Source organism: Bifidobacterium sp. WK012_4_13, assembly GCF_041080835.1.
Classification (GTDB): domain Bacteria; phylum Actinomycetota; class Actinomycetes; order Actinomycetales; family Bifidobacteriaceae; genus Bombiscardovia; species Bombiscardovia fermentum.
Map to the genome: position 1 here is coordinate 173,014 of NZ_CP129683.1, position 57,671 is coordinate 230,684.

Below are 57,671 nucleotides of genomic sequence, written 5' to 3' on the forward strand. Positions count from 1 at the left end.
TGCTTGGCGACTTGATTCCGACAAGTGGAGAGGTCAGGATAAACGGAATCCCCGTCCGCGCATTGCAGGAGGAGCGTAAGCGTCTCTTCGGATATCTGAATCAGAGCCCCTTCATATTCCGGGCAAGCATCGGCGGCAACGTTCGACTGGGCAGACCGGAGGCGAGCGACGAGGAAGTCTGGAACGCCTTGGAAACCGTGGAGTTGGACGGGTTGGTCAGGGACATGCCCCAGGGACTGGACACGGTTGTCGGTGAGAGGGGAAGCACGCTTTCCGGCGGCCAGCGAGAGCGTCTTGCTCTGGCCAGGATTCTGGTGAAGGACACGCCGATGGTTCTTCTTGACGAACCGACCATCGGATTGGATCCGATAACGGAACGTCACCTGATGTCGACGATATTCAAGGCCAATGCACAGCGAACCATGCTTTGGGTGACTCATCATCTCAAGGGTCTGGAACACGCGGATCGGATGATATTCCTTGAGGGCGGCCATATCGTCATGCAGGGCGATCCCGAGGAGCTCTACCGAAGCGATGAGCGCTTCCGTGCCCTCTACCGCATGGACGTCGCCGAACTGTGAGGCATCGATGCCTCATCGTGCGCCATGCACGGGGGAAGGCCGAAATCTCGTAGGCGTGTCATGTCGCACGTCATGGCGGAGCGCTGCTATATGCCTCTGCTGAAGCGTTCAAGCATCGATTCAAGCAGTTCCTCGATGCCATCGGGGATGTCCATGCTGTGCAGCAGCCGTTCAGCCTCGGCGATGTGCTCCCTTGCGATCTGTTTGCTCCTGCGAATCGCTTCGGGATTGGAATCGAGAAAGTCCAGCACTGCGGAGACGTCGTTGCTCTGCAGCAGTCCCGAGAATTCAGGGCTCATGTCTCGCGCGAGCAGCACCGGCAGCGTATAGATGCCATCGCCTATGTCTTCGAGCTTGGGCTTGCCGGTGTCATCCGCAAGATTGAAATCCTCGATGTCGTCGGCGATCTGGAAGGCAATGCCCAGGTGCATGCCAAAGCCTGCTGCGGCTCGAAGCAGTGCCTCATCCGGTTTGTTTCCGGTGCTCAGACGCAGCCCAGTGACGCATGAGTGCTCGAACAACGCTGCGGTCTTGCCACGTATCGCCTCGATGTAGTGCTCGACCGTCGTGGTGACCCGATGCCTCGCCGATTCCTGGCTGAGCTCACCGTTCAGGATTCTGCCCAGAATGGAGGCCTGCTCGTGCATGAAATCCAGGTCGGGAGCTATTTCGGACATGATCTCTATATACCTCGATAGAATCAGGTCGCCGAGATAGATTGCGGCCTTGTTGCCGACGATCGTCTGCACGGTGGGACTGTTGCGACGAATCGCCGCACCATCGACGACGTCATCATGGACCAAGGTCGCCAGATGAAGCATCTCTATGCATGAGGCAGCCGTGACGGTCGACTCGTCCAGTCGGACTGCCTCGCCATCGTTCACACGTGCGAAGAGAATGACGAGAGAGGCCCTCAGCATCTTGCCGTGGTTATCAAGAAGCATCCGGTATTGATCGGCATATGGTTCAAGCGCGGCCTGCTCAGCATGGAGCCGACCCTTGACCCGCTGCAAGTCTCCCGCGAGTATAACTTCCTGCTTCAATGCCATTGCCCCATCCCAACCTATAGTTACGATCCCACTAAAGTGTACCCAACCTCATAGTCCGCTGCGAGGAGTGAAATCGAGGAAATGTCTGTGGTCACACTCACCGACCCGGTGAATGTGGCGTGGGAGGCGCAGCCGCCGGAATCCGGAATGCACGACCACGAATCCACTTCATGCAGGCGTTCAATGCTGGATGCTCTTCGGAAGTGCGAAGACAAGCAGGCATGCGATGACGGCGAGCATGGCGCTTGCGAGCATCGCGACAGAAGCCGCATGCGTGAAGGTGTCTGCCAGAATCTGTGAAGTGATGCGTCGGTGTGGGAAGTCAAGAGAGCCGAACAGTATCGAACCGATTATCGCGATTCCAGACGCGGCGCCCACGCGCTGGGCGGTTCCGACTATTCCAGACGCCGCACCTGCATCCGCGCGGTCGACGGTGGCTACGATGAAATCGACATTGGGTGCGATGAAGAATCCTGAACCTATCCCCGCAATCAGCAGAGGCAGCAGAAGGACCCAGTTATTCAGTTCGTCGGTGGGGAGCAGGGAAAGCATCAGCCATACAGAGAGCAGGCCGAAGGCGACCATTCCCGTTCCTATGCTCAGGACCTTCCTGCCCAGTCCATATGCAAGACGGTGGCTTTGCGAGGCCCCGATGATCGAACCAATGGCGAAGGGCGCCGACATGTAGCCCGTCTCGAGCGCCGAATGTCCAAGGCCGGACTGCCAGAGAAGCGAAAGCGTAAAGAAAATGCTGGTGAATGCGGCGAAGTATACCAAGGCGAGAATGATTCCTCCGGTGAACTGCGCCCGGACGAAAAGCTTGGGTGGAATCAGCGGAACGGCTCCAAGACGTGCAAGCCGCATCTGCCACAATCCGAATGCGACGAGCAGCAGCACGCCTGCGCACATCATGAGCCATGTCCACAGCGGCCAGCCCGAGCCTTCTCCCTGAATCAGAGGGACCAGAATGGCGCTGAGCGAACATGTCATCAGGATGAGACCGACGACGTCCGCCTTGCCATGCGTTCTGCCTGAGACAGCGGAGGGCAGCGTAATGATGCTTCCTATGACCGCGATGATGCCGAAGGGCAGATTTACATAGAATACAGAACGCCATCCCTCGCTCTGGCCGAACCATTCGATGAGGAATCCTCCGAGAACCGGTCCGATTGCCGTTGAGAAGCCGATGACCGCCCCCATGACGGAGAACGCCCTGCTGCGGGTCTTCCTGACGAAAAGAAGCTGAATCAGCGCCGTCACCGCTGGATAGAAGACGCCTCCGAAAAGACCCTGAACTATTCTGGCGCATACCAGGCTGAGCGAACTGTCCGATATGGCACACCACAGGCTGGCGAGCGTGAATCCTGCCAGACCTATCGTGAACACCCACTTATGCCCGAACCTGTCTCCCAGCCTTCCCGCTGGAATCAGGGCGAGTCCGAAAGCCAGTGCGTATCCGGAAACCACCCACGACAGCACCGATTCGGATGCATGAAGATTGACGCGAATCGTCGGCAGTGCGACGTTGACGATCGTCGTGTCCAGCATTGACATCGCGACGCCCAGCAAGAGAACCGTCAATGACGGCCAGTTCCTGGAAAGACGCTCGGATGCCATGCTCTTGTTGGGAATTGGCCTGCTGCCATGCTGGGACATTGATTCTTCGTTTCTCTCGTCGTGTCGGTGATGATGCCTGAATGAACCTTGCAGGCGTTGGTATTCTATGCGCTTTCGATCGATTGCGCCTACGGCATCCGAATGGCCCACGCCATGCTCCGCCTGCGATTCATGGCGAATGCGTGACGTGGGCCATTCGGATGCCTGCGTCGAAGATGCCTTCATGCAGGCGAGAGGCCTTGGCCTGCTCAGTCCTGCACAGGCTGGCCGCTATAGATTTCGAAGCCTGCTGAGACGGGAATGTTCTGTCCTGTGATCGGATCTGACTCATCGGAAGCCAGGAAATACATCGTGCGGGCTATGTCCTCTGGCTGGACCAGTCTTCCGAGCGGGCTTGCCTGCGCGAACTCGTCGATTACCGATTGCGGATTGCTTCTGAACATCGGTGTCATGGTTGGGCCAGGGTTCACGTTGTTGACCCTGATGCCATACTTGCCGTAGTCAAGAGCCATGGCCCTGACGAGATTGACGACTGCGCCCTTGGCCGCGTTGTATACGGCCATGTTGTAATCGCCCTGCAGACCTGATATCGAAGCGGTGTTGACGATGGTTCCCGATTTGCGTTCGATCATTTCGGGCACGAAGGCCTTCGTCGTCAGATAGATGGACTTCACATCGGTGGCCATGACCCGATCCCACACATCCTCATCGATTTCGTGAACGGCGCCCTTGGCGAAGATGCCCGCGTTGTTGATCACGCTGTCGACATGACCGAATGAATCGTGTGTCGCCTGCGCCATCGCGTCGACCGATCGCGCGCTCGATACGTCGCATTGCTGGAACGCCAGCCGTTCGGGGGAGTACTCGGCCAGAAGTTCCTCGAGGACCTTCTTGCCAAGGTCCTCGTTGAAGTCAGCCATCATCACATTCCAGCCCTTCGCCAGGAACAGCTTCGAGGTGCTTAATCCGATACCTGACACAGCCCCAGTGATTACAACAGTTCCATTCATGCGTTGTCCCGTCCTTGCATATGAGAGTCGGCATCGTGCCGAACATCGTGGATTACTTTTCACATCACTACTTATGGTGGACAAATCCGGTATGGTCGACAAATTCTGTGCGGCGCATCGAATATGTCTGCACACGTGGGAAGGTGCCTCGAGCGGTGCCTCGAAATGTGCAATGGGAGGTGCAATGGAAGACGCGCTGAAGGATATCTTCTCCAGCGTAATCGACTTCAGGACTCTCATTTGGATTTATGTTTGTTGTATTCGAGCTTTGTCTCAGTAGTCAATGCAGAAGTCAGTGCAGGAAAGGTCTTGTCATGCGTGGTGTCGTTATGGAGTCTGCCGGTGACGTTCGAGTAGAGGATGTTGCCGATGCCAGGATTCACAAGCCTACCGATGCGGTTATCAAGCTTACGGCGGCATGCATATGCGGCTCGGATCTATGGCCGTACCGAGGCGCTCAGCCGGTTGACCATCAGATGATGGGGCATGAATATGTCGGTGTCGTGACCGAGGTCGGCTCTGATGTGAAATCCGTGGAACCAGGGGATTTCGTGGTCGGTTCGTTCTGTCTTTCCGACGGAACCTGTGAGATCTGCACGGACGGGTATCCGTCGCGATGCGTCAATGGCGGCTTCATGTCAGGCGCTCAGGCTGAGTATGCGCGGGTTCCGCTTGCTGACGGTACCTTGGTGAAGACTCCTGGACAGCCTGACGCTTCGTTGATTCCATCGTTGCTTGCGGCTTCCGACGTTCTCGGAACCGGTTGGTTCGGAGCCGTGGCCGCTCAGGCAGGCCCAGGAAAGACGGTCGCTGTCGTGGGCGATGGAGCGGTGGGCCTTATGGCGATACTCGCCGCAAGGCAACTGGGAGCATCGAGGATCATCGCCATGTCTCGCCATGCCTCAAGGCAAAGGTTGGCAAGGGAATTCGGGGCCACCGACATCGTGGAGGAACGTGGCGATGCCGGTGCCGAAGCGATTCGAAAGCTTACCAACGGTCTCGGGGCTCACAGTGTTGTCGAGGCGGTAGGCACCCAGGAGTCGATGATGCAGGCAATTCACGCAGCTCGCTCAGGAGGTTCCGTGGGCTTTGTGGGCGTTTCGCATGGCGTTGAGATTCCGGGCAGTGAACTGTTCGGCAAGGAGATCCATCTGTTCGGAGGTCCGGCTCCGGTCCGTCTGTTCCTTCCGGATCTGATCGATAGGATCTGGAACCATCAGATCGACCCGGGCAAGGTGTTCGATCTCACCCTTCCTCTCGAACGAGCCGCAGAGGGATACAAGGCGATGGATGAGCGCAGGGCCATCAAGGTCCTTCTGCAGCCGTGAGGAGGCGCTCGCGAACCGTGTGCGGCATGTTGGCTGCACCGAGCGCATGTTGGTTGCACCGAGCATTTCGTCTGCACCGAGCGATTCGTCTGCACCGAGCAATTCAGATGCACGGCTGACCCGGATCGCAGCTGATTGAAAGGCCGCAATCGTCATTCATCCAGTGACGGTTTCGGCCGTATTTCGTTTATCGGCCATGACAACCACTTGCCGTCATAGTTCGATGTCGATATGTCGGCTCTGCTCGAACTTCGTCGCATGCCATGATTCGCGAGAGGGGCCCCATGACGCAAAGTTCAGCAATCCTTCCACTCGCATTCATCTGAAGTCACCCCATGTTTAGTTCCCTGCATTAGTGTTCCGATTGTCTGGGCCAAGCAGCTGCAACAGCTCGAATGAATCGCAGGATTCATTGGACGAATGGCCCAAATGCTGACTCGGAAAGCACATCACGGTATGGGAGCATGGGTTGTGTCAAACATTCATGGAAGTGAAAGAACAAGCGGATCCACAGCGAATGAGAAGGGTCCAAGCACGACGGATGAGGTGAACGGCGCAGTTCCGATAAGCCGTATCTGGCTTATGGCGGCAATCGAATTCTGTGCGCTCGGCGCTCTTTCGGGGCCCCTCGCAGTCACACTCTCGCTGAAGGTGCTGCAGATCGTGCCACAGTCGAACAAGGAGGTGGGGCTCAGCATCATAACCGCTGTCGGCGCTCTTTGCGCGCTGATTGCCAACCCGATCTTCGGCTATGCTTCGGACCGGACCCGAAGCGCCTGGGGGCGTCGCAGACCTTGGATAGTCTTTGGAGTCGTTGGCGGCTTCCTCTCCGCCATACTCATCGGCCTGTCGAACAGCATCATGATGCTGACTGTTGCATGGGCGCTGAGCCAGATTTGCTACAATGCGACCCTTGCATCCCTCTCCGGTCTTCTTGCGGAGCAGATTCCTGACGTCCAGCGTTCGAAGGCATCGGGAATCTTCGGTGCCGCCGGCTTCCTGGGGATGATTCCTGCAATGCTCGCTGCCACACTCTTCGCACAGCATGTCTGGGCGATCATCATCGTCATGCCTCTTATCGGCCTGATTCTCGTTCCCCTCATATGTCTGATGATCCCCGAAGCCCATATCGGCCGAACCGAGGCCATGAGCTCGAAGGAGTCAATGGGAAGCCTGCTGACATCCTTCTTCTTCAACCCCTTGAAATACCGGAACTACAGCCTGCTGTGGCTGCAACGGTTCATCATGCAATTCGGCTATACCATCGTTGGCACCTATGCACTGTATTATCTTCTGGTTCGCATGCACATGCAGACAGCAGAAGCCACGAAGCTTACGGGAATGGCGACAATCATCGGAGCCGTCTTTAACTTCGGTGCGGCGGTGCTCGTCGGATATCTCGTTGCCCGCAGCGGCAACTACCTGCATGCGATGAACCTTTCGATCCTGTTCATGGCAGTGTCATTGCTGACAAAGGCATTCACCGACAATCTTGGCGCATTCTGGTTTGCGACCATTCTCGCCGGATTCGCGTTGGGAATGTACTATGCAATCGATTTGGCCTCGGCAATGCGAGTGCTGCCTGTCGGGAACGAGGGCAGGTTCCTTGGCATTTTCAATGTCGCGAAATCATTGCCACAGTCACTCGCGCCAGCGGTGGCTCCGCTCTTTCTGACCATCGGTGGAAAGGATCCCATCGTAGGCAGCCAGCAGAACTATATGTCTCTATACATCGGTGCGGCGATATTCGTCGTCGCCTCATTCTTCCTGGCCCTTCCGATCCGAGACATCCTCTCTCGTCCGCAATCCCACAGGGATGCGCGCTCTCAGAGCGATTTTCAGGCTGGGTCTGGGTCCATGGACCTGGGTGTGTCAGAAGTCTCCGCGCCTGCGATGCAGCCGCTCGTTCAGGTCACTCAATCAGTTGCCCATGACGGGACGGGATCGTCTGCACGTTGACAAGACGTTGACAAGATGCCCCTTTCAGCTTTCGAGGATAGTTTATTGAATATGAATAGCATTGATGGATTGAGCAATTTCAGAGACATCGGCGGACTGCCATTGGTCGAAGGCGGAACCACTGTCAGCGGCCGCCTCCTGCGTTCGGATGCCCTCCAGCATCTGGACGAAGCTGGAATGCGCCAGCTGAGGGCAATACCCGTATGCACCATCGTCGATCTACGCTCTCCCGCCGAGGTGAACCATGCCCCGGAGCCCGACATTCCCGGGATTCGGCGTGACGGCATACCGTTGCTTGGTGGTGAGACGGAAAGGATCATGCGGACTGCCATGCTTTCCGGCACGGGGATTCAGGCAGGGAACGTGCTTCGGGAGATGTACATGAGCATGATTCGGAGCGAAGGCAGGTCCCTGGCTCGTGTGGTCACGGTGACGGGAGAGACCCTGTCTTCGGGCAACGGGGCGGAATTGGTGCATTGCACTGCCGGCAAGGATAGGACTGGAATCGTCATTGCGCTTATTCTCAGCGTGATTGGGGTTCGGCGTGAGGCCATTGTCGATGACTACGCAAAGACGCAGGAGAACCTGGCGGGAGACTGGTTCCGCACCATGCTTGATTCGTTGCACAGAAATGGCATCGATCTCGACGAGGAGCTTCAGCGGCTTCTGATACTGAGCTCCCCGGACATCATGGACGATGTGCTGACGACGATTGATGGCAGATACGGCTCTGTAAGGGAATATCTGGCACTGCAGGGCATTCGGGATACGACGATAGACGAACTCAGATCCGCGCTGGCCCCAGATTCAGAGCAGGCGAATCGAGAGATGCGAGGAGTCAGATGAAACGGTTTCTGTGGGGTGCATCGTCTTCCGCATTCCAGACGGAAGGCAATAATCTTGCATCGGACTGGTGGCATATCCCCGTCGGAAGCGGCGACGGCATGATTCAGGAAGCCTCGGGAGATGCCGATGATTCGTATCATCGCTTCGACGAGGACATCGCCCTGCTCGCAGATGCAGGGCTTAACGCGTATCGATTCTCGATAGAGTGGGGAAGGATCGAGCCTGTCAGAGCCCAGTTTTCTCAGGCGGAGATCGACCATTACCTGCGGGTTCTCGACTCCTGCAGACATCACGGCATCGAGGCGGTCATAACGCTGCACCATTTCACCAATCCGACATGGTTCACTGACCAGGGCGGATGGCTCAATGATGAGGCGCCGAAGTTGTTCGAGAGCTATGTGCGTGCAGTTGAACCAATTCTCGCGGATTCCGCCGTGCACTATGTAGTCACCTTCAACGAGCCCAACCAGCTTGCGAGTCTGATCGGGCTCATGGACCCGGAGAACCATGAACCATTCGACCCTGACCGCATGCCGATTCCCGATCGTCGTGCAGTGTCCAATCTGCTTGCCGCTCATCTCCGGGCAAGGTCAATCATTCATGAATGCGGCGATGAGGCAGGCTGGTCCCTTGCGTCGCCTGCATTCGAGACCCCTGATGGAAGGCCTGTCGCCGATCTCAGCGGTGAGGGGAAGACATATGCGGATCGGAGGGAAGGTGATTTTCTCAGACTTTCCCGCGATGACGACTTCATAGGCGTTCAGGCATACACTCGGCATCTTGTGAATGGCGATGGGCCATTGGGCATCCCATCGGACGCGCGACTGACCGCTAACGGCTGGGAGTATTATCCGCATGCCCTTGCCACAGCGCTTCAGGCCACGGCGGAGATTGCGCGGATCCCCATCCTCGTCACTGAGAATGGCATTGCCACCGACGATGACGATCGGCGGATCGATTACATGCGTGATGCCCTCGATGATGCCGCACGGGCCGCAGAATCCCTGGAGGTCCCGATCCTGGGATATCTGCATTGGTCGTTGCTGGACAATTACGAATGGGGAAGCTATGCGCCGCATTTTGGTCTTGTGGCGGTCGATCGTGGCAACCATTTCGTTCGGCATCCAAAGAAAAGCCTGAAATGGCTCGGGCGGCATTGTCTTGACTGCCCGTCCGGTCTTGCCTGAGCATGATGGTCTGCCACGATGCCCCGATCGATTTCATATGCAATTGACTGTGATATGCAATCGATGGTCATATGCAATCGAGCGGCGTGTGGGTCATGCAGAGTCCCTCGCCACAAGATTGGGCATGAGCGCGATCTGCGAGTATGTTCGTGGGCTTGCATTGCGTGACAGTGTGATGAGTCTGACGGCTTCCTGTGCGATGCGTGCGACTGGCTGTGCAATGGTGGTGAGTGCGGGTTCGCTGAGCTGACCGAACAAGGTGTCGTCAAAGCCTGTGACCATCACTTCGCCTGGCACTGAACGATGATCTGCACGCAGAGCATCCAGCACTCCCAGAGCTATCAGGTCGTTCGCGCATACGATCGCGTCAGGCATGGATATGCTGGAGCGTCGGGACGAGGATATGATGCTGCGGGTCGCCTCGCGTCCCCATTCGACGCTATAGTCCTTCAGCAGGGTCCACTCGGACCTGGTCGGAAGCCGATGCCTGGCACATTGCTCATTGAAGCCTTCAAGCCTGTCGCGTGCGGAGGAATTGTTTGTCGATGAGCCGATGAATGCGAGCGATTGCGCTCCACGGTCCACCAGATGCTCAACGATGAGCCGCATCGCCTGCCTGTCGTCGATGCCGACCCAATCGCAGTCCTCCATATCGACTCGCTGATCGACCTGGACGAGAGGCACCTGTCCGACCATCCGGCATGCCTCGACGCTTTGTCGCTCGTCGCAAGGGATGATGATGATGCCGTTCACATTTCTTTCCAGCAGACTCGTGATGCGCTCGCGTTCGATGTCGGGCTCCATATGGGAGGCGCAGATCAGCATCTCCTGACCTGCGGCATTCACGACGTTCTCCAGTTCCTCCGCCAGTGCGGCAAAGAATGGATTGCTTATCTGAGGCACTATCAGTCCGATGGTGTCTGACTGGTCCCGCCGCAGTGCACGCGCAGCATGATTGCCCAGATAGTTCAGTTCCTTGGCCGCCTTGCGGACGGCGAGCTGGGTTGCGTCGTTCTTCTTGCGCTTTCCAGACAGTATTCTCGATACCGTGGCCGTGGAAACGTGCGAGCGACGGGCGACATCGATAAGTGACGGAGCGCCTTCGTGTGAACAAGTAGTCATCATTCCTCATCGTAATGGTTGAGCCGATACTCGACCCGGGGCATATCTACGACATGCAGTTATGGTAATCGATTACATATAATCATACGACAATATGCGTAATCTGACGTTTCAACCAATAATGTTCAAGAAATTTGGCTGAAACTCGCAAGAAATAAATAACTGTTTTTATGTAATCGATTACAGGAAATGAAACGATCTTCATGTCGTTACTCAGACATCACCTGTTATCGAGGGGACTTCAACCATTCACGAGCTTTCCATCCGAAGGGGAAGAGAATCATGATAAAAGGCAAATCGGCATTCGCCATTGCGATATCCGCTGCAATGATCCTAAGTTTCAGCGCCTGCGGTGACGGCGGTTCTTCGTCGGCCGCATCCACAGGCGCGAGCGGCACATCCTCATCCGTGAAGCGTCCGCAGCCCACCGACGTTCCCACGGCCTGCAAGGTCGATGGCAAGACCCTTACGATAGGCGTGGTGAGCATCGATGAGCAGACCGCATTCTTCAACCAGCTCAATACCGGCATCAAGGACGTGGCAACGATAGCCGGGGCGAAGATCAACTTCGTATCCGGCAAGGACGATGCCGCTACCCAGGTGACAGGAATCGAGAATCTCATGTCGTCCAAGGTCAGCGCATTGATCGTCGACCCCTATGACATGAATGCGCTCGTCCCCGCCTTCAAAAGCGCCAAGGCAGCGGGAATACCGGTTGTCTCCGTTGATGGACAGGTCGCGGACGCGAGTTCATATGACGCCCAGGTCGGCACCGCCAACAAGGAGGGCGGTGCGGAACTTGCAAGCACCATGCTGAAGCTTTCGGGTGGCAAGGGCGCCGTCGGCATCGTAGGCGCACTCAACAGCACGATTCAGATACAGCGTCAGGAAGGCTTCGAAGATGCCGTCAAGGCTGGCGGCATGACGATATCCACGGTCGTGGATGGCCAGAATCAGGCGGATAAGGCACAGACTGCCGCCGAGAATCTCCTGACGGCGAATCCGAACCTTAAATACATCTATGCGACCGGTGAACCTGCCTTGAATGGTGCAATCGCGGCAGTGAAGAGCCAGGGCAGACAGAACGACGTCCAGATCGTCGGATGGGATCTCTCGCAGACCTCGGCATCCGCTCTGACGGCAGGCTTCGTCAAGGCCGTGGTGCAGCAGAACTCCTTTGGATTCGGTCAGGAGTCGGCCAAGGCCGCTATCAACCTCGCCTGCGGGAAAACGGTGAAGAAGGATATCTCGGTACCCATCAACATCGTCACGTCGGCAAATCTGAAGAAGTATTCGTACTTCCTCAAGGAATCGTGAGGCCGGCGATGAGCGCAGAGGATATGTCACGGAATCAATCACTGGTTGAGCTTCATGGAATCACCAAGAACTACGGTGTGCTCAAGGTCCTTCGCGGTGTCGAGCTCAGTCTGCTCAGGGGAGAGGTCCTTGGGCTGATCGGAGACAATGGTGCCGGGAAGTCAACCTTGATGAAGGTCCTCTCAGGAACGGTGACTCCCGATTCGGGGACGATATTGGTGAAGGGCGATCCACAGCATTTCACCAATCCGAAGGAGGCGAGGAAGCAGGGCATCAGCATCGTATATCAGGATTTGGCATTGTGCGAGACCCTTGATGTCGCCTCCAATCTCTTTCTTGGCAGGGAACCCACCAAGGGACCGTTGATCGACAAGACGACGATGCATAGGGACGCCGCGAACATTCTGAACGACTTTGGCGTTCGGGTCAAATCCACCCATCAGAAGATACAGGAACTGTCTGGCGGGCAGCGCCAATCGGTTGCCATTGCAAGGGCGGCATCGATGAGTCCACAGATTCTCATCCTTGACGAACCCACGGCCGCCCTGGCCGTCGCCGAGGTCGAATCGGTGCTCAGGCTCATTCATGACGTAGCGGCCCAGGGAGTGGGAGTGATTCTGATCACTCACCGTCTGCAAGACATCTTCCGGGTATGCGACCGGGTCGCTGTCATGTACGAGGGGAAAGTCGTCGAGGAGTCATCGATCGAGGGACTGACGATGGATCGCCTGGTCTCGATGATTACTCAGGAAACCTCGAAAGAAGGAGTGGCATGAATTCCACACAGGTCAGTGGTAGAAAACGATCCATATCGACATTGCTGGAGAAGACCGACAAGTCGCTGCTGCTGTTGATTGTCCTTACCCTCGTCGTGCTCGTGGCATTCTCAGTGGCGTCGCCAGACTTCATGACGCTTGCGAACATGAGAAACATCGCCGTTCAGGTGGCCCCAGAGGCAATCGTGGCGGTGGCGATGACCTTCGTGATCACGGCAGGGATGATCGACCTTTCTGTCGGCTCGATCCTGGCCCTGTCCACCGTCGTCAGCGCACTCGTTCTCAAGACGTCCGTCGATTCCAGCGTCGGCATTCTTGCAGGCATCGCGGTCGGCGCCCTGTGCGGTGTGATCAATGGATGGTTCTCGAGCTATCAGAGAATGCCATCCTTCATCGTCACACTTGCAACGATGTCTGCGATGCGTGGCGTTGCGCTGCTCATCACCTTGGGCTATTCCATTCCCATCGCTGCCGGACGGTGGTTTACCCAGCTTGGACAGGGTCGGTTCCTTGGGCTCGGCATACCAGCCTGGATTGCACTGATCGTGGCGATCGTCGGCATGGTCGGACTGCATAACATGCGCTTCGGCGAATACATCACCGGCATAGGCTCCAACGAGGAATCCGTCAGACGCGCTGGCGTCAACACGAACGGCATGAAGATGATCGCCCTGACGCTGTCTGGTGCTGCGGCTGGATTGGCCGGGGTGATCACGGCAGCCAGACTCGGAACCGGCGATGCGAATTCGGCGACCGACTTCGGCATGACGGTCATCACGGCAGTCGTCATCGGTGGAACTGACCTGCTCGGTGGCAAGGGCTCGGTTCTGGGATCGCTCATTGGCGCGATCCTGCTGGGCATGATCACCGATGGCCTCACATTGCTCAACCTCAGCCCATATATCATTCCGGTGGTCACGGGCGTGCTGCTTCTCGCCGTCATCTGGGCGAATCTCCATGGGGTCAGCGTTGCGGCGTTCGTCAAGAAAAGGATGAGATCATGAGCCATGGCGCGGTCGCAGTCCAAACGGTGTGCGGAACCGTTTCCTCTGATGCTCTTGGCTTCACCCTGCCGCACGAGCATCTGCTCAACGATATGGCCAGCGGGAATCTACAGCCCGATCCGTTGCATCCAGATCTGCTCGACAGGAAGGTCACGCCCGAGCTGGCGTGGATTCTCAGGGAACATCCGTATGGGTGCAGGGACAACTGCGGGCTTGACAGCGTCGACGATGCGATTGACGAGTGCAGCCATTTTCGAGGCTTGGGCGGCGGAACCGTCATTGAGGTCACTCCGCAAGGTCAGGGCCGTGACAGACTCAGCCTCAGAAAGATCTCGCAGGAATCGGGGGTCACCATCATATCTGGCGGCGGTTGGTATCTGGAGCAGTTCCATCCCGATGAGACACGCGTCGATGACATCGACGAGCTTGTCGACATGCTCTACGAGGACTATGTCAATCCCAGCGATGGCATCGCGTCCGGCGTGATAGGCGAGATTGGAATCTCTCCGAGAATGACCGAACGCGAGATCAAATCACTGAGGGCGGCCTGCAGATTGCAGCGGAGGATTCATCTTCCGATGTACGTTCATCTTCCCGGATGGACCAAGCTGGCCCGCGACGTGATTCGAATCGCGCTGGACGAGGAGGAAGTCCCACCACAGGCACTGTGTCTGTGCCATATGGACCCATCCGGTGACGATCCTGAATATCAGTTGGAGCTGGCGTCGTCGGGCGTCCATCTGGAATTCGACATGCTGGGCATGCCCTATAACTATCGCTACCCGGGCGAAGGGCAATCGCCGTCCCCCGCTGAGACGACGGTGGCCGTGAAAAGGCTCATCGACAACGGATATGCGCATAGCCTGCTGTTCAGCCATGACATGTTTCTCAAGTCAATGCTGAGAAAAAATGGCGGCAATGGCCTGTCATATGTGTTTGAGTTCCTTGAACGGCTTGCTATCGCCGGCATTGACCCGGCAATCATTCACAGCGTGAACACGGAGAACGTTCGAGAGTTCTTTGAACTGTCGATGGATGCGGAAGAGGATTGAAATGAAGAAAGTACTGCTGGCCGGCGAAAGCTGGATGATACGGACTACGGAAACCAAGGGTGTCGACGAGTTCACCGTGTGCTCCTATGAGGAGGCGGGTATCGAGCTCAAGGCGGCGCTGAAGGGGGCCGGATATGAGGTCGAGCACATGCCAGCACATATGGTTCCCACAGCCTTCCCCGAGACCTTCGAGCAGCTGGATGCCTATGACCTGGTCATCCTTTCGGACATCGGCGCGAATTCTCTGCAACTGGCGCCGGACGTTTTCCAGCATTCGATAGTCGGGAAGAATAGAATCCAGACGCTGAGCTCATGGGTGCGTGAAGGCGGTTCGCTCCTGATGATAGGGGGGTATCTTTCGTTCACAGGCTTCGAGGCCAAGGCCAACTATGCGAATACTGCGATCACCGACGTTCTGCCGGTGACCCTGCTTCCCGAGGATGACAGAATGGAGCGTCCCGAGGGCGTCGATCCCGTCGTGCTCCATCCCGAGCATCCTGCCCTTGGCGATGCCGGAGAATCATGGCCACGCCTGCTGGGCTATAACAAGGTCGGACTTCGCGATGGCGCCGAACTGCTGGCGGTGGTCGGTGAAGATCGCGATCCTCTGGTCGCCGTTTCGCAGCAGGGCAAGGGACGTTCGGCAGTCTTCACGAGTGATTGCGCACCGCACTGGGCGCCGTCAGAATTCTCGCAGCAGTGGGATGGATATAACCGTCTGTTCGCGGGTCTTGCGGATTGGCTGACCGAGTAATGGGCGAGGGATCGTCAGTGACCCGCGCTCGACAGCTGCTCATGAATTGCAGTGAGGCCTTCGATAGAAGCAGAAGCTGCAGGTTCATCAAGGATGCCAGTTCGGGTCAGTTGGATTCACAGGTATGGCAGTCATACATCGCACATGAATTGCGCTTCGTATGCACTGTTCAGGGTTTGATGGGCGAACTCATCGTGGCAGCCCCAAGGCACCGGATTGAGGATTGGAGGGGCATCATCGCCGACCTCAGGGATGTGCAGCTTCCCTATCTCGCCGGTCTGCTGAATCTGAGCGCCAAGGAAGTCTCTGGTCTCAAGTCTGACGACATTCTGAGCGGACATGTGACCAAGATCGTGGGCGCGGGAGGGTACCCTGCGTTTGCCTCATCGATGTTTGCCGCGGAGAACCTCTACCAGCAGTGGTGCTATACGGCCTGGAAGCAGCATAGGACCACGAGGTTCCCGGCCCTGCATGACTGGATTGGCATGCATGTGAATTCGGACTTCCATCGATCCGTGTCGTTCTGGAATGAATCGGTCAATGAGATCGATGACCGCATCCAGGACAGACGACTGGAAACGTGGTGCAACGGCATGCTCGAAGCGGAATCCGATTTTCACGACAGTGCCTATGGGCCTGGTTCGTCCAGGTCATGGATGCGATGATGCTGCTGTGACATACGACCCCAGTGGATTCCATGGATGTATTCCATGGATGTGAAGGGTCATGAACTATGAGAGGGAATGTGATGTCTGATTCGAATGTGAGCCTTACGGATGAGATCGCCTATGACGAATTGACCAGATTGGTCTCCTTCGGCTGCCGCTTTCACGGCACGAAAGGCAATCATGATGCCGCCGATTGGATCTGCGCAGAGCTGCTTGAACGCACCGGGTTGCAACCTGAACTGCAGACGGTGGACCTGCCGGCATGGGATCCAGGTACGCGTCATGGGATTGACCTGGTCGCCCCTGTGCAGCAGCATATCGAGGCATGGCCCATGCTCTGGAGCGGCGCCACCGCTGGCACGGTGCATGCGAGCGTCGAGTATCTCGGACCTTGCGGCCTTTGGGGAGACTCGATGGTCTGGAAACGCTTCGTGGCTCTCGACGCAGACGGGGAGCCTGTGGGGTATGTGCTGAGCAGGGATGCGGGTCCTGCTGCACCGCAGCCTCTGCCGGCTGGCTACGATGCGACATTGCCTCATCTTTCCATATCCCATGAGGATGGCGAACGCCTTCTCGAATGGATCCGTCAAGGAATCGTTCCTGAGATATCGTTCGCATGCGATTGCAGCGACGGCGGCAACGCAATCTCGGACAACATCATCGTCGACATTCCAGGAACGGATGGCATTGCTGTGAATGGCACTGCTGTGGATAACACCGCTGCGCCATGCGTCGTGCTGTGCGCCCACTACGATACGTATTACAACACCCGCGGCGCCTATGACAATGGCAGCGGAACCATTGCGCTTCTCGAACTTGCTCAGGCCCTGGCATCCCATCCCCGCCCCTATCGAGTCCGCATCATCTTCTTCACCGCGGAGGAATGGCATCTTGGAGGGTCCCGGCACTATGTGGAGCATGCGTCGGATCTTAAGAACATCCACTTTGTGTATAACATCGACGGGCTTGGACGTGCGGACTTCGTCGAACTGTTCTCGGCACCGGAGGATCTCGCCTATCGCTTCGATTCCGAGGTGAAGGCATACAACCGGGACTCGGGACGCGACATGGATGTGATTACCAGGTTCCCACCGATGAAGGGGACCGACGATGCCAGTTTCCATATGGCGGGAGTCCCGACCGTGTATATGACGATCAACGACAGGGAGAGACTGCACCAGCCGAACGATCTGCCTGAGATGCGGTCGGCTGGCAACATCGTCTGGGCGGTGAACATGGTTTCGACTATTCTTGATCGCATTCCCAGAGAGACGCATATGGAAAAGCCGGTGTTGTAGAGTGAGGCAATCGGAAGGGGTCGGCATGGTCGATGAATGCGCAGAGATGACCGAGCGAGCGATTGAGCTCGCCAAGAGACTGATAGCGATGCCATCCGTCTCCGGTTCGAGGGAACAGGACTCGACCTTCGGTGCGATTCTCGAACGAGTCGCAATGATTCCGGGTGCCTCGGTACGAATCGCGGACAATCGCATGAGCGCCATCTGCAGGACGGGCGTCGACGATGGTTCGCAGTCCGTCGTTTTCGTCGGCCATATCGACACTGTGCCTCCCATGGACCTGCAGTCATGGCAGAGCCCTCCATGTGAGCCGGAGGTGCGCGAGGGGCGTCTGTTCGGCAGGGGATCGTCGGATATGAAGAGCGGCTTGGCCGCGGCCTTGGCAGTGTTCGAACGGGCCTGTCATGAATCCATTCCCTGCGTTGTGGCAATCACCAAGGATGAGGAAATCGGCTGCCTTGGAGCGCCCTCTGCCGTGGAGCTGCTTGACGGTGTGAACATCGCGGGCATGGTCATCATGGAATCGACGGACAACATCATCAGATTCGGGCATAGGGGAGCGCTATGGCTTCGAGCCACCTCCATGGGGAAGGCGGCGCATGGGAGCAATCCAGGTCTTGGAGTCAATGCGATTCTGCGCATGGCCCGGGCGGCGTTGCAATTCAAAGGCATTCCACTGGAAGACGATCCTCGCCTTGGCGCAGAGACCTGCAACCTGGGAACCATAGCCGGAGGAGAGGTTCCCAACATCGTTCCCGACCGTTGTTCGGCGACATTGGATTTGCGAATCGTCGGCGACCACAGTGCCGCGATAGTCGGCTATCTGAAGGGACTCGACACCATTGACGAGGTGGAGGTCGAGCTTTCCCTCGCACCGGTCTGGACCGATCCCGATGATTCATGGGTGGCATCGCTTCGTGGGAGACGCGATCTTCAGCCCGTCACATATTTCACTGAGGCTTCCATCTTTGCCGAGCGTCTGCGGCGGCGCGTTCCCATCATCATCTGCGGGCCGGGCGATCCGACATGCGTGCATGGGGTTAACGAAAGCGTGCCAGTGGATGCAATCGCCCATGCGGCTGAGCTCTATTGGAGCTATGTCTCATAGTGGAGCTGACGCTCACGGCATGTCGGTGTCCTTGGCGTGAGCGTTGTCCGTCAGCAGGGTCGATTCGCGAACGCGAATGGCAGCGAATGCCGCGACGACCATCAGCGCGATCATCACGCTCAGCGGGATGGCCATGGACTTGTTCGGCAGCTGAAGGCCATACATCAGCAGAATGAAGAGGATCCCGGTCACTTGGCCCGATCCCATGAGCAAGCCATATGAGGTGCTCTCCGGTATCGGATAGGCGATCTCCGTGCCGTATTCGAAGATGAGTGGCCCTGCGCCCATGATGAAGAATCCAGCGAACGCGCCACACGTCACCAGCAACGGATATGCGCTCATATAGGAGAGTCCTGCGATGGCTGCGATCGCGATCGTCATCGAAAATACGATGAACGTCTTGCGGCGACCCGTTCGGTCGCTGGCAAGCGGCAGCACCACGCCGCCGATGATGATGGCCGTTCCGATGACACCGCTTTGATCGCTGTCTATGCCGTGCGAGACGAACATGTCTGATAGTGCGGTGAGCAGTGCGTTGAAGACTCCGAGTGCGATCATCACGGCGACAAGCAGCAGCATATAGTCATGATTGTGACGCAGCGCCATTGCGTCACGAAGGGAAAATCTGCCGTCACGTTGCGCCTTCGGGCCTGCGGGGACCTTGGGCTCCTCCTTCATCAATGCCACGAGCAGCAGGGAGCACGCCACAGCGGCATATCCCATGCCTTTGAGCATGCCTCCCATCCCCAGCGAGCGATACAGCCCCGGGGTCGTTGCGGTCGCCACGGCGATGCCGACGTAGCCTGCAACGGAACCGATGCCGGTTACCGTCGCACGCTGATTGACCGGGAACCAGTTTGCGGCCAGCTTGGTCAAAGGATTCATGACGAATGGCTGGGCGATGGCGAGGCCCAATTGGCTGAGAACCACCAGGGGGAAGCTCCAATACAGCAGTCCGCGCGTCAAGGCGAAGACCGATGTCAGCAGCGCCGCCAGCGCGAAGCATGCGCGGATTCCCTTCCGATCACAAAGCATCGACGCTGGCATGGAGAATATGATGTAGGCGATCATGTAGCTCATCGACAGTGAGGCGATCGCCAGGGGAGTGGTGTGATAGAAGGCCGCTGCCTGCGGGGAGATGGTCGAGAAGGTCAGCCAGTACATCTGCGTGATGGCGAACATCGGTATTGCCGCGATCAGCACGACCCATCGATAGGGTGAGGTCGCATAGGCGGTTCCGCCCCTTGTGCCCGTTGTATCCGCTGCGGCATCATTCGTGGCGGCAGCCGACGGATTGGACGCGATGCCGGCTTCATATGCTCTCGATGTCATGCGATATCATCTCCTCCATTGCTGTCGCGGTGCCTCATGCATGTCTTGGATGCGTGAGACGAACCGGCAGTGTCAACCGTTGCAGCGCATTCATCGAGAGGAACGACGAGACAGTGCGATGAATCCCGCTGATCGCGATTCAAATGAATCCAATTTGATTGTGTGCGATTGAAACTGGAGTATACACATGAAAGACATCGGCAAAGCGCACTGTGTTTCCGCTACGTAACACCGTCATGGGCACACAAGGATTGCGGTCCGCGGCGCCGGATGGCCGGACATGCGTGGTCGCCGCACCGTCGGGAATCTCGAAGCGATGCAGCTGGGCGTGGAGCGCTGACTGAGTGAGGGATCCGCTACTCGGAAAGATTGCTCAACGACTTGCGCAGCAATCGGAAGAGCGTCACGGCCTCGCTCTGCGTCAGTCCCACCCTGGAAAGAATCTGACCGGAGATGCCGATGGTCTTCGCACGGAGCGCCAGACCCTTGGCGGTCAGCTCGACGTTAACGCTGCGTTCGTCGACCTTCGAGCGCCGACGTGTGATGAATCCCTCGGCTTCGAGTTTCTTGAGCAGGGGAGTGAGCGTCCCTGAGTCAAGGTACAGAGTCGTTCCAAGCTCCTTCACGTTGGGAGCCCCGCCTTTGCGGCCCTTGTCGCGATTGTGTCCTTCGCGATCGTGTCCTTCGCGATCGTCTCCTTTGCCACCGTCTTCTTCTCCGTCGTAGGCATCCCAGAGCGCAATCATCGTCAGATATTGCGTATAGGTGAGATTGAGCGGCTCAAGGTATGGGGTGTAGGCCTTGATGATTTCCTTTGAGCATATGTACATGTAGCGGGGCAGCTGTCGTGGATCGTCGAGAATGTCGAATTCGTTGAAGGTGTCGGTCTGCGTCATGAGTCTGCTCCATCTGCTTTTTCCGTACCAATAGTACGTAAGGGGTGCCAATTGCTCGAATCCAGGTGCCAGCGTGGCATTTCGAATGGCGTGTGGTCGTCGTAACCCCTCGTTTACGGGGAGGATATCGGGAGGACTCACGCCATCGCTATTATAGATTGTATACAATTTAATAGTATGATATGTGGTACGTTCTCCAGAATGATCGCGGTTCAACGTGCGACTCATCACGATGTTTCCTAGGAGGGTCTATGATATCGGCAGCGCAGCAGCACTTCAACGAACTGCCTCTTGAGCGCCAGAAGGCTCACTTCTTTGACGTCGCCTCCAGAGCGTTGTCTCGCTGGGGATACGATGCGCAATCATGTGAGATCACGCTCCTCAACCTCACGGAAAACGCCACATTCCGGATTGACTGCCATCGTAGCGAGAGCGGGCGTGACCAACGCTTCGTCATGCGCGTGCACCGGCTTGACTATGCGCAGAGCGACTCCATCGAGGTCGAACTCCAATGGATCGAGGAATTGCGAAAGGTCACGGAGCTTCGCCTTGCCACCCCGATTCCGGGGCTCGACGGTAATTGCATACAGAACATCGACTGCCCTGATATCGGCACTCAGCGCAATGTGGTCTGCTTCACCTTCGTGTCAGGAAGCGCACCACGCGATTCAACGGATGACACCGAATCGCTCAGCAAACTGATGCTTCGACTTGCATCGATGCCTGATTCGCTGACCATTCCGCTCACCCGTGGCGCTGCGATGCTCTACGATGCGATCGGGACGCGAGGCAAGCTCAACATCGCCACGACGGGCGGAGGCAAGGCAACGACCCTCTCGCCGAATGACGAGAGGCTGTATCGTTCCATCGGTGCAATCGCAGCGATTCTCCGCCGCGACTCCCTCTCATGGACCCCAACTCATCGTGCCGACATCGCGCATCGCATCGAATGGAATTGGGATGCGACCTTCGGGGAGCAATGGAACAACTATTATGGAAGCCATTATTGGGACATTGACAGCATGCTCAGCAGACATGACATCGAGGCGATTGACCGCTGCCGCGATCTCATGAAGCGACGTCTGAAGGCCTTCGGCACATCGCCCGAGCGCTATGGGATCATACATAGCGATCTGCGTCCGGCGAACCTGCTCGATGACGACGGCAGCCTCGCCGTATTGGATTTCGACGATTGCGGCTTGGGCTGGTACATGACAGACATCGCCGGCATCGTCGGATTCATGGAGCATCGACCTGATCTGCCTGCGGTTTTGGATGCGATCGTGAGCGGGTATCGCACGGTGTATCCGCTTGACGAGCAGGAGGAACGCGAGATACCGACCTTCATCATGATCCGCAGGATCGGTCTGTTCGAATCCCTGCTCTATCACATGACCAACGCGGATCCGGGAAGCAACGAGGCGACCACCATCACACCGGAGCTTGTCGCATTCGTTGGCAAGGGGACCGCGATTCTGGCAAGGAAATACGTGCGACACCACCGTCTGGATGATCGGCCAGGGGCTCGGTAGCCTTCCTCGCGGGGCCTTCATCCCATAACCATGCAAATTCGCTGACAAGGAGCATCATCATGAATCCAAATACCACTGATACAGCCCTTTCCACACAGACATCCGGGGAAGGCCTTGACACTTCGGGGCAGAAGGCAACCGAAGCCATCTATGACAAGGCGCGTGAGGAATGGAATCCCTCGCGGGTGGACCTGTTCCGCAAATATGGCCTTGAGATTGTGCTCGGGCCCCGGCATGGATACGAATTCGAGGATCTTGCGTCCGGTCGCACGATCATCAACATGCATATCAACGGGGGCGTCTTCAATCTTGGCCACTGCAATCCTGAGGTTCGGCAGGCCCTCGTCGAGGGATCGGAACGTTATGATGCGGGAAATCATTATTTCCCCTCGCAGGTCAAGATGGACTTCGTCGATGCGCTCCTGAAGGTATCTCCCGATTACATGCGCTATGTGAATGTCAATACCGGTGGTGGCGAATCCATCGATTCGGCCATCAAATTCGCCCGCCATGCCACAGGACGCAGGCGGGTCATCACCGTGCACGGCTGCTTCCATGGAGCAACGGGCTTCGCCATGCAGGCAGGGCCCCAGGATCAGGCGGCATTTTTCAATTCGACGCCGAACCCGGACGAATTCAGCCAGGTCGACTATGACGACCTTGACCAGCTTGAAGGGGTGCTGCGTCAGAACGACACCGCATGCGTGCTGCTGGAGAGTCTGCCCGCCACCGCGGGATTCCCCATTCCTCATGAAGGATACTTCAAGGCTGTCACCGAGCTGGCACATCGCTATGGTGCCCTGTATGTCGCGGATGAAGTGCAGACCGGTCTCATGCGAAGCGGCACCATGTGGTGTTCCGTCGGCTATGGTGCCGAACCGGACATGATCGTTACTGGAAAAGGTCTGTCGGGAGGCTACTATCCGGTAAGCGCAGTTATCATGAACGACCGTGCCGGGCAATGGCTCAAGGATGACGGCTTCGCGCAAACCACATCGTTCAGCACCTCCGAGCTTGGCTGCTACGTGGGAACCAAGGTCCTTGACATCACTTCGCGAGAGTCCACCCGACGCAACGTGAGCAGGCTGAGCGAACTGTTCTCGAACCGTCTGGCTGAAATCCAGTCTCGCCATCGCTTCCTTGCAGGCGTGCGCCAACGTGGTGTGATCATGGGACTGGTGACCGCTCATCCTGAAGGCTCGACCGCACTGATGGCAGCGCTCTATCGCAACGGGGTGTGGGCGATGCGGGCCAACTTTGACCAGCGGGTGCTGCAGTTCAAGGCAGGTCTGCTGATGAACGACGACATGGCAAACACAGTGCTTGATGCCTTGGACGTGTCACTGGGGCAGGCCGCTGCCATGCTCGGCGTGGAGGACTGACACGCTGCATGGATTGGATGTGGTGGGCTGGCCGGGAACTGCGTGAGGTGGAGGCAGATAAGATGCCTTACGATGCTCGTCGGGACGTGACAATGTGGATTTCTTTAATAGTCGGCAGTGACTTGTTCTGTTTCCACCGGAGGTTTGGCTCAGGGATATTTCCGAGCGTTCGCAATGTCTGAGAGACTTACATGCCGGTGGGGTCTGGTAAGCGTATTTGCCACTTATTCAATCGGCTTTCTCGCCAAGGAGTTGGGGCAGATGTCTCAGTCGGTTCGTGCCTGTGTGATAGGACGCGATCACTCTCGCGAGTAGGCTCGACCGAGCCGAAGCAGCAGGAGCGCGTCCTCGACGAGCTTGTTGATGTCAACAGCGAGAGAAGCGTTGCTTGAAGAAGCTGCACCTGCGTTCCGAATGCGTCTCCACGATATGCTCGGGTCTTTCGTGTGGCATTTTTCAAACAGACTATTTTCTGATCCGTTCACATAGCATTGTATTGTATGTGTTGATTTTTCGGTCGAGAAAATCGATTTCCGATGTGATTTTCGTTTGTTGTTGTGCGAGCAGGGTTTTCTGTTGATGTAGCAGTTTCAGTCTGTCGGGTATCGTCGTGTCGCCTTGTTGACGAAGTCGCGAGTATTCCTTGACTTGGTTTAACGGCATTCCGATCTCGAGAAGTCGCTGGATGAACTCGATCCATGCAATGTCAGTGTCGCAATAGTTGCGGTATCCGGACGCGTTCTTCTGTGGTTGGAGTATGCCTCGCCGTTCGTAGTAGCGCAGCGTTGAGATTGGCAAGCCGGTCTTTTCTGACACCTCGCTGATGAGCATGGCCTTCTCTTTCCGGGCAGTTTGCTATGAACCTTGGTTCATACTTTACGCTGTGTGGTGCCGGCCACGGTGGAAAGGAATGATCATTATGACGAAATCGAGATTTGAAGCAGGCTCAGAGGCGCTGGCCTCCATTGACGGCGTTGGTGGCCAAGCCGTAGTGGATTCACTCAAAGACATAGCGCCCGATCTGGGTAAGTGGGTGGTGGAGTTCGCATTCGGGGACATCTATACGCGGCCTCAGCTTGACCATATGCAGCGTGAGTTGGTGACCTTGGGGAGCCTCGTCACTCAGGGAGATACCGTTCCCGAACTCACAGTCCATATCAATGGCGCTTTGAACGTGGGAATCAGCGAAAAGCAGGTGATAGAGGCTATTCTTCAATGCGTTCCCTATGTCGGATTTCCAAGAACCATCAACGCAGTAAACGTTGCGCGGAAGGTGTTTGCAGACCGGAATGACGAAAAGACCGGTAGTGCAAAGACAGAATAAAGCCCGTATCCTAAGCGACCGTTTTCTATACGGTGCTAAGATCTGCCATTTCTGACAGTTTTCCATGCCGAACGGTGTACGTAAACTCGTGTGTTTATCAATGTGGAGAATCGTGATGCCTTCATGAGTTTAAATGCAATAAAGGCCATGATTGTGTGCTGTTCCAGGGTATCTGCACTGGAACAGCAAGAGCGGTTGCAGACCGACGCTCTCGCGAAGGTGCACCGGCCCGAACTTGACTGCATGCTCGATACCATTCGCGAGTGACAGGTGCTGGTCGCATCGAGGCTTGAAAGACCAGACGGGAGCACGTAGAATCTCGTCGACCTGTTGTATCTCTTGTTGTCAAGGGGAGTCGGGTTCAAACGCTTGGACGGGGATATTAACGACCACAATATCCCACTGGCACAGAATGCACGGATGTCGGCGGACAAGTCGCTGAGGGAATGGGCGAGGCGAAATCATAGATTCAGCAGCGCAACCCCACAGTCATACAGCTTGTTGACTGTTCGTGTCTATGAGTCCCCATTGCACAGAACGGTCTGGTTGTCAGACTTTCGCCGTGATGTTTTCTCTGTTCCAGGAGAAAACATCTTCCAATCCGGCACCTACCGAATAGTCAAGATGGGAACGCCTGGTATGGCGCGACATCGTTGCCATCGTAGACGATATGCAGGCGGAATCCCATTGGTGCAAAGAAGATGAAGATGTCTCATGGCTAGGTTGTCTTGCAGTCATGGAGACTTGGTTCGTACGGCGCATTGTGTGTGTTTTCCTGCGATAATGCATGAAGGGCGGCTCCCACTACTCCCGCATGTGTTCCAGTAGGCGTTACGCTCAATGGGATGGCAAGTCCAGAGATCATTGCCTCACGTTTCATGAGTTCCCTTACCGGATTCAGCAGTAAATCGCCAAGCGCCATCATCCCCCCGTCCAGAACGACGCATTTTGGATCGATCAATGCCGCCACGCTTGCCAAGGCCTGTCCCAGGACCAGCCCAGCTGTGTCCAGCAGTTGGTTGGCGATTGTATCTCCTGACCGTGCCATGGCTGCAATCTCTGGCATCTTGACTTTTCTGCCGCATCGTTTGGCGAACTCTTTCTCGATTGCACGTCCTCCTGCATAGGATTCAACGTGATCGATTGCACCGCATGCACAGGCCCTGCCTTCGCGCACCATAGATGGTATGTGTCCGAGTGATCCGGCGAGACCATGCTCACCTTCCCAGAGCTTCCCATTCAGGACGAGTGCGCTGCCAACACCAGTGCCGACTGCAGTGACGAACGTGGATGGCTGATTGCGCCCCACGCCAATGAGACACTCTCTGATTGCAACTGCATAGACGTCGTTGATCACATGTGTGGGGATTCCGAGTCGGGATTCAAGCTCCGCTTGCAGCGGTTGACCGGCCCATCCTGGAATGAGACTGTTGGCGCTCACGATTGCGTTCTTGTCCACGACCCCGGCAGTGCCCACTCCGCAGGCAGCTGCGACCATGCCTCGGCTGTTGACTATGCTTTTCAAATTCGTTGCAACTGCGATGGCTTGCGCCAGAACTGCTGGACCATTGCTGGCGGTCGGAACTTTCACGGATTCGATGACATCTCCTGAAAGTGTGACAATCGCAGCCTCCAGCTTGGTGCCGCCAATGTCCATGCCAATGGCGATCCGAGATGAGTCCGCATCTACCTTCAATAGATTCTGCATAGCGAAGGTATCGATCATCATTTCAGGGCCCCCGCTGCCATACCGCTGATGAAGTATCGCTGCGCTAGCAGGAAAATCACGAAGGCTGGGATGGTGAACAATACGCATGCAGCCATCAAGGGTCCCCATTCGACGCCATGTTGTGAGAAGAATGCATAGAGCCCGATGGACAACGTGTATTTGCTTGAATCTCCAAGATAGATGAGTGGATTCATGAAATCCGTCCACGACCAAACGAATTGGAAGACTGCGGATGTTATGAGTGCCGGTCGAGCAATTGGCAGCACGATGGACCAATATATCCGCAGTTCGTTCGCTCCGTCGACACGAGCCGCCTCGATGATCTCATCTGGGACTGCCATGAAGAATTGACGAATGAGATAGATCAGAAATGGGACGCCGAGAAAAGTCGGCACGACCAATGGAACCATGCCGTCCGATAGCCCGATCTTGTTCCACATGAGATACAGCGGAATCATCGTTACCTGCGGTGGCAGCATCATTGTGGCGAGTATCACGACCATCAAGCTGCGAGATCCGCGCCAATGCACCTTTGAAAGCCCGTAAGCTATCAATGGGCATGACAGCACCACGCCCAATACGCTCAAACCTGAGATGACGAGTGTGTTGATCAGATATGACCAGAATGGGATCGTGTGAAGAGCGGATGCAAAATTCTGCAAAGTCCAAACGGTGGGCAGCAATTGCGGTGGAGAGTGGAAGATGTCACTATCCGTTTTGAAAGCTGTCGTGAGCATGGCGACGAATGGGAAAAAGAACACCAACAGCAGCAGGAAGAGAGCCAAGCGTTGCCCGACCCATACCGCTGCCATATGAGGTGTCATTGTCGGCCGTCGCGTACTAGTCTGCGGAGTTGTCATAGTGCACCCATCTACGTGAAGATAAAATCAAAAGTAATGTGATTACGAGTGTGATGATGAATAACACCCATGCCATCGCAGACGCGTACCCCATTTTCAGATAGGTAAAGGCATTCTGGAAAAGGTACATCGATAGGCTCAGCATCGAATTCCCCGGCCCTCCGCTGGCTGCTGACCCATTTCCCACTGCTGTGGATTGGGTCAGCAAATACGGTTGGGTGAATACCTGCAGATATGAGATCATCACGACAATGATTTGGAAAAGGGTGATTGGTGTCAGCTGCGGCCATGTGATGTATAGGAAACGCTTCCATGCGCCAGCGCCATCAAGCTGTGCCGCTTCATACAAATCTTTCGGCACGTCTCTCAGCGCAGCAAGGTAGATGATTATCGTCTGACCTGTTGTCCAGAGTGCGATGAGCAGAATGGCCGGTTTTCCCCATGCGGGCTCTGTCAGCCAATCAGGTTGCGGTAAGTGGAAAAATGCAAGTGTGGAATTGACGAAGCCATATTTCGAATTCAGCATCCAACGCCACAAATAGCTGCTCACCACCATCGGCACTATAACAGGTAAATATACAAGACCGCGCCACACGGCCTGCCCGCGTATTGAAAAGTTCAGAATATGAGCGCCAAGCAGACCGATGACAATCGTCGCAGGCACGCCAATCAGCGTTAGGATGATGGTGTTGAACAAAGCTTTCCAAAATGTGGAGTCGGATGACAGTTGCAGAAAGTTTTGCATCCCCACCCATTTCGGTGAGGTAAAAATGCTGAATTCGGTAAAACTATAGAAAGCGGAAGCTATCATGGGATACCCGATGAGAAGCACGAACCCGACGATGAATGGGGATGTGAAGGCCAGGCCTTTGAGAATCTGACGTTTGCCTGGACTCATCGGATGACGAGCATTCTGAATCTTATTCACGTCATGAGAGCTGGACTTGCGCACATTTCTTTCAGATTCGTGATTCGCTATGTTAGTCGCCATAGCTTGCCGCCTTTTTGGCGACTGAGCTGAGCGTCTCCTTCGCGCTTGTCTTGCCAAGCACAAAGTCACTGAACGCTGATGTCAAATCGGTCTGGTACTGCGCAGTGTATGTGGCAGGCGCGAACGACAAGGCATTCTTGCTTTTCAGACCTTGCAGCCATACATCAAAGCCGGGCAAAGAATCATATGCAGGATCGTCCAGCAGAGAGGTGCGCGCAGGGAGATTGCCGAGCGCCTTGGTAAAGGTCCGCATTGCCTTTACGCCTGTCAAATACTTTATGAACGTTGCCGCTTCTTGCTTGTGCCTTGAATTTGTCGGGATGAAGAACATGCTGCTGTATGTCTGAGTAGTGTTCCTTAGCTTCGACGACGCCATCGGAATGTCTATGACACCCCAATTGAGTTTTGGCGCGACTTTCTTGATATTGGCTGACTGCCATTCTCCATCGATCGTCATCGCGATCTTTCCTGTGTAAAAAGGATCCTGAGCGCTCATATAGGTACCGTAACCAGATTCGAACTTCGTAATGTTGCTTGCCTTGTATCTATCAAGCAGATTCGTCTTGTACCAGTTAAGTGCGGCAATGTTGCCCGCATTCGTCGGTGTCGGTTTGCCGTTGGCATCCCATGACCCTCCAAATACGTAGGCAAGGGTGCTGAGAAGATTATATGATGACGAAGTTCCAAGGCCGAGTTGAGTAATGGTGCCATCGGCATTGGTCTTTGTAAGTTTCGCTATGTCTGTGGCCAGCTCATCCATCGTCGTCGGGGTCTTCGTAATTCCGGCTGCCTTGAACTCATCTTTGTTGTACAGCAACTTATATTCCTGCACTGCAATCGGCATCGCATACAGCTTGCCTTTGTATTTATCCTGCGAAAGAACCGAAGGGATGAAATCACTGGTATTGAATCCATAGTCATCGAGCGGTTCAAGAATTCCCTTTGATGCCCAAGAGCCTACATTGGAGCCAAACGAATCAGACACATCGAATTGCCCGCTGGTGCTTGACATCGATGTAAGCTGCTTGGTCTGGTCAGGATTGGAGACTGCCTTGACGACGATCTTGGATTGACTGGCATTGAAATCGTCAACAACCTTCTCAAGCGCTTTTGCCTCTTCACCCGTCCAGAGATATGAGAAGGTGATGGTGGTTTTTCCGGATGAGGATTCCGAAGTTCCGGAACCGCAACCCGAAAAGGCTACGGCACTGACAGTAACCGCAGTGATGATTGCAGCCACTTTCTTCCTAATGGTTCCATTCATGAGTGAAGCTCCTTATGTCAAGATAATCAAGCAACGGAATTAGGATATACCATTTGTTGCTCTTGGAAGACATATTAGCGGGGAATATGTTGTATTTGTAACGGAATACATGTGACTTTGTAACATGGCGGATACATGTTATTATGGTTATTGGTAAATACCATTAGCTTGGTGATGTCACATCGCCTTGGATAAATCGAGAGGATTCGAGATATAGAAGATGAAGATCAATGCCCAACAGAAAACTGACTCGACACTTACCAAAAGCGAAGTCATCCGCAAGCACGTTCTGTCGCTCATCGATGAAGGATTGGGCCCTCAGGACAAGCTGCCCACAGAGCGTGAACTTGCTGAAGAGCTGTCGACATCACGCATGACCGTGCGGCAGGTATTGAAACGGCTCGAGTTCGAAGGTCTTGTATACAGCAAACAGGGCGCGGGGACATTCGTCAGGGATCAGCGTATCTCTAAATCCCTTGAACTGAGCTCGTTCAGCGAAGATATGCGGCTGAGAAGACTGCGCCCGGGCTCTCGTTCCATTCAGGAGGATCGCAGTCCTGCCGGTGCAGAGATCGGGTTCGCACTTACGATCAGCCCTCGTGATGAAGTCACCCACTTTCACCGCATCCGTACTGCGGACGACATACCGATCTGCGTTGAAGACAGCTATATTCCGAGCAAGCTCGTGCCGGGTATCGCAGAGGACGCATTGGCGGGATCGCTCTACGAGATTCTTGAGAGACGTTTTTCGTTGCGACTTGATCATGCAGAGCAGACCATTCGCGCTACCGTGTTGGATTCCGAACAGGCGAGGCAACTTGACAGTGCTGAATTCAGTCCAGCCTTTGAAGTTACACGGATCACCTTCGATGTGAGTGGGCGACGGGTTGAATATGCTCGCAGCATCTACCGAGGAGATAGGTATTCGTATTCATTCACGGTCTATAGATCTGGCGATCGTCAGAGTCGGCAACATTAAGGGGAATGCTTACAATGAATGCTTCTATCGCGAAACTCAAGGATGGACTTATCGTTTCATCCCAAGTCATGAATCCAGCCAGCCCGCTCTTGGCGCCATCGACATTGGCGGCTCTGGCCAAGGCTGCTGAACTTGGGGGTGCGGTCGGCTTCCGTGTCGATGGGGTCGATGTCGTTCGAGAATTGCGGCGACTCAGCGATCGACCCATCATTGGAATTCACAAAAATCGCGCATCGGGAATGGATACATATATTACCGTCTGTGTCAAAGATGCCATCGCCCTAATTTCCGCAGGTGCCGACATCGTTGCCGCACAGGCTACCGAAGGCTCTCGTCCGGCGGAATCCTTCGCGGAGATCGTTCAGGCCGTTCACATGCAAGGGGCACTTGTGATGGGCGATGTTTCCACCTACGAAGAAGGCATCGCTGCAGTCGCGAATGGTGCTGACATAGTCGCGACGACGCTCGCGGGGTATACGTCACAAAGCAAGGGGGCTCATCGTCCCGACCTTCGGCTCGCACAGCGGCTTTCCAACAGTGTAAATGTTCCTGTGGTCGTTGAGGGTGGAATTTGGACCCCGGAAGATGTAGCAGGTGCCTTTGATGCGGGAGCGTGGGCAGTGGTCGTGGGCTCGGCGCTGACTGCGCCAGACATCATTGCCGCGCATCTTTCACAGGGACTGCCGCACAGGCATATCGGGGTCCTGGCATGAAGAATCCACAGGCGGAACGTCGCAATGGAGCAACCTATAGGGACCATAAGCAATGAATTGACGGTCGTATGAAGCAGGGCATCATTGCACCGATTATCTTCGCATGCATGTTCCTTCGGAGCTTTTCCACAGCAGTGTCGACCCGGCGGTGGTGATGAGTGCGAGAATGCTGATTGACCAGAATCCTGGCAGCGTTGAAAGGAGTGGTCCTCCTATGATGCCGGCTATGGTTGAGCCGAGGTACATGAGCACGTTCGCCAGTGCGGATACGGTTCCCCGTGCGGTCGTGGTCAGCGACTGCAAGAGGTTCATGAATACGGGGAACAGCATGCCTCCGATGAAGAATGTGCAGGTGAGTATCATCACCGGAATGGCCAGGACCGTGCCTAGGGGAAGTAGCAGGTATGCGGTCGCGTATCCGCCCATGGCAAGGAAGAGCACTGGCCATTGTCCGATGCGGGCCACGATTCTCGGTCCGATGAGAGCTCCGGCGGTGTTGCCTGCGCCTAGCGCAATCATGACCATGCCGATGCCTTCCGTGTTCAATTGGAAGTCCTTGGAGAGCCATGTGGCGATGAATGACATGATGGCGAAGTTGCCCGTTTGGAACAGTAGATATGCCGCGAGGCGGGGGAGCGAGTGCCGTGTGCGGAGCAGGGCCATGTACTGCTGTGATATGTGCTTGTGCGATGCGGATGGATTGACGCTTGGGAACCATATGCTCAGCGCGATGGTTGCCAGCAGTGACGCTGCCCCGACTGCGTAGAAGGGGTCGGATGTTGACCGTGTTGCGAGAAAGCTGCCGATGGGCACACCGGCGATCTGCGCGACGGTGAGGCCAAGGGTCGGGGCGGCCATCGCGCTGACCACGTGGTTCTTCGGCACGAGCTGTGGAATCGCTGCCCATACTTGGGGCGAGCCGATGGCTGCCATTACTCCTGCCAGGAATCGCAGTGCGATCATGGAGGAGAATGACCATGCTGTTCCACAGGCGGTGGTGGCCAGAGAGAATCCGAGCATGCCGATGCAGAGTACGCGCTTGCGGTCGAAACGGTCGGACATGGGGCCGGAGAAAACCGCCGTGATGCAGTAGCCTATGGCATAGGCGGATATCATCCATCCTGCCCTGTCGCTGGGGTTGCCGAATTTCTTGGTCAGCAGGGACAGCAAGGGCGCCACGAGGAAGGTGTCCGTCCCGATCAGAAACTGTACGGCGAAGGTGAGTAGATTGAGTCGTTTCATATGATGAGGTCCTTCTTGGTCGATCGGCCTGCAATGTCAGGCACTTCGGTATGCTAAACCTTGACACTAATGTGAAGGTCAAGTCGGAGGCGTCGGATGCGTATTGGTCGTTTTGCACGAGAGGCTGGTCTGACCACCAGACAGGTTCGCTATTACAGCGACAAGGACCTGCTTCCTGCGATGAAGACTTCGAATGGCTACCGAGAGTATGATTCCAGGCAGATTCCTCGGGCCAAGCGGCTGCATTGTCTGCTTGCGGCGGGGATACCAAGCGAACAACTGTGCAGGATAAGCGGCTGCCTGGATAGCGACAGTCCGGTCGCGTGCAAGGAACTGCGAGAGGCGATGAGGTCGCAGATTGATTCGCTCGAGCGGCGAATCCGACAGCTGGAAACCGCACGGGACACTCTCAAGCGGAAGATTCACTAACTCCGGAGGCTGTCTTCAAGCAGACATGCTCCGTGACTTGATCAGATTATGGCCTGACTAATCGATGGTTTTGTTCACCGTAAGGTATCTCGTTTGTTGGGTTGTTGTCATTCCATGCTGCGTTTGGCGCGTTTTGTGAACTTGATGTCGAACTGAGAATTATGAATCGTGCAAACATCGTGATGTGCTTCAGTTCCATCGTATTATGAGCCCACTTTGCAAGTTTTTGGCACTTGGCCAAGTATCATTGCCCCAAAGCGGCTTGAATCCGACCGCCGTCATACCGTTTTCGCCTGTTTGTACTTGGCCAAGTGTCAAAAACATGCAAGTCGGACCCAATGACAAGGTGTATGCAGAGAATCGTCTGCGGAATGGTTGTATTCCAGGCATGCGTTGTTGCGATGATTCCGGAATCATAAGAGATCCTGAAATGCAGGAAGCGCTCATATATGGTGAATGAGCGCTTGGATGACTCAGAGGTAAGGATGGCTGGGGTTCAGCGGACATTCAATGGACCTTCAACGGATCGACGAGCCTTATGCTGCAGAACGATAGGATTTTACGTCTGCGTCCGCAACCGAGAGCGTCTGTCGAATAGCATTGGATTATTATTTTTGACCTCTCAGTCAATTAATGACATCTTGATGCTTGTTGGTCGCAATAGCAGATTCGGTGAAGATGGGGTCGTTGCCCACGCCCACGAGGCCTTTGTTGGGGACGGTTATGGGGGGGCATTTGTCGCATGCAGTAGATGTCAGGTATCTGGTTGTCGGCATTACTGTTGTTTCCTTAAGAAAGGGTATGCGTGTGTGTTCAGCGACGTAGCTAGTTCGATGCTTTTTCATTCAGCTTTCCCTGGCTGATGCCAGGTATGACGAGAGCGAATACTGATACTAGACATATGATAAGGATTACCGTTCCCGCTGAAAATGCTGCTGATACCTGTGCAGCAACCTGTGCGGTCTGCGTCGCAAAAGAGTGCGTCGTGGTGACCCCCGATGACGATGCGACCAGTACTCCCAGCCCGAGTGACATGCCGACTTGATGGAAGGTGTTCACCAAACCCGATGCTGCTCCAGCATCGTGCGGTGCGACGCGAACTATACCTGAGGATGTCAAGGGGGCAAAGGCGAAGCCTTGACCTGCGCCGATCAACAGCATTGGGAGACCGACTTGAATTGCATATGAGCTTTCGGTGGAAAGCAGACTCAACAGATAGAATCCTGCGAGCGTGAGGGTCACACCCATGATGAGCAGGGTGGTTGAACCAATTTTTCTGGAGAGCAATGGTACTTGCAGAGCCGCAACAAAGTTTATCGCCGTCATTGGTAGGAATCCGAGTCCGGCTTCTAGAGGGGTGAAGTGGAGCGCGTTTTGCATATATTGCGTCATGAAATAGAAGAAGCCAATCATTGCCGCCATATAGAGGAATCTAGCGATGTATGCTCCGAATCTTTCTCGATCTGCAAAGAGTTGCATAGGCATGATCGGTTGTGAAGCCTTTGACTCGTTCACCACCAGGAGAACGAGCAGCGCAGCACCAATGAGGAGAGAGATGACTGTTGGGGTCGACAGCCACCGAGTTTCACTGGCGTGGAGTATGCCAAATACCAAGGACCCCACTCCCATGGTCGATAATGCTGCCCCTATGGCGTCGAACGATCCTCTTTTGCGTTCATCTACTGGCAGATATCGTGGTGCGAGGACCATCATTGCGATGCCGATCGGGACGTTGATGAAGAAGCCTGCACGCCATGATATTAACTGTGCACACGCGCCACCAATCACAAGTCCCAGACTCGCGCCTATGCCTGCCGTTGCGCCATACCAAGCAACAGCCCGGTTTCGTTCCCGACCTTCAGAGAACGATGCGGTGAGTAAAGAGAGGGATGAGGGTGCGACGATTGAGGAGCCGATGCCTTGCAGAGCTCTGGCTCCGATGACCCACCAGCCGTTTTGTGCGACACCTACCATAAAGGAAGCGGTTGTGAACAGTGCCAGACCGATGATGAAAACCTTGCGACGTCCCATAAGGTCACCTAAACGCGAACCCAGAAGCAGTAGGCCTCCGAATACAAGCGTATAGGCATCCTGGACCCATGGCGTTTGCCAGGGGGTTAGCATCAGATTCTCAGTCATGTCCGGCAAGGCAGTGAATATGACTGAGTTGTCTAGAATGATAATAAAATAACTGATCAGAATTATTGCGAGAATGATTGTTGAGCGGCTATTGCGATTGTGCGTTACGACAGACATCTGCTCTCTGATTCCTTTGAAGTAAGTAGGGATGATTCTATACTTTGACATGTGCGCTCTCTGAGATGACTTCCTGAAAGCTGTTCATTAAGCGACAGGAGATGCCCAAGATTGCATATAACATCGAACCAGTTTTCCGGGAATGCGGGAGTTCCTGCTTATACAGGTAATCACAGAGCCTGTTTTACTGACGAAGTAACTACCTATGCTTGTAACCAGTGTGAAACGAATGCTCGCATTATCGATGTGAAGTCGGCATTCGATCGTTGCAACCGGGTGAGGGGAGAACATGAGAGTTTTGATACTAGGGGCGGCAGGCCGCGTGCCATCGTTCCTCATACCTATGCTTTTGGAACGGACCGATAACGATCTTGTATTATTCGCTCGTAGAGCTGCAAATAGAATTGTGAATCCTGATACGCAACGTGTCTCTATCGTGGAAGGTGATTTCGGTAGCAAAAGCGATTTACTGCCTGCGTTACAAGGCGTGGAGGCGGTCTATCTCAACGAGATGGGCGACCCGGACTCAGTCGCTAATGTGGTTGAGACACTCCAGGAATCAAGAGTGAATCGTTTGATTGGAAGCACAGTGCTGGGTATCTACCACGAAGTGCAAGGAAAATTTGGGGCATGGAATACTGCAATGGTCGGTGGGTCTTTGCAACGGTACATGGCAGCTGCAGCGATGGTGGAGAATTCCTCATTGAATTACACGCTTCTCAGACTCACATGGCTGTATGACCAGACCGGGAACACGTCTTATGGCCTGACACGCAAGGGCGAACTCTTCAAAGGCGCGCAGGTGACCAGACAGGCGGTGGCTCAACTGATCATGGATATCTTGACCGACGGGACTCATGGTTTCGACAGGGCGAGCCTTGGAGTAGGCGAACCAGGCACTGATTTTGACAAGCCTTCGTTCTACTGACGGAACACATACCCACAAACCGGCCCCGTGCCACGGTGACGATGGCATGGGCAGGAGATACTTCGCTTTCCGTGCAGTGCCTGTATCCGCTGCATGATATCCGTGGGAACTCATGCTCAACATGGGTTTGAGGCGTGTCAGCTTCACCCGGCAATAGTCGGAGCGCCATGACTAGTACTGCTGGGTGATGGGGGGGAATCGTATGGTTGAGACATGCCAGAGTGAGGCATTGAATAAAGTGCATGAGTTGAGATTCTCTGTGAGCATCTTGAAACAGTGGTAGTGAAGTGGCGTTCCCATTCACATTCGAGATTATCGATTTGTTGAACTGACTCGTACGACTATAGGATGCAAACGGTGTGCTTATCGTTTCTGAAGATGTCGAAAGCAGAGACCCATGCCATGGCAATGGTATTCGGTCATGGCTCAAGTAGCTGCAAAGGGGCCGATCAATAATTCAACATGTTAGGGCTCGTCCTATGAAGGCGCCAACAGTGCTCTACGGGTCGGCATGTGATTGTATGCATCCTTATGGGCGCGGTCTTCTCTGCGCAATCATGCATGTGGATACACGGATTCTTGAATCATGACGAAGCCGGACGTATGCCCACAGTGATGAGGGTGGCTTCCGGCCTTGAAAATTCACAGTTGGTATGGGGGTAAAGACAGTGCCTCCCGCATCGGTTCGAGTAGTGCTTAGCTATAAGCTACTGGGCAGTTGCAGAACGGAAATGATCGATAGTGCAAATGTTAGCGTTTGCTGGAACTGGATTGTGGCCGAACAATGGTTCATTGAGCCATGAATTGCGAATGGGGAGGGGAAATGAAGTCTGTGTCGGATGTGAAACAGCAGGTGAAGGAGTTTCTCAGTTCTAGGCGTGCTCGAATTTCACCTGGTGACGCCGGGCTGCCAGCTTATGGAGGCAATCGTAGGGTACCTGGTTTGCGTCGCGAGGAAGTGGCGATGCTGTCGGGTGTTTCCGTGGATTATTATATCCGTCTTGAACGGGGGAATATTGGTGGGGCGTCTGATAAGATCTTGGATGCGATAGCCAATACCTTAAGACTCGATGATGCGGAACGCGAGTATCTTTTTGATCTTGCCCGCTCGGTGACATCCAGAGGTAAACGTTCCGTTGGCGGTAAGCATGAGCTTCAACGCTCGGTTCGCCAGGTTTTGGATGCCATCACCGATACGCCGGCATGGGTTCGCAATGGCAGACACGACATCATCGCATCGAACGCCTTGGGTGCTGCCCTCTACGCGCCGGTGTTCTCTGATGCTCGACGACCGGTGAATACCACCAGATTTACATACCTCAATCCGGCAGCAAAACAGTTTTGGCGTGACTATGACGTTATTGCTCACGATGCGGCAGCGATGCTGCGTCTTGAGGCTGGACGTCATCCACATGACGCGGAGCTCATCGCTCTCATTGGCGAGTTGTCAACCGGCAGTGAATTATTCAGGCGCGAGTGGGCATTGCAGGATGTCAAATTCCACCGTAGTGGTGTCAAACGGATACATCATCCTGTGGTGGGAGATCTCGAATTGGATTTTGAATCCATGGAACTGCCGAGTGCGCCGGGTTTGGTGCTTAATGTGTACACTGCACCGGCGAATTCGCCTACCGCGGACGCCTTGAGACTCTTGTCTTCGTGGGTGGCGTCGCAGGAGGAGGTCAGGAAGCCCGCTGCTATAGAGCAAGAAGGAATGATGCCAAAGGAAGGCCAGCAATGAGCAATGTTTTGATTCTCGGTGCCAACGGTCAGATAGCAAGGCTGGTGAGAAAACGGCTGCTCGCCGATACCGATGCCCAGTTGACACTGTATTTGCGAAACTCCCGACGACTGGGAAACATTGACCCACGGCGAGAAAAGATAGTGGATGCTGATGTCAATGATGGTGAAGCCTTGCAGAATGCCATTTCCGGACAGGATTTGATATATGCAAATCTGGGTGGTGAGTTCGAGCCAATGGCACGCAAGGTTGTTGATGCCATGGAACATGACGAGGTGAGCCGGCTGATTTGGGTGACCGGGTTGGGGCTTTACCATGAGGTTCCTGGTGAGTTCGGGCGATGGGTCGATGAATCCATAGGGTCTGAAATCATGGAGGACACTCGACGAGCAGCACGGATTATCGAGTCGTCGCCTTTGGATGCGACCATCATCCGTGCCGCGTATATGAACAATGATCCCACGGTAGATTACGAGCTCACCCATAAGGGCGAGCCATTCAAAGGCACCGTGGTCTCACGGTCAAGCATCGCCGATCTGATCGTGCACATCATCACTGATCCCACGCTTTATTCAAACGAGAGCCTAGGAATCGCACAACCTGGAACTGACGGTAACCGGCCTTGGTGATGTGGCTTTCGGACGGAAAGGACAATATTCCACGGGAAGGGAAAAGTAAATGAAAAAACAAACAGCAGGCCGGGACATTCTGGGCGAGATCGCTCCGACCTTCGCAGAACTCAATGATGATGTGCTTTTTGGTGAGGTCTGGGCACGCGAGAGCCAAATGTCTGTCCACGATCGCAGTGTGATCACATGCGCAAGTCTGATGTCGCAGGGTCTGTTTCCGCAACTCGAATCGCATCTGAAGCTAGCCAAGGCGAACGGTGTGAGCAGGGAAGAGATTGTGGGGATGACCACGCAGCTTGCCTTTTATGCCGGTTGGCCGAAAGCATGGTCGACGTTTTCTCTGATTGCCGGCGTATATGGCGATGAGAATGGTGATGAGTTGGTTGATTTGCCTGATCATGGCATCTTTCCACTCGGGGAGGCCATCGAGGGGCCGAACTTCACGGGAACGGCATGGTTGCACATGATGACCGATTCCTCCGCATCTGTGTCCGCGGGCAACGTCACCTTCGCTCCGGGGTGCATCAACCGTTGGCATTCGCACCCGGAAGGCCAGCTCCTTCTTGTCACGGCAGGGCATGGATGGGAGCAACAAGAGGGCAGGACAGCCCGCAGACTTGAAGCGGGTGATGTGGTGTTCTGCCCCGCGAATGTGAAACACTGGCATGGCGCCACGAAGGACTCGTCGTTCACACACATTGCGGTCACTCCTGTCCAGCCCGGACAGAAAGCCGCCGACTGGTTTGATTTCCCAGATCTCGATGGCGGCAACGCTTTGGAATGAAACGATTTCTCAAGGGACGATGCTCTTCGCGTTCCTTAAATCACGTCTGCCATCGGTACAAGGAGTGTGGCGACCGGCGAATCACAGAAGCAACGATTATCCAGAGAAAAACGAACGGGAGACTATGATGAAATATCGATATTTAGGCACGACGGGAGTACAGGTAAGCGCACTGTGCCTAGGAACCATGATGTTCGGGGCATGGGGCAAGACCAGCCAGACTGATGTGTCGAGGATCGTGGATGCGGCTTTTGACTCTGGCATCAACTTCATGGACACGGCTGATATCTACTCGCATGGCCAGTCTGAGGAGATGTTGGGTACCGCCTTGAAGGGGAAGCGGGATCAGGTGGTGCTCGCCACGAAGTTCTTCATGCCGATGAGTGAAGACCCTAATGAACGGGGTGGTTCGCGCCGGTGGATTATGCGTGAGGTTGAGCAATCCCTGAAACGCCTGCAGACCGATCACATTGACCTGTATCAGATGCACAGGCCGAGCTCGGATACGGATATCGACGAAACGCTGGGGGCATTGACCGATCTCATCCATCAGGGGAAGGTGCTGTATGCTGGTTCTTCGTCATTTGCAGCCTCACAGATCGTCGAGGCGCAATGGGCCTCTCAGCGTAATAGGCATGCACGCTTCGTGACCGAGCAACCCCCATATTCGTTGCTTGTCAGGGGGATTGAGCAGGATGTGCTACCGACCATTCGTCGTTATGGGATGGGGAGTCTCTCATACAGCCCTCTTGATGGAGGTTGGCTTTCGGGAAAATGGCGGAAGAACTCAGCTTCTGCGCCGACCTCCTCGGCACGCCCGAGTGCCCGGTTCGATATGAGTTCCAAGGATAATCTGCGCAAGCTGGACATGGTTGAACGGTTGGCGCAGCTTGCAGAAGAATCCCACATGACATTGATTGAGATGGCCATAGCGTTTGTTATCAATCATCCTGGAATAACCGCGGCGATAGTGGGCCCCAGAACGCTGGAACAGCTCAATTCCTACATGCCTGCCGTGGATGTCACATTGTCTGATGAGATTCTGGATCGCATAGATGACATCGTGAAACCCGGTGTGACCGTGAATCCTGATGACAACAGCTATGGGGATCACGAGCTTACGGCAACCGAGCGCAGAAGGTAAGTCGGGAAAACTCCATGAGGATGCAATACGCACAGGTTTAGGTGCGGGTGAGGTCCCTCGAATAAGTCTGGGGATCGAAAATCGGAGTAATGAGATATTCGCGGAATCCGAGTCTCGACTGCGTTTCAAGTACGCGATTTTTCAGGAAGGATATGACATGAAGGCTGCATTTATGTATGGTGCGGGGGATGTTCGCATCGAGGAAATTGACAAGCCGGTGATTATGCGCGATACCGATGCCATCGTGCGAATGGTTCGGGCATGTGTCTGTGGTTCGGATCTGCATCCATACAGATCAATGCCGAAGTCGGATCAAGGTGTGCCGATGGGCCACGAATTGATTGGTATCGTCGAGGAAACGGGTTCCGCGGTTTCAACGGTGACAGCAGGTGATTTCGTCATCGCACCTTTCGCCTTTCAAGACAATACCTGCGTCTTCTGCCGTGAGGGCATGCAAACCGCGTGCATTCACGGAGGATGGTATGGCACACCAGAAACAGGCGGGCTGCAAGCGGAATATGCCCGCATTCCGCTAGCCGACGGCAGCTTGGTGAAAGTTCCTGACGTTGACCCCGATACCGCTCCTGCGGACCTGCTCGCATCGCTATTGACACTTTCCGATGTGTATCTCACGGGATATCACGGAGCGTTCATGGGAGAAGTGACCTCAGAGAAAACGGTGACGGTGATCGGTGACGGCGCAGTAGGTTTGTCCGCTGTCCTGGCATCAAGACAACTCGGTGCGCAGCGCATCATATTGATGGGCAGACATCAAAACCGCACTGATCTTGGCAAGGAATTTGGTGCCACTGATGTTGTCCCGGAGCGTGGAGACGAAGGAATCGCCCATGTTCTCGACCTTACTGGTGGTGAAGGAACGCATGTGGTCATCGAAGCGGTCGGTTTGATGCCTGCCTACCTGCAGGCATGCGGTGTGATCCGTCCTGGCGGCATGATCAGCCGTATCGGCGTTCCTCAATATGAGGAGGCACCAATCGGGTTTGGCTCCTTGTTCGGTAAGAATGCTCGTTTGGCAGGCGGGCCTGCGCCAGTTCGTGCGTACATAGAGGAAGCGATTCCCAAGGTTCTTAATGCAGAGATTCACCCAGGGAAGGTCTTTGACGAGACCCTTGGACTCGATGAGGTCGCGAAGGGCTATGGAGACATGAATGACCGGCAGGCATTAAAAGTGATGATCAGACCCTGAAGGTGCCGATGGGTGTTACGTATCGGCTGTACACAGGCATCAAGATTGCAAGTACGGAACAATCCTGCAAAAGGTCGGCTGTGAATATCTGCACGATGTGTTGCATCTGACATCTTCCAACAGATTGCATGGCCGTATGCGATTTCAGGCGGCTGCATGTCCAGGGGTGACTGGCTTCTGGTGTACAGGGTTGACGAGCAGGTCATTGTTGTATGGCGCCAGACCGAACTGGATCGTCTGCTCGACGAGATTCGTGAGCGGAAAGTTCTGACGTGCGGAAGCTCGACAGATTGGGTAGGCATGTGCAACCTCGTGGATCTCGTGAGTCTCCTGCAGAGAAGGGAAATGGGTTCCGGAAATCATGGACATAGCAGGTCCGTGCTGCGTGCTTATCAAGAATGTGCTCGTCGCATGACGCAGGTTCGAACGTTATCTGAGCTGCTCTTGCGCCACCTCAGGTTCTAGTACGACGGGCCAGAACAGTGTAATCAGACAGCCCTATGCACTGGCATGTTTTGAAAAGCTACGCATAACACCTTTTCATGACGGTTTCATGCATGTGAATCTCGCGGACTCCCAATCAAGCGTTTCCGTTGCGCAGCAGAGCCGCTAGCCACACCGAGTGTTGCGCAACGAGTGGAATGACAGTATTCCATGTCGCTCTCATGATGAGACGGAGTAGCCGGGCATCAATGCCGGTCCTCGTAATTGCAATGAAAAGGACCAACCATTAGTGGCTGGCCCTTTTGAATTCGTGGAGCTGCCGGGAATTCGAAAAGAGTGTAGTCAGTACTTAGAAGTACTGATAAAGCGGTACTGTCATTGTTCTTTACCACTCCAAATAACACATCAATATAGTGAAGTAATCGCTAGTTTGTAATCGTATGGAATCAACCGTTGAATGGCTGATATGACTGGCCGAGGAGGCGTCGTTTATATGGGGAGGATTTATGATTATTCTTGTTGAGAGCTTGGTGAGGAGTGGAAAGGTGAGCCGTCCATGCCAGAGAAGGGTGAGAGGGGTAATGCGTTGATAGGGGAGTGAGGATTGCGTCCGTAAACTCCCCATTATAGTAAAGATCATGCGCCGTATGTAGAAGCATTGGAAGATTGCTTGGCGAAGACCTCCATTCACAATATCGCGCTGACGGGAAACTAAAGCACTCCGGCCTGTTTCAAGCCTCGATTATCGAAGTAGACAAGAGTCCAAGCAATGGTCATCGTTGATTTGGGGTTTGCTGCAATGTTGGTTGACTTTGGGTCTGGTCGGATATGGTGGTCCGATCGGGAAGGAGCCAATGATGGCAACCACGTATAAGGATCGGTTCCGATCACCAATATCATCAAACCTGACATTTCGGGGCAAACGGACAGCCATTCAAGGAACATGTGTGCCAGAATAGGACTTATTGCCAAACATTGATTGATGGACGGGTATCAATGCGGTTCAGTCCGGTCGTGCGTTCTCTTGCTGTCGCCAAAGGGAATGATCGATATCGTCACCGATCTGATGGTGACGATTATTGATCTTGACATATTTGCGTCTGTGAGATGGCATATAGGTGCGAGAATCCATAAGCAGGCCAAGTCGCCATCCAACTAGACCTGCTTCACGGGGTTACAGCGTTACAAGTCAGTCAGCCCTGTTCATGTTCCATCCAGTAGTCAAGAGCCTTTAAAGGCTGTGCTTCGTAATGCTCTTTGAATTCTTGGACCGCATTCTGATCGTCATGCTCTGACAGGCGCATGTACATCGTGGTGAGAGGCATCTCGCCCGTGAGTTTCACATCGATGACTGACGGCTTGTCTGCGGCTTTGGCTGCGGCGAATGCGGCCTTGGCCTCTTCCTTGGTATGTACCGTGAAACCGAGCGCACCATAGCCTTCACCCACCTTCGCCCAATCCGTATCGATCAGGTCGACGCCCGAAAGCGGCTGATGTGAATCGTCACGCTGTTCGGCTTCAATGAAACCGAGCGTCTGGTTGGAGAATACGACATTGATGACCGGCGTGCCGTACTTGACCTGCGCGAGGACCTCTTCGGAAAGCATGGCGAAGCCACCGTCGCCGCTCAGACTGTAGACCGTCGAATCAGGGTATTCGAGCTTTGCTGCAAGGGCTGCGGGTACGGCGAATCCCATCGTCGCGTGCTTGCCGGATGTCGCCCACTTGTTGGTGGGCTGCAAATGCGAGAGCCTGGCGAAATTGATGTTGATGTTGCCGACGTCAATCATGAAGATATCGTTCGGATCGGTCTGCGCGTTGATGACGTCGAAAATCGGTTCAGGCCGCAGTGGCACGCGATCATCGTTGTTGAAGGATGCAATCCAGTCCTCCCAATTGCGCTTATTGGCCAGGCAGGCTCGGTAGAAAGCCGTTCCCGGCAGTTCCTCTCCCGCGTCGATCATCTCGCGCAAGGTGAGTTTCGCATCGGCCTGAATTGCCACAGCCATGCGGTCTTGCAGACGCTTGCCAAGCTTCTCGGAATCATTGTCGATTTGGATGATACGAGCCTGCGGACCGACGAGTTTGGACGCAAAAGGATTGTCGTTGCCAACCCAGACAATCACATCAGCGACCTGGCTGGCCTCGCTGGCGGGCTTGGTGGCAACTCTTCCTGATGATCCAAGGAATGCAGGGTATGTGTCTTCCACCACGCCCTTGCTCGGATGCGTGGAAACCATCGGCATCTTGAATTTCTCCGACATTTCGATGAGTTCGTCGTGAGCGGTGCTGGCTCCCATGCCGAAATACAGCAGGGGTGCTTTGGCTTCGGCGATCAGCTTCACTGCCTGATCAACGAGGTCTGGATGCGGCTGCAACGGCAGCGGCTTGCGGAAGTTCTTCGCAGACGCGACGGGCTGCCATTCGATGGGAGCCCACGCCAGATCCTTCGGAATAGTGATGACTGAAACGCCACGATGCTTGTACGCCTGTCGTATGGCCTCGTCGATGAGTGCGGGAAGACCCTCGGCATTCGTCGCTGTGCGGTTGAATACGGCGACATCATCGAAAATAGGCTCTTCGTCCATGGCTTGGAAGAAGTCAATGTTCATGAAGGCTTGAGGAACCTGTCCGACAAGTGCCAACACGGGAACGTGGTCCTCACGAGCATCATAGAGACCGTTGAGCAGATGCACGGCACCTGGCCCTGACGAACCGAAGCAGACGCCGATGCGTCCGGTGAGCTTCGCTTCGGCGGACGCGGCTATCGCGCCTGCTTCTTCGTGACGGACCTGTACGAAATCGATGCGCTCTCGCTCATTGTGCAAAGCGTTCATCATCGAGTCGAACGAGCCTCCGGGAAGCCCGTATATTCTGGGAACTCCCCACTGCTCGATGACCTTGAGAGCTGCATCGCCAGCATTGATTGTTGAAGACATCATCGTCTACCTCCATGTAGTGTTTATGCTCGACCGACATGCTGTGCACGTCATGTGCATCAGTGATTTCGACCGCTTAGGGCAGCATATTACGCGAGCATTGAAATAGTCAGAAAGTCAGCTGTAAGCAAGGTACGAAGTTGTGTGAGCAACATCACTTTCATCATTATGGTGATAGAAATTGGTGCCGAGCCTCTGAAGCGATTGCCTGATATGGTGAGAAGCGCACATTCGTCAGACAATGCTCGGCAAGGATGCCACGCAGTTCGGCTGCATCACAAGTGCCGCACAGTATGTCCGTGGCAGGCAGCCGACTTACGCAGGTGCTCAGCATTTTCAACAGCAATGACATACGCATCCACACCCATGCCAGCATGTCTCGTAGCAGCCACCACGGTGGGGCCGTCTGATTCGGCTCCTTCTGACCTTCTCACCAGCTCATCGCCTCTCGGCTACCATTACAGCCGGTGGCCGGCATGGATCCGCCCGTGCACCGAGCATGGCATCATCCGATTCATGAGCAGGAAGGGCTGTTCCCTGGACAATCCAGCCGCCTCAACCATCTCCAAGAAAACATCCGCAGCCCCCACCTCCGTTGATGGTGATGTAAACCAAGGTGATTTCCATGCGGCGGTTGTTATAGAAGTCCGTGTACTGATGAATCACGGTTTCCAGTTTGCTCGTGGTGATCACTCTTCGTGTCGCCGGCCTGATTTGGCACACCTTGGAACGCTACATCGATCCGAGCATTGTTTTTGACCTGACGCTGCCGCCTGACAACACTTTGGATAGATGATACAGGATATGAACGGATCCAAGGACGCTGTCACAGATGGCAACGATGAGAGCAATCGTTTGGTCATTCAAGTTGGTGTGATGGCCTTGGAGCAGTATTCCATTCGTGCAGCAACACATCCAGTGAGCCTTCCAGTCTTTGGCAAGATCTTTTTCACGAGTTGATCGATTCGGTCTCTTGCATGCTGAGATTTGCAGACAAGACGACATAAGCCTCATCCGATCAGCGTCTTCGTCAGCTTCGCTGCACCATCCTCGTCGAGATCATAGGTGTCGCTGACCTTTCCATGCTCGATGGTGATGTTACGGTCGCAGGCGGCCACGGCGAATTCCGGGTCATGAGTGATGACGACAATGGATCGGCCCTGCGCTGCAATATTGCGGATAAGCCTGGAGACCTGACGCATGTGCTTCATGTCTAGTCCACTGGTGGGCTCGTCAAATATTATAATTCGAGCAGAAGCCTGCTGGAGAGATGGTGCTGTGAACGCCGCCACCGAACAAGTCTTCGGCCACCTCAAGGACGAGTTCTACAATGGGCGCAGCTTCGACTCATAAGCTCAATTCAAACAGAAGCTCGTCAGCTATGTCACGTACTGGAACACCAAGCGACGACAGAAACAAATACAGGGACACACCCCGGAAGAATACCGGAGCATGTGCCTCGCCACATAGCCCTCCCTAAATAAACAACATCCAACAAACGGGGCGCAGTTCAAAACCGCCTAAAACCCATTTTACACATAGCGTCTAAAAAGACCGAAAACGTCTACTCCCACAACAAAAAAGGCCACCCCGAACGGAGTGACCTTTTTCATATTGGTGGAGCTGCCGGGAATTGAACCCGGGTCCGATGACCGTACCCTCAGTCTTCTACGTGCTTAGTCTGCTGGCCTTGTGGCAATTTTTCTGCTCTCAATGATGTCGCAGACAACCATTGACGGGCATATTCACAGTAAAAGTCCCCGAATCACCCTGTGGCGCGATGATTCAAGCAAGTCTTCTCAATGACGCTCAGCATCCCCGCGAAGACGAAGGGGAGTGAACGGAGCAGCTGCTCACTGTTTGATCCTGGCGCGAAGCTCAGGCAGCGAGAGCGAACTCAGTGCGATTAGATTTAGCACTTGTTCTTTGCGGGAGGACATTAACGAGTGGACCCCCGCGTTCTCGGCACGCTTCCCTGCGACGAACAGGTCACCGTCGAAACCGATCAGCCCCAATATTCAATTATCAAACCCCGACCTATTTCGTCGGACATTCAACTATACAACATAATCGCGCTGAATATTCCCGAACGACGCTTCGAGCCGAAAATCTCTCGGAACAGGGCATGCTCATGGGATATCTCGGGCGCAATGGGCTCCAAAGGATGGCACGCTTTGCGAAACAAACCAAGTCCGCTCACTGCCTACGCACACCGCATGCGAAGATGCTTTCCAAGAAGCGGCGACTTCTTGCAGCATATGTCTGCTTCGGCACTTCGAAAATCCCTCGGCAATCTGAACCAACCCCGTTTCATCCATGGCCAAGCCGGTTTCATCGATCTTTCGACCTGGGTATGACTGACCCGCCGTCTTCTCGGGTTTCCATGAAAATCCAAAAGGACGGCGGGTCGGCAGATGCCTGATCGAGGAATGCACGTGACAGTGCACGAATCAGTGCTGCATGTCAGGGACAGAGCCACGATGATCAGAACAGACTGATGTCATTCCTTGTCGTCAGTGTATCCGCTTTCAGCGAGGAAATCGGGCATGACAGCCGGGTACTCCGGCCATGCGCCGCTTTGCGTGCAGACGAACGCCGCGGCGTTCACCGCTGCGCGGTGTGCGGCATGCAGGCTCTCGCCTTTCAGGATGTTGATGGTGAAGGTGCCAGAGAAGCAGTCACCGGCGCCGACGGTATCCGCAACCTTCACATGTGGCGTCGGAATCGTCGATGTTTCACCGGTCCGGCTGGTGATCGTGCTGAATTCGGCACCCGCCGTCAGAATGATGTAATCAAGGTGGAACTCGCGCAGGAACCAGTCGCATGCTTCCTCGTTCGACGTTCCGCGGATTCCGAACATGTCTTGCAGCAGCAGGAGTTCTGCGTCATTGATCTTGAACACGGTCGCGTAGGTGAGCATCTCGTGGATGAGTTCCTTGGAGTAGTGGTCGCCACGCAGGTTCACGTCGAAGAACTTCAGGGTGCCCGGAGCCGTGTGCTTCAGCAGCTCGACGATGGTGTCGTGCGACTCCTGGCTGCGCAGGCCGAGAGTGCCGAAGCAGACCGCATCCGCCTTGGAGACCGTGTCAATCAGCTGACGCGTGTAGAGCAGATGGTCCCATGCGACATTCTTGACGATGGTGTATTCGGGAATTCCGTTCTTCAGACTGACCTCAACGGTGCTCGTCGGCCATGCGTTACGCTGAACGATCGATTTCACGCCGCTTTGCTTCAATGCCTCGATCAGTTCGTCGCCGAGTTCATCCTCGCCGACGGCGCTGATCGCATATCCCTCTGCACCGTTCTTCGTTGCATGGTAGCTGAAGTTCACGGGTGCGCCACCTGCACGCTTGCCGCTTGGAAGCATGTCCCACAGCAGTTCGCCCAGGCTGAGCGCGATTGGTTTCGTCATTGTTGTTCCTTTCGTGGGGATTGACCTTGCTGATTTTCAGGGTTGAAAATCATCGTTTTGGCGTATCCATTCCTTCGACGAATCTGGATGGGTTGCGCAAAAATTGATTTGTCGCGACGGCGGCGGCTCCGGTAAGCGTCGCATCGGTGGGAAGATCCGACAGCACGATGCTTGTGCTGTCCATCAGTTCGGGAAGAACCCGCTCTGCGACGATTCGCTTGACCTCATCGAGCATTGTCTGACCGGCCTGCGAGAGGATGTCGCCGATGATGATCTGTCTGGGATTGTACCCATTGATGATGTTGACGCAGCCGTAAGCAATGTATCTGGATATCTCGCGAACCACCCGCTGCGCCTTTGCACTGCCGGCGCTGGACTTCACGAACAGACGTTTGCACGCCTCGCGGGGGAGCAGGGTCTCGACATGCTCCACGATGCCCCGATTCTCGGGCTTCAGAAGCATTTCCTTGACCGCGCGCGTCGAGCAGTAGCATTCAAGACACCCGAAGTTGCCGCATTCACAGGGCTTTCCGTCAACGTCGATGCTGATATGGCCGATTTCGGTCGCCGTTCCTCGTGAGCCGCAAATCAGCGCTCCGCCGTCGATGACTCCCATGCCGACGCCTTCGCCAATCAGATAGTAGGCGAGAGAGTTGCCGTCGATCTGCGAACCGAACAGACTCTGTGCCAGAGCGCCGGAGCGGGCGTCATGCTCGATGAATGTGGGCACTGCGAAGGCATCGTGGAATTCACGGAGAAAATTGACCTTTTCCCACATCTGCATCGTCGTGACCGAGGCGATGCGTCCTTCGTCGGAGAGATAGGGGCCAGGAACCGCCATGCCGACAGCCACTATCGACCCATTGCGTGCGATGGTCTCGTTTATGTATTGTTTCAGGTTCATGACGGCATCGACGACGTCATTGTTGTGTATCGGGGGAAAGTCATGGATCTCCTTGCAGCTGCCACTCAGATCGAATATTCCAATCTGCACGAGGCTGCGTGCGAACTTCACTGCGATGACCTGATATCTTGCATTGTTGAGCCTGAGACCGATGGAGCGACGATTCAGAGCGCCTTCCAGATCTCCGGTTTCGCTGATCACTCCATATTCAATGAGCCGAGCGGTGATCTTGGTTATGGCCGCTGCCGTCAGTCCGGTCGCCTTTGCGATCTGTGCCCGTGAGCTGATGCCATGATGAAACAGGAAATTGATGATTCTTGAGCGATTCAGTTCCGACATTGACGAGGGAGTGCCTTCTGAGGCGGATTGCTTCATTGCAGACTCCTTCAACATGTAGACGGCGGTGTCACGGTGCGCACATATGAGATATATATTAACTGAGTTAATACAAAAATGTACATCGGCGTGTCGGGGCAACCCATCACGGGGAGCCCAGAGGCGGACGGGGCGGCTTCAGTGCCTTGCCTTGACCCGTGAGAGCCATCATATGCCGTCGATTCAGAGCATCGTTGGACAGTCATCACAGATTAATACGTGCAGAGGCCGCCATATCAGCGGCGCACTCAGACAACCGCATGTTCATAGTTCATGGGCAAAGAGAGCTCGATTATCGCCGTTGCGGGAGTTTTCCTCGAATTCACGAATGTAGGCAAGTCGTTCCACCGTGGTTTTCGCAAGGGGTTCCGGTAAGGCTTCGGCATCGAACCATCCAACCTGCAGACTTTCCTCATCACCGACGAAGGGAACTGAATTGCCACCATCGCGCAGTTCGCAGATGAACAGGTGATCCATGTATTGGGTCTGGTCTCCATTGGCATAGGTGAGCATGAGCTTCGAGGATTTCACGCATGCGAGAGTTTTCGGAATCACGTCGACGCCGGTCTCTTCCCTGACCTCGCGAATCACGGTGTCGGCAGCCTCCTCACCGGGTTCGTTGATTCCATAGACGAGCGCCCATTCGCCTGTGTCGCTGCGTCGGCCGAGAAGAATCCTGCCGTTCCTGTCCTGGACATAGGCGGTTATCCCGACGAGCCACAACGGGTCGTGACCTATCTTTTCCCTCAGCTTCAGCACGAAGTTCGGCGTTCCCATGTTGATTCCTCCCTGACAAGGCCACATGGCCGCAGCTATGGTTGCAACCCTTATGGCCGCAACCCTGACGATTCCTTACTTCAAACACCCTCCCGCGCCTCAGCAGATGCGGAAAGTCAAGTTTTGGGCACTTGCTGAAGTAGCAGCGTTCGAAATCGGCTTGGATTCGACCGCCATAATCCCCTTTTTGCGGGTCTGTACTTCAGCGAGTGCCCAAAACTCGAATTCCTAGTTCTTCGAAGCCTGCTGCGTCATCCACTGCTCGACTTCGTCGACATGCTTGGGAATGTCAGACGAAAGCCATTCCGGACCGGTCTTGGTCATCAGGACATCGTCCTCGATGCGAATGCCGATGCCGCGATATTCAGGCGGCACGAGCATGTCATTGTCCTTGAAATACAGCCCAGGCTCGATGGTGAAGATCATCCCTGGCGTTATCGGAGCCTCCTGATACGACTCGTAGCGTGCCTGCGCGCAATCATGCACATCCAGACCCAGATGGTGGGCGCATCCGCATGCATGCCAACGCCTGTGCTGCTGTCCTTCGGGGCTGAGCGCCTCGTCGACGCTGACGCGCAGAATGCCCCATTCATGCAGCGCCTCAGCCAGGACTCTCATCACGGCATGGTGGATGCTCGAATAGGTGGCGCCTGGCTTCGCCGCATCGAACCCTGCCTGCTGGGCATTCAGGACCGTCTCATACAGTCTGCGCTGCAAGGGCGTGAACCTTCCGGATACGGGGAACGTTCTGGTGATGTCGGCCGTATACAGGCTTGTCACTTCGACGCCTGCGTCGATCAGCAGCAGATCTCCGGAAGACACTTCGCCCGTGTTGCGCATCCAATGCAGGATCGGAGCGTTGCTGCCGGATGCCACGATGGTGTCGTAGCCGACGTCGTTGCCTTCCTCGCGTGCCACGGCGTTGAATGCGCCTTCCAGCTTGCGTTCCGAACGTGGTGTGTCCCTGACCTGGGGCAGTCGGGTGAGCATTCGGTCAAAGCCGTCCTTCGTCGCGGCGATCGCCTTGCGCATCTCGCTGACCTCGTATGCATCCTTGAGCATGCGTGCCTCGGCGGAGAACTCGTGGAGCTTGCCGTCGAGCTCTTGATTATCGTCAGGGTCGCCGAAGCCATGGGAGCGACGTATGGACTGCACAAGATTGGTGACCTGCGCATCCGCCTCTCTCACGACGCGCAGACGCACTGCCCCCTGCTCCGTGCCGACGTCCTTGGACAGGGCATCGGAAAGCTGGGCGATGTCATGCGTCTCTATGCCGGTCATCGTTTCAAGCTCATCGATGCCTGCACGCGGACCCACCCAGTATTCGCCATATTGCGATGAACGGTAATAGTCCTCGGTGCCCTGATCCGCCCGCGGATGCACGAACAGCTCGGGAACATGGGTCTTCCCTGCCTCCGCGTCTGGGGAGCCGGGTGCCACAGGGTTCAATACCAGGACGGCGCCAGGCTCAAGATCCTCGCCGAGACCCGTGTAATAGGCGAATGTCGTGTCTGGGCGGAAGGCGTAATCGCAGTCGTTGTTGCGTACCTTTGGCGTCCCCGCAGGAATGACGATGCGGTCTCCTGGAAACCTGCGCCCCAATGAGTCAAGCCGTCGGGGGGTGAATCTGCTCGATTCCATCGGAGCGACCTTCGCATCCTCCTTGCCCCATCCGGTGGTCATGAAGCTCTTGAAGTCAGGGGAGACCGGGCTCAGAGTCCTATTATTGATACGATTCTCAATGCTTGGACTGTCACCTTCCTCCATGGATTCACTCGCTTCACTGAAAGACTTGGCATTCACATTGTCCACTTCCGTCATAACGCTCCTTCGGCCGCCTGGGCCCAATACGCTTCCCGATACCGGTATCGATACCATCCTACTCACCCAGAGGAATCCTCGGGTATCATCCTTCGCCTACAATGGTCGAGTGGCCCTGATCGGGGAAGAACGAAATAGAAGGCGCGACTTGTCATTAGAAGAACCAAACAAAGGCGGAGAAAGTCTGCAGGACGTCCAGCGACTGATCATGCAACGCCCTCCGGAGCATAACACCACCAATCTCAACCTGGACCGGATGAACATGATCCTTGACCTGCTGGGGCATCCGGAAAGGTCCTTCCGCATCGTTCACATCACCGGTACCAACGGCAAGGGGTCAACGGCCCGCATGGTCGAAGCCCTGGTCCGGGCATACGGTCTGAGCACTGGCCTATACACCTCCCCGCACCTTCAGAAGATCAACGAACGCATCTGCGTGAACGGACAGCAGCTTTCCGACAACCGATTCATCGATGTCTACAATCAGGTCAAGGACTTCATCGACATCGTGGATCGGGAGTCGGTCAGACGCGGTGGACCGAAGATGAGCTTCTTCGAGGTTCTCACCGCAATGGCAATCTGGTCCTTCGCCGATGCGCCCGTGGACGTGGCCATCGTCGAAGTAGGCATGGGTGGCCTTTGGGATGCGACGAACGTCCTCGACGGGGATGTCTCCATCATCGGTCCCGTCGACATGGATCACATGCAGTGGCTTGGCAATACCGTCGAGGAGATCGCCACGGAAAAGGCGGGCATCATAAAGAAGGATGCGACGGTCGTCGTCGGCCCGCAGCCGCATGCGGAAAAGGTCATGCCGATCATCGAGGCCGCGTTCGCGAGGAACAAGGCCCATGACTTGATCCGAGACGGAGTGGAGATGAGCGTGGAATCGCGCATTCCTGCGGTCGGTGGCCAGGTGGCCACTCTGGTGACTCCCAATGGACGCTATGAGCAGGTTCCCATCGCCAAATTCGGCAGACATCAGGCTCACAATGCCTTGGAGGCGCTCGCCGCGGCGGAGGTCGTCCTTCCGGTCAATGGTGCTCTTGACGGCGATCTGGTCGCAGAGGCACTTGGCAGTGTGAAGATTCCAGGAAGGATAGAGCAGATTCGCAACTCTCCGACGATCATCCTTGATGGCGGTCATAACGTGAATGCCGCCCAGGCGCTCAGGGAGGCGATTGAGGAAAGCTATCACTTCGAACAGCTTGTCGGTGTGGTCGCCATGATGAAGGACAAGCAGGTCGAGGAGTTCCTCGGCGTGCTCGAACCGCTCCTCAGCCAGATTGTGGTGACCGAGAATTCGTGGCGTGACCGTGTCATGTCCGCCGAGGATCTTGAGAAGATCGCGGTCGGGGTCTTCGGACGTGATCGGGTCATCAGGGAGGATTCCCTCACCGATGCGATTCAGACAGCCGTCGACCTGGTCGACAGCGAAGATGAGCTCGGGGTCGGCTATGGGCGTGGAGTGCTGATATGTGGCAGCTTCGTCACTGCAGGCGACGCGCGCATCCTGCTGAAGGAACACGACAATCCCGATTTGAAGAAGCCAAAGTCGGAGAGGGCGTAATGTACCTGAAGGATCTGAGTCTACGAGGTTTCAAATCCTTCGCATCGGCGACCACACTGCGCTTCGAGCCGGGAATCACGGCGGTGGTCGGACCGAATGGGTCTGGAAAGTCGAACATCGTCGATGCCCTCGCCTGGGTGATGGGGGAGCAGGGCGCGAAGACCCTTCGAGGCACCTCGATGGAGGACGTGATCTTCGCGGGAACGTCCTCGCGCCCGCCACTCGGACGGGCACAGGTGAGCCTGACGATTGACAACACCGATCATGCGCTCGATATCGACTATTCCGAAGTCACCATAACGCGTGCCATTTTTCGCAACGGTGGCTCCGAATATGCGATCAACGGAACATCCTGCCGGCTGCTGGACATTCAGGAGCTGCTGAGTGACACCGGTCTCGGTTCGCAGATGCATGTCATCATCGGCCAGGGCAGACTGGATTCGATATTGCGCGCGGATCCAGCCGGGCATCGTGCCTTCATAGAGGAGGCGGCAGGAATCCTCAAGCATCGCAAGAGGAAGGAAAGGGCGCTTCGCAAGCTCGCCAACACCGAGACGAATCTATCCCGCCTTGACGATCTGCTGAGTGAGATTCACCGACAGCTTGGGCCCTTGGGACGTCAGGCACGAATCTCCAAGCGCGCGGACGGCATTCAGATAACCCTGCGCGATGCACGGTCACGGCTTCTGGCGGAGGACGCGGTCACGCTCGGATCCCGACGTGACCAGGTGCGTGCCGACTTGACCGGCGCTCGTGCCGAGCTGCTCACTCGGCAGAGGGAGCTGGTCGGCATCAAGACTCGGATTGAGCAGATCGAGGGTCTGAGCACAGCCTCGAGTCCTGAAATGCGAAAGCTCAACGATGGCTTCAACGAACTCACGAGAGTGCAGGAGCGTCTCCGTTCTCTCAAGGTCCTCGCCCAGGAGCGCGCCGAATCCGCGAAGGGCAGGATGCAGACGGCTGCCGGAGACGACCCTCGCATGCTGCTCAGTCGCGCAAGCGAGATTGATGCGCAGCTCGAGTCACAGCTACATGTCGTCGACGAGCTGCGATTGGAATATGACCGGACGACCGAGGAGAGGGCTGGCTTTGAGAAGCGCCTGGCGTCCGTCCGCCAGACCTTGAACGAACTGAGGCAATCGACTCAGCAGCGTGAGCGTCAGCTTTCCAGACTGCGCGAGTTGATCGCGAAGGAGCAGTCGGCGCTTCAGCTTTCGCAGAGCCGTGCCAGGGACTTTGAAGGGCAGACCGGCGATCTTCGAAGACAGCTCACTGACATAGAGACGCAGCATGCCCAAATCTCCGCGCAGGGCGAGAGCATGCATGATGAGGACATCGACGCTCGTCTGGCACAGGCGCAGGCGGCATATGAGGCCATCGGCATGAGACTGAACGAGGCGAACGAGCGTCAGCGAGATGTGAATGGACGGATTATTTCACTACAGGCCAAGGCAGATGCGCTGAACGACACCTTGGAGAGTCGGAATGCCTCGGGAGCGTTGGAAAAGGATGACTCCATCGATGTGCTGGGGAAATTGGCCGATTTCATCCGCATCGAAGCGGGCTGGGAAGAACCAGTTGCCCATGCCCTGGACGCATTTGCGAATGCCGTGATCGTACCGAATTCGGAGCAGATTGACAGCGCGTTGAGACGCTCCCGCAATAATCGTCTCGGCAAGGCCGTGCTGCTTTCTCCGAGCCCTGATCATGGACATGACAGGCACGTCGAACTGAAGTCAAGGAAGCCCGTCGGACCTGATTCCGCATCCTTTACGTCGCTTGCCGAATGCGTTTCCGTAAGGGAGACGAATGACAACGAAAGCCAAATTTCACTTGGTATTGTAAGATCCATCGATGTGCTGCTGGGCGACGTCGCCGCCGTGGAGTCGCTCGATCAGGCGAGGGCTGCGATCGGGCATGGCTGGCGGCAGGCTGTGACCGTCGATGGGGACGTCGTCAACGCCGTCGGCGCATCTGGGGGTTCCTCGCTTTCACAGAGTGACTTGTCACTGGTTTCCAGACGTGACGCTGCGTTGCAGCAGGTCGCTGAGCTTGGTGAGACTCTCGAAGGTCTCACAGCTTCGGTGGGACAGCTGGGCGAGGAACACCGCACGGCACGGGAGACGCTGGAATCGTTGAGGACGGAGCGTGCGGAAGCTCAGCTCAGGTTGAAGCAGATGCGTGCTTCGATGAATGATCTGAAGCATCGAATCGCGCAGTTCGAACAACGGATTCAGCAGTCCGATGCGAAGGAAGCTCAGGCAGGGGACGATGCGCGCAATCATTCGATCAAGCTTGACGATCTGCAGGAGGCGCTGAAGGAGGCCGAAGGTTCATCCTCTGAACAGACCAGCTTCGACGAGCTTGACCGGCGGGAAAAGTCCCTGGACGAATCCCTCACGAAGACTCGTGAGCAGGAGGTAGAGGCCAAGATTGCATGGAACGATGCGGTTTCAAAATCGGAATCGTTGAAGAGGCAGTCCGGAATGCTGCGCGATGAGGCGAAATCTGCGTCTGAGCGTCGAGCACGGATAGAGCAGCGCAACGTGTCTTTGAGAAAGCAGTCCGAGCGGGCGCAGACCGTCTCTCTTGCGACGCAGCAGGTCATCGACCTTGTCGAGGCTGCCATAGCACATGCCCAGCAGAGGCGCGATACCTTGCAATCCGAAGCGTCGCAGCATGACGCGCAGCTGAAGGCTCTGCGCACGCAACGTGATGAGAGGGAGCCTGAGGTCGCAAGGCTGCAGGATCAGGAGCATTCATTCGACATAGAGCGTGAACGCCTGGCGACTCAATTCGGTCAGCTTTCGCAAAAGGTTTCGGATGAGTTGGGCATGAATCTCACCGAGTTGGTCGACGGATTCGGTCCTGACATGCCGATCCCTGTGCTCGATGAAACCGGCAAGCCTGAACTGCTTGAGGGCGTGGATGACGATGCTGGCCCTGATGGGAAATCACGGCACAATGACGATGATGAGACCGGCACCTTGAGCTCCGAGCGTGTCAGGACGGTTCCATATTCACGCGAGCAGCAGCAGGCGAGACTTGAAAAGGCGAGGCGCGACCTGGCGAAGCTTGGCAAGGTGAATCCTCTTGCCGCCGAGGAATTTGAATCCTTGGAATCGCGCAATGCCTTCCTCAACAGTCAGCGCAATGATGTCACTCAGTCACGCGATGATCTGCTGAGTCTCGTCCGCGATCTCGATTCGACCATGATGGATGTCTTCAGGACGGCATTCGATGACACCGCGCAGGCCTTCGAGAAGGTTTTCAGCACACTGTTCCCAGGAGGCACAGGGCGTCTGCGGCTTGAAGATCCAGATGACTTGCTGCATACGGGAGTGATCGTGGAGGCAAGCCCTGCCGGAAAGCGCGTAAGACAGCTTTCGCT

The 57,671-nt window shown here is 55.4% G+C and carries 47 protein-coding genes, 1 other RNA gene and 1 pseudogene (2 of these 49 only partly in view); 28 read left to right on the top strand and 21 right to left on the bottom strand.

Annotated elements, in window-relative coordinates; all coding sequences use genetic code 11:
- On the top strand, positions 1–581 hold the end of the coding sequence (gene cydC, locus QN062_RS00665; RefSeq protein WP_369341725.1) for a thiol reductant ABC exporter subunit CydC. It extends 1,324 nt beyond the left edge of the window; the window shows 581 of its 1,905 coding nt (coding positions 1,325–1,905); the start codon falls outside the window, past its left edge; it ends in the stop codon at positions 579–581.
- Positions 582–667: 86 nt separating this feature from the next.
- Here the strand turns inward: cydC and QN062_RS00670 are convergent, their stop codons facing one another.
- The 3 genes from QN062_RS00670 to QN062_RS00680 all read right to left on the bottom strand — a co-directional run bounded on the left by QN062_RS00670 (position 668) and on the right by QN062_RS00680 (position 4,257).
- On the bottom strand, positions 668–1,624 hold the full coding sequence (locus QN062_RS00670) for a polyprenyl synthetase family protein (protein WP_369341726.1): 957 nt from the start codon (positions 1,622–1,624) through the stop codon (positions 668–670).
- A 186-nt stretch (positions 1,625–1,810) separates the two neighbouring features.
- The gene (locus QN062_RS00675) at positions 1,811–3,472 is read right to left on the bottom strand and encodes an MFS transporter (RefSeq protein ID WP_369341727.1); all 1,662 of its coding nucleotides are present in this window, start codon (positions 3,470–3,472) and stop codon (positions 1,811–1,813) included.
- 23 nt (positions 3,473–3,495) lie between these two features.
- A complete protein-coding gene (locus QN062_RS00680) occupies positions 3,496–4,257 on the bottom strand; it encodes an SDR family NAD(P)-dependent oxidoreductase (protein WP_369341728.1) in 762 nt (253 codons plus the stop codon).
- 314 nt (positions 4,258–4,571) lie between these two features.
- Between QN062_RS00680 and QN062_RS00685 the strand changes: the two genes are divergently transcribed.
- From QN062_RS00685 to QN062_RS00700, 4 genes are all read left to right on the top strand, one after another.
- A complete protein-coding gene (locus QN062_RS00685; RefSeq protein WP_369341729.1) occupies positions 4,572–5,585 on the top strand; it encodes a zinc-dependent alcohol dehydrogenase family protein in 1,014 nt (337 codons plus the stop codon).
- A gap of 471 nt (positions 5,586–6,056) precedes the next feature.
- Positions 6,057–7,544 (top strand): MFS transporter, encoded by a 1,488-nt coding sequence (locus QN062_RS00690; RefSeq protein WP_369341730.1) that lies wholly within the window; start codon positions 6,057–6,059, stop codon positions 7,542–7,544.
- Positions 7,545–7,595: 51 nt separating this feature from the next.
- Positions 7,596–8,390 carry a tyrosine-protein phosphatase gene (locus QN062_RS00695; protein ID WP_369341731.1) on the top strand — a complete coding sequence of 265 codons (795 nt, stop codon included), beginning with the start codon at positions 7,596–7,598 and terminating at the stop codon, positions 8,388–8,390.
- Entirely contained in the window at positions 8,387–9,577 is a 1,191-nt protein-coding gene (locus tag QN062_RS00700) for a family 1 glycosylhydrolase (RefSeq protein WP_369341732.1), read from the top strand. Before QN062_RS00695 ends, QN062_RS00700 begins: the two co-directional genes overlap by 4 nt.
- Before the next feature lie 93 nt (positions 9,578–9,670).
- Here QN062_RS00700 and QN062_RS00705 read toward each other — a convergent pair whose 3' ends face one another.
- On the bottom strand, positions 9,671–10,699 hold the full coding sequence (locus tag QN062_RS00705) for a LacI family DNA-binding transcriptional regulator (protein WP_369341733.1): 1,029 nt from the start codon (positions 10,697–10,699) through the stop codon (positions 9,671–9,673).
- A 282-nt stretch (positions 10,700–10,981) separates the two neighbouring features.
- Here QN062_RS00705 and QN062_RS00710 point away from each other — a divergent pair, with 282 nt between their 5' ends.
- From QN062_RS00710 to QN062_RS00745, 8 genes are all read left to right on the top strand, one after another.
- Positions 10,982–12,016, top strand: a complete 1,035-nt coding sequence (locus QN062_RS00710; RefSeq protein ID WP_369341734.1) for a substrate-binding domain-containing protein — start codon at positions 10,982–10,984, stop codon at positions 12,014–12,016.
- 8 nt (positions 12,017–12,024) lie between these two features.
- Positions 12,025–12,792 (top strand): ATP-binding cassette domain-containing protein, encoded by a 768-nt coding sequence (locus QN062_RS00715; protein ID WP_369341735.1) that lies wholly within the window; start codon positions 12,025–12,027, stop codon positions 12,790–12,792.
- The gene (locus QN062_RS00720) at positions 12,789–13,796 is read left to right on the top strand and encodes an ABC transporter permease (RefSeq protein ID WP_369341736.1); all 1,008 of its coding nucleotides are present in this window, start codon (positions 12,789–12,791) and stop codon (positions 13,794–13,796) included. The genes QN062_RS00715 and QN062_RS00720 overlap by 4 nt, the downstream gene beginning before the upstream one ends.
- The gene (locus QN062_RS00725; protein ID WP_369341737.1) at positions 13,793–14,848 is read left to right on the top strand and encodes a phosphotriesterase; all 1,056 of its coding nucleotides are present in this window, start codon (positions 13,793–13,795) and stop codon (positions 14,846–14,848) included. The genes QN062_RS00720 and QN062_RS00725 overlap by 4 nt, the downstream gene beginning before the upstream one ends.
- A 1-nt stretch (position 14,849) precedes the next feature.
- The gene (locus tag QN062_RS00730; RefSeq protein ID WP_369341738.1) at positions 14,850–15,602 is read left to right on the top strand and encodes a glutamine amidotransferase; all 753 of its coding nucleotides are present in this window, start codon (positions 14,850–14,852) and stop codon (positions 15,600–15,602) included.
- A 17-nt stretch (positions 15,603–15,619) separates the two neighbouring features.
- Positions 15,620–16,267, top strand: a complete 648-nt coding sequence (locus QN062_RS00735; protein ID WP_369341739.1) for a hypothetical protein — start codon at positions 15,620–15,622, stop codon at positions 16,265–16,267.
- Positions 16,268–16,350: 83 nt separating this feature from the next.
- Positions 16,351–17,568 carry a M20/M25/M40 family metallo-hydrolase gene (locus QN062_RS00740; RefSeq protein WP_369341740.1) on the top strand — a complete coding sequence of 406 codons (1,218 nt, stop codon included), beginning with the start codon at positions 16,351–16,353 and terminating at the stop codon, positions 17,566–17,568.
- 25 nt (positions 17,569–17,593) lie between these two features.
- Positions 17,594–18,676, top strand: a complete 1,083-nt coding sequence (locus QN062_RS00745) for a M20 family metallopeptidase (protein WP_369341741.1) — start codon at positions 17,594–17,596, stop codon at positions 18,674–18,676.
- Between the two features lie 12 nt (positions 18,677–18,688).
- Here QN062_RS00745 and QN062_RS00750 read toward each other — a convergent pair whose 3' ends face one another.
- The gene (locus QN062_RS00750; protein ID WP_369341742.1) at positions 18,689–20,008 is read right to left on the bottom strand and encodes an MFS transporter; all 1,320 of its coding nucleotides are present in this window, start codon (positions 20,006–20,008) and stop codon (positions 18,689–18,691) included.
- Between the two features lie 356 nt (positions 20,009–20,364).
- Positions 20,365–20,904 (bottom strand): MarR family winged helix-turn-helix transcriptional regulator, encoded by a 540-nt coding sequence (locus tag QN062_RS00755; protein WP_369341743.1) that lies wholly within the window; start codon positions 20,902–20,904, stop codon positions 20,365–20,367.
- Positions 20,905–21,155: 251 nt separating this feature from the next.
- Here QN062_RS00755 and QN062_RS00760 point away from each other — a divergent pair, with 251 nt between their 5' ends.
- Together QN062_RS00760 and QN062_RS00765 are read left to right on the top strand one after the other, a co-directional pair.
- Entirely contained in the window at positions 21,156–22,436 is a 1,281-nt protein-coding gene (locus tag QN062_RS00760) for a phosphotransferase enzyme family protein (protein ID WP_369341744.1), read from the top strand.
- Between the two features lie 59 nt (positions 22,437–22,495).
- Entirely contained in the window at positions 22,496–23,818 is a 1,323-nt protein-coding gene (locus QN062_RS00765; RefSeq protein ID WP_369341745.1) for an aminotransferase class III-fold pyridoxal phosphate-dependent enzyme, read from the top strand.
- Positions 23,819–24,283: 465 nt separating this feature from the next.
- Here QN062_RS00765 and QN062_RS00770 read toward each other — a convergent pair whose 3' ends face one another.
- A complete protein-coding gene (locus QN062_RS00770; RefSeq protein WP_369341746.1) occupies positions 24,284–24,649 on the bottom strand; it encodes a MerR family transcriptional regulator in 366 nt (121 codons plus the stop codon).
- An 88-nt stretch (positions 24,650–24,737) separates the two neighbouring features.
- On the opposite strand from QN062_RS00770, the gene QN062_RS00775 reads away from it, so the two are divergent.
- Positions 24,738–25,142, top strand: coding sequence for a carboxymuconolactone decarboxylase family protein (locus QN062_RS00775; protein ID WP_369341747.1), 405 nt, complete (start codon positions 24,738–24,740; stop codon positions 25,140–25,142).
- A gap of 718 nt (positions 25,143–25,860) precedes the next feature.
- Here the strand turns inward: QN062_RS00775 and QN062_RS00780 are convergent.
- Genes QN062_RS00780 through QN062_RS00795 form a run of 4 tightly spaced genes read right to left on the bottom strand, consistent with a single transcriptional unit; the run spans position 25,861 to position 29,986 of the window.
- On the bottom strand, positions 25,861–26,850 hold the full coding sequence (locus tag QN062_RS00780; RefSeq protein WP_369341748.1) for an ROK family protein: 990 nt from the start codon (positions 26,848–26,850) through the stop codon (positions 25,861–25,863).
- A gap of 17 nt (positions 26,851–26,867) precedes the next feature.
- Positions 26,868–27,683: a carbohydrate ABC transporter permease gene (locus QN062_RS00785; protein ID WP_369341749.1), complete on the bottom strand. Its 816-nt coding sequence runs from the start codon at positions 27,681–27,683 to the stop codon at positions 26,868–26,870.
- 28 nt (positions 27,684–27,711) lie between these two features.
- Positions 27,712–28,722 (bottom strand): carbohydrate ABC transporter permease, encoded by a 1,011-nt coding sequence (locus tag QN062_RS00790; protein WP_369341750.1) that lies wholly within the window; start codon positions 28,720–28,722, stop codon positions 27,712–27,714.
- Positions 28,712–29,986, bottom strand: a complete 1,275-nt coding sequence (locus QN062_RS00795) for an ABC transporter substrate-binding protein (protein WP_369341751.1) — start codon at positions 29,984–29,986, stop codon at positions 28,712–28,714. The genes QN062_RS00790 and QN062_RS00795 overlap by 11 nt, the downstream gene beginning before the upstream one ends.
- Before the next feature lie 220 nt (positions 29,987–30,206).
- On the opposite strand from QN062_RS00795, the gene QN062_RS00800 reads away from it, so the two are divergent.
- Together QN062_RS00800 and QN062_RS00805 are read left to right on the top strand one after the other, a co-directional pair.
- Positions 30,207–30,965: a GntR family transcriptional regulator gene (locus QN062_RS00800; protein WP_369341752.1), complete on the top strand. Its 759-nt coding sequence runs from the start codon at positions 30,207–30,209 to the stop codon at positions 30,963–30,965.
- A gap of 14 nt (positions 30,966–30,979) precedes the next feature.
- Positions 30,980–31,678, top strand: coding sequence for an N-acetylmannosamine-6-phosphate 2-epimerase (locus QN062_RS00805; RefSeq protein WP_369341753.1), 699 nt, complete (start codon positions 30,980–30,982; stop codon positions 31,676–31,678).
- A gap of 93 nt (positions 31,679–31,771) precedes the next feature.
- On the opposite strand, the gene QN062_RS00810 is transcribed toward QN062_RS00805, so the two are convergent.
- A complete protein-coding gene (locus QN062_RS00810; RefSeq protein WP_369341754.1) occupies positions 31,772–32,920 on the bottom strand; it encodes an MFS transporter in 1,149 nt (382 codons plus the stop codon).
- A 96-nt stretch (positions 32,921–33,016) separates the two neighbouring features.
- Here QN062_RS00810 and QN062_RS00815 point away from each other — a divergent pair, with 96 nt between their 5' ends.
- Positions 33,017–33,349, top strand: coding sequence for a MerR family transcriptional regulator (locus QN062_RS00815; RefSeq protein WP_369341755.1), 333 nt, complete (start codon positions 33,017–33,019; stop codon positions 33,347–33,349).
- A gap of 825 nt (positions 33,350–34,174) precedes the next feature.
- Here the strand turns inward: QN062_RS00815 and QN062_RS00820 are convergent.
- A complete protein-coding gene (locus QN062_RS00820; protein ID WP_369341756.1) occupies positions 34,175–35,656 on the bottom strand; it encodes an MFS transporter in 1,482 nt (493 codons plus the stop codon).
- Between the two features lie 238 nt (positions 35,657–35,894).
- On the opposite strand from QN062_RS00820, the gene QN062_RS00825 reads away from it, so the two are divergent.
- The 6 genes from QN062_RS00825 to QN062_RS00850 all read left to right on the top strand — a co-directional run bounded on the left by QN062_RS00825 (position 35,895) and on the right by QN062_RS00850 (position 42,038).
- Positions 35,895–36,533: an NAD(P)H-binding protein gene (locus QN062_RS00825; protein WP_369341757.1), complete on the top strand. Its 639-nt coding sequence runs from the start codon at positions 35,895–35,897 to the stop codon at positions 36,531–36,533.
- A gap of 823 nt (positions 36,534–37,356) precedes the next feature.
- On the top strand, positions 37,357–38,274 hold the full coding sequence (locus tag QN062_RS00830) for a helix-turn-helix transcriptional regulator (RefSeq protein WP_369341758.1): 918 nt from the start codon (positions 37,357–37,359) through the stop codon (positions 38,272–38,274).
- A complete protein-coding gene (locus tag QN062_RS00835; RefSeq protein ID WP_369341759.1) occupies positions 38,271–38,903 on the top strand; it encodes an NAD(P)H-binding protein in 633 nt (210 codons plus the stop codon). The genes QN062_RS00830 and QN062_RS00835 overlap by 4 nt, the downstream gene beginning before the upstream one ends.
- A gap of 49 nt (positions 38,904–38,952) precedes the next feature.
- Positions 38,953–39,687, top strand: a complete 735-nt coding sequence (locus QN062_RS00840) for a carboxymuconolactone decarboxylase family protein (RefSeq protein WP_369341760.1) — start codon at positions 38,953–38,955, stop codon at positions 39,685–39,687.
- A gap of 124 nt (positions 39,688–39,811) precedes the next feature.
- Complete coding sequence (locus QN062_RS00845; protein WP_369341761.1) at positions 39,812–40,831, top strand: aldo/keto reductase; 1,020 nt, start codon at positions 39,812–39,814, stop codon at positions 40,829–40,831.
- A 157-nt stretch (positions 40,832–40,988) separates the two neighbouring features.
- Positions 40,989–42,038, top strand: coding sequence for an alcohol dehydrogenase catalytic domain-containing protein (locus tag QN062_RS00850; RefSeq protein ID WP_369341762.1), 1,050 nt, complete (start codon positions 40,989–40,991; stop codon positions 42,036–42,038).
- 144 nt (positions 42,039–42,182) lie between these two features.
- Here QN062_RS00850 and QN062_RS00855 read toward each other — a convergent pair whose 3' ends face one another.
- From QN062_RS00855 to QN062_RS00865, 3 genes are all read right to left on the bottom strand, one after another.
- Entirely contained in the window at positions 42,183–42,407 is a 225-nt protein-coding gene (locus QN062_RS00855) for a hypothetical protein (protein ID WP_369341763.1), read from the bottom strand.
- Positions 42,408–43,675: 1,268 nt separating this feature from the next.
- Positions 43,676–45,424 (bottom strand): pyruvate oxidase, encoded by a 1,749-nt coding sequence (spxB, locus tag QN062_RS00860; RefSeq protein WP_369341764.1) that lies wholly within the window; start codon positions 45,422–45,424, stop codon positions 43,676–43,678.
- Between the two features lie 1,007 nt (positions 45,425–46,431).
- Complete coding sequence (locus QN062_RS00865; protein ID WP_404984563.1) at positions 46,432–46,632, bottom strand: hypothetical protein; 201 nt, start codon at positions 46,630–46,632, stop codon at positions 46,432–46,434.
- A gap of 70 nt (positions 46,633–46,702) precedes the next feature.
- Between QN062_RS00865 and QN062_RS00870 the strand changes: the two are divergent.
- Positions 46,703–46,891, top strand: a pseudogene (locus QN062_RS00870) (IS3 family transposase); the annotation flags it as partial.
- A gap of 145 nt (positions 46,892–47,036) precedes the next feature.
- Here the strand turns inward: QN062_RS00870 and ssrA are convergent.
- From ssrA to QN062_RS00895, 5 genes are all read right to left on the bottom strand, one after another.
- Positions 47,037–47,434: a transfer-messenger RNA gene (ssrA, locus tag QN062_RS00875) on the bottom strand.
- Positions 47,435–47,921: 487 nt separating this feature from the next.
- Positions 47,922–48,833 (bottom strand): carbohydrate kinase, encoded by a 912-nt coding sequence (locus QN062_RS00880; RefSeq protein ID WP_369341766.1) that lies wholly within the window; start codon positions 48,831–48,833, stop codon positions 47,922–47,924.
- Between the two features lie 49 nt (positions 48,834–48,882).
- A complete protein-coding gene (locus QN062_RS00885; RefSeq protein WP_369341767.1) occupies positions 48,883–50,112 on the bottom strand; it encodes an ROK family transcriptional regulator in 1,230 nt (409 codons plus the stop codon).
- A gap of 264 nt (positions 50,113–50,376) precedes the next feature.
- On the bottom strand, positions 50,377–50,889 hold the full coding sequence (locus QN062_RS00890; protein ID WP_369341768.1) for an NUDIX domain-containing protein: 513 nt from the start codon (positions 50,887–50,889) through the stop codon (positions 50,377–50,379).
- Between the two features lie 228 nt (positions 50,890–51,117).
- Positions 51,118–52,656 (bottom strand): aminopeptidase P family protein, encoded by a 1,539-nt coding sequence (locus QN062_RS00895; RefSeq protein ID WP_369342482.1) that lies wholly within the window; start codon positions 52,654–52,656, stop codon positions 51,118–51,120.
- Positions 52,657–52,858: 202 nt separating this feature from the next.
- Here QN062_RS00895 and QN062_RS00900 point away from each other — a divergent pair, with 202 nt between their 5' ends.
- Both QN062_RS00900 and smc read left to right on the top strand, forming a co-directional pair.
- Positions 52,859–54,280 carry a folylpolyglutamate synthase/dihydrofolate synthase family protein gene (locus QN062_RS00900; protein ID WP_369341769.1) on the top strand — a complete coding sequence of 474 codons (1,422 nt, stop codon included), beginning with the start codon at positions 52,859–52,861 and terminating at the stop codon, positions 54,278–54,280.
- Positions 54,280–57,671: the 5' portion of a chromosome segregation protein SMC gene (gene smc, locus QN062_RS00905; RefSeq protein WP_369341770.1), read on the top strand. The gene runs 280 nt beyond the window's last position; only the first 3,392 of its 3,672 coding nucleotides appear in the window; its start codon is at positions 54,280–54,282; its stop codon lies beyond the right edge, outside the window. The genes QN062_RS00900 and smc overlap by 1 nt, the downstream gene beginning before the upstream one ends.

What these genes read in the sequence shown, in the direction of transcription:
- QN062_RS00675 (WP_369341727.1), bottom strand. Translation starts at nt 3,472, where the DNA reads ATGAAGGCATCTTCGACGCAGGCATCCGAATGGCCCACGTCACGCATT.
- QN062_RS00680 (WP_369341728.1), bottom strand. Translation starts at nt 4,257, where the DNA reads ATGAATGGAACTGTTGTAATCACTGGGGCTGTGTCAGGTATCGGATTA.
- QN062_RS00685 (WP_369341729.1), top strand. Translation starts at nt 4,572, where the DNA reads ATGCGTGGTGTCGTTATGGAGTCTGCCGGTGACGTTCGAGTAGAGGAT.
- QN062_RS00695 (WP_369341731.1), top strand. Translation starts at nt 7,596, where the DNA reads ATGAATAGCATTGATGGATTGAGCAATTTCAGAGACATCGGCGGACTG.
- QN062_RS00700 (WP_369341732.1), top strand. Translation starts at nt 8,387, where the DNA reads ATGAAACGGTTTCTGTGGGGTGCATCGTCTTCCGCATTCCAGACGGAA.
- QN062_RS00705 (WP_369341733.1), bottom strand. Translation starts at nt 10,699, where the DNA reads ATGACTACTTGTTCACACGAAGGCGCTCCGTCACTTATCGATGTCGCC.
- QN062_RS00710 (WP_369341734.1), top strand. Translation starts at nt 10,982, where the DNA reads ATGATAAAAGGCAAATCGGCATTCGCCATTGCGATATCCGCTGCAATG.
- QN062_RS00715 (WP_369341735.1), top strand. Translation starts at nt 12,025, where the DNA reads ATGAGCGCAGAGGATATGTCACGGAATCAATCACTGGTTGAGCTTCAT.
- QN062_RS00720 (WP_369341736.1), top strand. Translation starts at nt 12,789, where the DNA reads ATGAATTCCACACAGGTCAGTGGTAGAAAACGATCCATATCGACATTG.
- QN062_RS00725 (WP_369341737.1), top strand. Translation starts at nt 13,793, where the DNA reads ATGAGCCATGGCGCGGTCGCAGTCCAAACGGTGTGCGGAACCGTTTCC.
- QN062_RS00730 (WP_369341738.1), top strand. Translation starts at nt 14,850, where the DNA reads ATGAAGAAAGTACTGCTGGCCGGCGAAAGCTGGATGATACGGACTACG.
- QN062_RS00740 (WP_369341740.1), top strand. Translation starts at nt 16,351, where the DNA reads ATGTCTGATTCGAATGTGAGCCTTACGGATGAGATCGCCTATGACGAA.
- QN062_RS00745 (WP_369341741.1), top strand. Translation starts at nt 17,594, where the DNA reads ATGGTCGATGAATGCGCAGAGATGACCGAGCGAGCGATTGAGCTCGCC.
- QN062_RS00750 (WP_369341742.1), bottom strand. Translation starts at nt 20,008, where the DNA reads ATGACATCGAGAGCATATGAAGCCGGCATCGCGTCCAATCCGTCGGCT.
- QN062_RS00755 (WP_369341743.1), bottom strand. Translation starts at nt 20,904, where the DNA reads ATGACGCAGACCGACACCTTCAACGAATTCGACATTCTCGACGATCCA.
- QN062_RS00760 (WP_369341744.1), top strand. Translation starts at nt 21,156, where the DNA reads ATGATATCGGCAGCGCAGCAGCACTTCAACGAACTGCCTCTTGAGCGC.
- QN062_RS00765 (WP_369341745.1), top strand. Translation starts at nt 22,496, where the DNA reads ATGAATCCAAATACCACTGATACAGCCCTTTCCACACAGACATCCGGG.
- QN062_RS00770 (WP_369341746.1), bottom strand. Translation starts at nt 24,649, where the DNA reads ATGCTCATCAGCGAGGTGTCAGAAAAGACCGGCTTGCCAATCTCAACG.
- QN062_RS00775 (WP_369341747.1), top strand. Translation starts at nt 24,738, where the DNA reads ATGACGAAATCGAGATTTGAAGCAGGCTCAGAGGCGCTGGCCTCCATT.
- QN062_RS00780 (WP_369341748.1), bottom strand. Translation starts at nt 26,850, where the DNA reads ATGCAGAATCTATTGAAGGTAGATGCGGACTCATCTCGGATCGCCATT.
- QN062_RS00785 (WP_369341749.1), bottom strand. Translation starts at nt 27,683, where the DNA reads ATGGCAGCGGTATGGGTCGGGCAACGCTTGGCTCTCTTCCTGCTGCTG.
- QN062_RS00790 (WP_369341750.1), bottom strand. Translation starts at nt 28,722, where the DNA reads ATGGCGACTAACATAGCGAATCACGAATCTGAAAGAAATGTGCGCAAG.
- QN062_RS00795 (WP_369341751.1), bottom strand. Translation starts at nt 29,986, where the DNA reads ATGAATGGAACCATTAGGAAGAAAGTGGCTGCAATCATCACTGCGGTT.
- QN062_RS00800 (WP_369341752.1), top strand. Translation starts at nt 30,207, where the DNA reads ATGAAGATCAATGCCCAACAGAAAACTGACTCGACACTTACCAAAAGC.
- QN062_RS00805 (WP_369341753.1), top strand. Translation starts at nt 30,980, where the DNA reads ATGAATGCTTCTATCGCGAAACTCAAGGATGGACTTATCGTTTCATCC.
- QN062_RS00810 (WP_369341754.1), bottom strand. Translation starts at nt 32,920, where the DNA reads ATGAAACGACTCAATCTACTCACCTTCGCCGTACAGTTTCTGATCGGG.
- QN062_RS00815 (WP_369341755.1), top strand. Translation starts at nt 33,017, where the DNA reads ATGCGTATTGGTCGTTTTGCACGAGAGGCTGGTCTGACCACCAGACAG.
- QN062_RS00820 (WP_369341756.1), bottom strand. Translation starts at nt 35,656, where the DNA reads ATGTCAAAGTATAGAATCATCCCTACTTACTTCAAAGGAATCAGAGAG.
- QN062_RS00825 (WP_369341757.1), top strand. Translation starts at nt 35,895, where the DNA reads ATGAGAGTTTTGATACTAGGGGCGGCAGGCCGCGTGCCATCGTTCCTC.
- QN062_RS00830 (WP_369341758.1), top strand. Translation starts at nt 37,357, where the DNA reads ATGAAGTCTGTGTCGGATGTGAAACAGCAGGTGAAGGAGTTTCTCAGT.
- QN062_RS00835 (WP_369341759.1), top strand. Translation starts at nt 38,271, where the DNA reads ATGAGCAATGTTTTGATTCTCGGTGCCAACGGTCAGATAGCAAGGCTG.
- QN062_RS00840 (WP_369341760.1), top strand. Translation starts at nt 38,953, where the DNA reads ATGAAAAAACAAACAGCAGGCCGGGACATTCTGGGCGAGATCGCTCCG.
- QN062_RS00845 (WP_369341761.1), top strand. Translation starts at nt 39,812, where the DNA reads ATGATGAAATATCGATATTTAGGCACGACGGGAGTACAGGTAAGCGCA.
- QN062_RS00850 (WP_369341762.1), top strand. Translation starts at nt 40,989, where the DNA reads ATGAAGGCTGCATTTATGTATGGTGCGGGGGATGTTCGCATCGAGGAA.
- QN062_RS00855 (WP_369341763.1), bottom strand. Translation starts at nt 42,407, where the DNA reads ATGTCCATGATTTCCGGAACCCATTTCCCTTCTCTGCAGGAGACTCAC.
- spxB (WP_369341764.1), bottom strand. Translation starts at nt 45,424, where the DNA reads ATGATGTCTTCAACAATCAATGCTGGCGATGCAGCTCTCAAGGTCATC.
- QN062_RS00865 (WP_404984563.1), bottom strand. Translation starts at nt 46,632, where the DNA reads ATGAAGCACATGCGTCAGGTCTCCAGGCTTATCCGCAATATTGCAGCG.
- QN062_RS00880 (WP_369341766.1), bottom strand. Translation starts at nt 48,833, where the DNA reads ATGACGAAACCAATCGCGCTCAGCCTGGGCGAACTGCTGTGGGACATG.
- QN062_RS00885 (WP_369341767.1), bottom strand. Translation starts at nt 50,112, where the DNA reads ATGAAGCAATCCGCCTCAGAAGGCACTCCCTCGTCAATGTCGGAACTG.
- QN062_RS00890 (WP_369341768.1), bottom strand. Translation starts at nt 50,889, where the DNA reads ATGGGAACGCCGAACTTCGTGCTGAAGCTGAGGGAAAAGATAGGTCAC.
- QN062_RS00895 (WP_369342482.1), bottom strand. Translation starts at nt 52,656, where the DNA reads ATGGAGGAAGGTGACAGTCCAAGCATTGAGAATCGTATCAATAATAGG.